Source organism: Deinococcus metallilatus (assembly GCF_004758605.1).
In the GTDB taxonomy this organism is placed as follows: Bacteria; Deinococcota; Deinococci; order Deinococcales; family Deinococcaceae; genus Deinococcus; species Deinococcus metallilatus.
In genome coordinates, this window is record NZ_CP038512.1 from 1,899,151 (window position 1) to 1,951,501 (window position 52,351).

Here is a 52,351-nt window from a genome sequence, read left to right on the forward strand (position 1 = left end):
GTCGGCGTGGGCGTCACCAAGAACGGCGAAGCGGCAGGCTTCAGCAACCGCACCGACTACGTGGTGAGCGTGTCGGACACCGAATTCAAACGCGAACTGCACCGCCATGACCTCCCCGGCATGGTGCCGAGCGGGAGCATCGCCCTCAAGCTGGCGCGGATCGCGGCGGGCGAGGCGGATGTGACCTTCACCATGTCGCCGCGCAGCGAGTGGGACATCGCGGCGGGACACGCGCTGGTGCGGGCCGCCGGGGGTGACCTGCGGCGGCGCGACGGGCAGCCCATCCGCTACAACCTCCAGCGGCCCCATATCGAACAGGGCCTCATCGGCGGACGGCTGGAGGCGATGGCTTGGCTGGAAGGCGAGCTGAACGCGCGAAAGCTCCCCACCGCGCACCTGGGCCTGACCCAAGCCGACCGAGCCTGGACCACGTTGCCGGAAGCCGAGCAGGACGCGCTGCGGGGACACTCCGGCGTCTTTGTCCGTCACGCGGGTGGGCGGGTGCTGGCGCTGCTGGTGGTGGACGCGGGCGGCACGGTGGAGCGGGCTTCAGGGGACGCCTTTCACCTGGAGCGCCTGACACGGGACGTGACGCGGGCGCTGGGGACGCTGAACGCTGCGCCACTGAAGACGGGGAGGCTAGACTGACACGCATGGCGGCAGAAGGCACCCCTCTCCAGTGGGGCCGCGTCACCCTCAAGCCCGTCCCGGAGTTCACGCCTGACGAGTGGCGCACCCTCTACCGCTTCTTCCGCGACCGCGAACTGGCCGACTGGAACGACGCCAAACCCATCCGGCTGCCCGAGTGGCTCTTTCGCCGCGTGATGCTGGAGGAGGAACAGACGGGCGAACGCGCGGGCTTCGGCGTGCTGAACGAGCGGGGCGAGCTGATCGGAAGCGCCGAACTCTACGACCTGCGGCCCCCGCCCCCGCTCACGCCAACGGTGGGCACCCTGGGCGTGATGATCGGCGTGCGTCCCCTCTGGGGCCAGGGCTACGGGCGCGAGGCGGTGACGGCGCTGCTGGCCTGGGCCTTCAGGGAACGGGAAGCGCCCCTCTCCCGCGTGCGCCTCACCACCTTCGGGCACAATCGCCGCGCGCAGCGGGCCTTTCTGGCGTGCGGCTTCCGCGAGGTGGGGCGCACTTCGGGGCCGGGCCGCACCGACGTTCACATGGAGATCACGAGAGGAGAGTGGGAAAGTGCGCGTGCTGGTGCCTGATCTGCCCGAATTCCGCGAGTTGCGAGTGGAGGGCGTGGAGTTCGCCTTTTACAGTGCGGAGCAGTTGCCCGAAGGCGAGGCCGAGGGGCTGGTGCTGTGGCTGACCCCGCCAGGTCTGCAAGGCCAACTGCTGAACTGGCCCGGATTGAAGTGGGTGCTGACCCTGACGGCGGGGATCGAGCATGTCGCGGGCGCCCTGCCGGAAGGCGTCACGCTCTACAACGCCCACCGCCTGCACGACCGGGCGGTCGCCGTTCACGTCCTCGCCGGAATGCTCGCCGCCGCGCGCGGCCTGCACCGCTTCCGCGACGCGCAGCAGGAGGGCCGCTGGAAGCGCACCCTCGACCTCGGCACGCTGGATGAGGCGCGGGTGGTGATCTGGGGCTACGGCCACATCGGCAGGATTCTGGAAGACCTCCTGCGGCCCTTCAACGCGAAGGTGACGGGCATCCGCTCCCGCACCCCGGACGCCGAGCGCGACGCGGCCCTGGCCGAGGCCGACTGGGTCGTTCTGCTCCTCCCCAGCACACCGGAGACGAAGGGCATCGTGAACGCGGAGGTGCTGGCCCGCCTGAAGCCGGGCGCGTGGCTCAGCAACCAGGGGCGCGGCGACCTGATCGACACGGACGCGCTGCTGGCCGCGCTGGAGTCCGGCCACCTCGGCGGCGCGGTGCTGGACGTGACCGACCCGGAGCCGCTGCCGGAGGGGCACCCGCTGTGGCAGCAGCCCAACGTGATCATCACGCCGCATATCGCCAGCACGACGCGCGACCTGATTCGGCGCGGCGCCGACTACACCCGCGCCTTCCTGACGGAGATGCAGGCCGGGCGGGAACCCGAGGGGCGGGTGGAGGCGGGGCAGCGGTACTGAAGGGTTGAGGGTTGAGGGATGAGGAAAGACAGGAGGCTTGAGCTGTGGCCCCGCCTCCTCATCCCTCAACCCTGAATCTCTGGCAAGTCCCGCGCGTGGTCCGCGATCAGCCCGCCGCCCAATAAACGCGGCCCCGCGTACAGCACCGCGCTCTGCCCCGGCGCGACGGCGAACTGCGGTTCCGCGAACTTCAGCTCAAAGCCGTGTTCGTCGGCGTGGAGGACCGTCGCCTGGACCGGCTTCGTGCGGTAGCGCACCTGGACCTCCACCTCACGCGGCAACTCGGCCAGGTCGAGGAGGTAGTTCGCGCCCTCCGCCTTCAACCCGGTCCACAGGCAGTCCTCGTAGTCTCCGACCCAGACGGTGTTGGCAGCGGGGTCGAGGTGGACGACGTGGCGGACGCGGTGGGACTGGTACAGGCCCAGGCCCTTCTTCTGGCCCAGGGTGTAGAACTGCGTGCCCAGATGTTCACCCACCACTTCCCCGGTGCTGATCTCGCGGATGAAGCCCTGCGCCTGCGGGATGTGTTCGGCCACGAAGTCCTGCACCTTGCCGGGTACGAAGCAGATGTTCTGGCTTTCGGGCTTGCGGGCGGTCAGCAGGCCCTTCTCGGCGGCGATCTCGCGCACGCGGGGCTTTTCCATCTCGCCCACCGGGAAGAGGATGTACGGCAGCGCCTCGCGCGGGGTGCCCCACAGGAAGTAGGTCTGGTCCTTGCGGGGGTCGTCGCCCCGCCAGAATTCCACCTCGCCGCGCTCATTCTCCACGCGCTTCACGTAATGCCCGGTCGCCACGTACTTGCAGCCCAGCATCTTCGCCTTTTTCACCAGCTCGTCGAACTTCACCTTCGTGTTGCAGTTCACGCAGGGGTTGGGTGTGCGGCCCTGTGCGTACTCGGACAGGAAGGGGCCGACGATGTGGCGCTGGAACTGTTCGCGGTAGTCGAGCAGGTAGAAGGGCACACCCACCTGCTCAGCCACGCGGCGGGCCTCGTAGGCCGCGTCGGGTGAGCAGCAGGTATCGAAGGTGTCGACGCGCTTGTCATCCGGCCAGAAGCGCATCATCGCGCCGACGACCTGATAGCCCGCGTCTTTCAGCAGCGCCGCCGTGACGCTGGAATCCACCCCGCCCGACATCGCACACAACACCCGCTGATTTGCCTTCTCCTGGCCGCTCATACCGCCGGGGAGCTTAGCAGGCGGGGGGAAGGAAGACAGTGAGGGGGGCCCGGGCACCGGTCGATCAGTTGATCAGTTTCCCCTCGATCAGCCACCAGCCGTCCGTTTCGGCCGGGCCGAGGCTGCGGATGACGCGGTAGTAATTGCCCCCCGCGTCATAGACGGTGTCCCCCTCCTGGGGCGGGATGCCGGATTCGTCCAGAATGATTTCCACGGCGGCCACCGCCTGGAGGTCTTCAGGGTCCGAGGTCATGCTGTTCACGTTACCGCGGACCACCCGGACCAGACCGGGCCGGGGCTTGATGGCCGGTTCACGCACCACCGCCCGTGGCAAGGGCCAGCCCAAACCCTGCCCGGTGACTCAGCCCCAGCGCCGGAAACCCTACCGCCCGCGCCGCGTCGTCCCCGTACAGGGCGGCGAAGCAGGTGGGCCAGTGGGCCGAACCCAGCAAGGGCGTCAGCACCTCGCGCGTGTAGGCGAGTTCGCCTGCGTCGAGGTGCTGCTCCTCCCCCGCAAACCGCGCCGCCCCGCCCTCCTGCGCGAGCATCTGCCGCAGCGTGACCGGGAGGCCGTGCCGGGCCTGCCAGGCCGCCCGCCAGACCGACGCGCGGACCTCACGGCGCACGGTGTCCGGGCTCGGGGCGGCGTCCGTCCAGAGTTGCACCGTCACCCAGCGGTCAAAGCCCACGGCGGGGGAACTCTGGGGCAGGCGGTCGTACTTCTGCTGGAAGCGCCACTCCGCGTCGGTCAGCCAGCGTTGCGTCCAGCCGTCGCGCGGCTCGTCCAGCACGACCAGCAGCAGGCGGAACATACCCGGCATCCCCTCCAGTTCGGCCTCGATGCGGCGGCACTCGCGGGCGGCCTGGCCCTCCGCGTCCAGTTCGGTCAGCGCGTCCAGAAACGCCGCCTGCCGCTGTCCCATCGGGCTAAAGGCGCCGAGCGGGAGGAATTCTGGCCCGCCGGTCATCAGGTCCACGTAGGCCCGGAAGCGGGGCATCACGCCCTCTATGTCGTACAGGGCGCGCAACTCGCGCAGGATGGGGTGAAGGGAGAGGCGCATGGGAAGAGGGTGGCAGAGGACGGCCGAAAAGACATGCGCCGGGTGGCCTGCCCGGAGCCAACCTGCCCTACACTTCCCCCGTGACCCTTCCGCGCGCTGAACTGTCGACCGCCGCCGAACGTTTCGGCACCCCCCTCTACGTGTACGACGCCGCCGAACTGGACGCGGCGCTCGCACGGGTGCGTGCCGCCTTCGGAACGGCGCGGGTGTTCTACGCAATGAAGGCGAATCCGAATCTCACGCTGCTGCGGCGGATGCGGGCGGCAGGCGTGGGTTTCGAGTGCGTGAGCGCGGGCGAGATCGCGCGGGCGGAACATATCGGCGCAAAGGGTGACGCCGTGCTGGTGAACGGCCCTGCCAAATCGGCGGAGGAGTACGCGGCGGGCGCGCGGCTGGGCGCGACCTTCATCGTGGACCGGGCGGAGGAGGTGGGGTTGCTCCCACCCCGCTCAAAGGCGCTGGTCCGCGTGAACCCGGCCCTTGCCGTCAGCACGCATGACCACCTCGCCACGGGAGCGGCGGGCAGCAAGTTCGGCGTGACGCTGGAGCAGGCACCGGGAGTGCTGCGGGCGTTGCGGGAGGCCGGACACGACGCGCGTGGCCTGCACGTCCACATCGGCAGCGCGATTCGGAACGCGGCGGACTTCAGCGCGGCTTTCGCGCGGCTGATGGACCTGCACCCACAGACCGGTGACCTGGAGGTGCTGGACGTGGGCGGCGGCTGGGGTGTGGACGCCGACCTGGCGGGCATCGCGCGGGAAGCGCAGGCGGCCGCTTCCGTCTTCGGCGCGCGGCTCTGGGTGGAGCCGGGGCGGTATCTGGTGGCGCGGGCGGGGACGCTGCTGACGCGGGTGGTGGGCACCAAGCGCACCGGGCGCAACTTCCTGCTGACCGACGCGGGGATGACCGAACTGCTGCGGCCGATGCTGTACGGCGCGCAGCACCCCGTCACCGCACTCTGGGACGGGGAGGCGCGGGAAAAATGGGACGTGGCCGGTCCCGCCTGCGAGAGCGGTGACCTGCTGGCGCGGGATGTGCCGCTGCCCTCCCCCACCCCCGGCGACCTGCTCGCCATCGGGGAAGCCGGGGCTTACGGCGCGAGCATGAGCAGCACGTACCTCACCCGCTCCCGTCCTGCCGAGGCGCTGTGGGATGGGTCGAGCTGGACGCTGATCCGCCGCCGCGAGACGCCGCAGGAGGTGTGGGCGGCGGAGCTTCAGGTGGTCGAAAGCTGAGCCTTCAGAACCAGTTCTCGACCCGCAGGCCCACGACCCGCTCAAATTCGCGGGTGTTGTGGGTGACGAGGGTCAGGTCAAGGGCCAGGGCGTGCGCGGCGATCAGCGTATCCAGGGCACCGATTGGCACTCCCCGCCGCTCCAGCGCGCTCCTGACCTCGCCATAGCGCCAGGCCGCTTCGGGGCCAAAAGGAACGACTTCCAGGGGCGCGATGAAGCCCTGCAAGACCAGTTGATTACGGCTTGAGCAGCTCTTTTCCACGCCGTAACTCAGCTCAGCAAGGGTCACGCTCGACAGGCCGATGGCATCCGGTGGGTACTGGGCAAAGCGCTCCGCGACGTGCGGAGGCCGTTTGTTCATGATGTAGATGCAGATATTGGTATCGAGCAGGAACCGCAGCGCCATTCAGAGGTCCCAGTCTCAGAGGTCCCAGTCGCGTTCCTGCACGGCTGGCTGCTCGCGTTCCAGGGGCACGTCCAGCTCGGGCAGTTCCTCATACCAGCGCTGCCAGAATTCCCGCTGGCCTTCCGGGGTGGGCGGCAGCAGGAGAACACCGTTGCCCACCCGTTTGATCAGGACTTCCTGCCCCTCGAAGCGGAAGGCTTTGGGAAGGCGGACGGCCTGACTGCGGCCATTCTCGAACAGCTTCGCCTTGTTCATCACATCACCCGGATAAAGTATAGACCCAGTGGTCATGATCATGGCCCTCCGGGACTTCCGCCCCTTTCGGGCTATGATGCGGCCGTGACTGTCCCGCCCTCGCTGCCGACCTCGCCCACCCCCGATACCACGCGCGCCCGCATCCTGACCGAGGCGGCGCGGCTTTTCGTGGCGAGCGGCTACCACGGGGTCAGCATGCGCGAGGTGGCGGCGGCGGTGGGCGTGACCAAACCCGCGCTGTACCACCACTATGCCGACAAGGAAGCGCTGTTCCTGGCGATGCTGGAGGGCACCCTGGCCGGGCTCGCGCGGCTGGTGGCGCACGCACAGGCCCAGGCAGGCGTGCGGGCGCAACTGGAGACGCTGGTGGGCGACCTGCTGGCGAGCGCGCCGGAGCAGCGGGTGGGCCTGCAACTGGCGGGCGAACTGCGGCACGTCTCCCCCGAGCGCCGCAAAGCGTTCGAGGACGAGTACCGCCGGGTGTGGATGGGCGGCCTGACCCGGCTGATCGAGGAGGCGTCCCAGCGTGGCGAGCTGAGGGCCGACCTGCCCCCCGCCGTGCTGACGCGCGCGCTGCTGGCCCTGCTGTATCCGCTGGTCACGGGTGCGCCGACGAGTGACCCCCAGGGGACAGCGCGGGCACTGCTGAGCGTGTACCTGGACGGGGCCACGCCGCGTTAGGGCGCGCCGGGTTGGAGCGGGCGGCCGTTGGCGCCTGGCCCGCTCCGCATTTTTTCAGGGCCGCCGGTCACGTGCGGACATTAAGGCCCTTCATCTGACATTTAAGATTCGTGCACAACTTCTCCCGGAGCATGAGGCGTAACGCGCCCGGTGAGGTGCGCTGCGGGGTCACTCCCCGGTCTTTCTGCCGCCGTCGGCGGTCCATCCTGACGTGGGAGGCCTGGTCTGTCTCCCACGCTTGACCCCTTGACCTGGAGTTTTCCGTGATTGAATCCCTGTTTGGCTGGGTCAGTCAGCCTGAAGCGTGGCTGGCCTTCGGGACGCTGCTCCTGCTGGAAGTGGTGCTCGGCATCGACAACGTGATCTTTCTGAGTATCCTGGCGGGCAAGCTGCCGCCCGAGCAGCAGCAGCGGGCGCGGACGGTCGGGTTGCTCGCGGCCATGCTGATGCGGCTGGCGCTGCTGTTCTCGATCACCTGGATCTACCGCCTGCAAGACGACCTGTTTACCGCCTTCGGCATGGGCTTTTCGGGCCGCGACCTGATCCTAATTCTCGGCGGCCTCTTTCTGCTGTACAAGGCCGTCAAGGAGATGCACGAGCAGCTCGAAGGTCCCGGCACCCACGAGGCGAACGTGGTGAACCAGGGGACCGCCAACTTCGCGGCGACCATCGCCCAGATCATGCTGCTGGACATCGTGTTCAGCCTGGACAGCGTGATCACGGCGGTCGGGATGGCCGACGACATCGGCGTGATGGTGTGCGCGGTGGTGGTGACGGTGGGCATCATGCTGGTCGCCGCGCGGCCCATCGGGGACTTCGTGCAGGCGCACCCGACGATCAAGATGCTGGCGCTGGCCTTCCTGCTGCTGATCGGCGTGAACCTGATCGCGGACGGCTTTGGCCTGCATATCCCGAAGGGCTATACCTACTTCGCGATGGGCTTCGCCATCCTGGTCGAACTGCTGAACATGCGCGCCCGCCGAGGCAGGCCGGTGGACCTGCACGAGACGCAGCGGCACCCGGACGCAAGCTGAGCGGCAATGGGGCAAGGGGGCGGGCCTGCGGGCGCTCGCCCCCTTTGCCATGCCAGCGCGCAGGGCGGCAACCGTGAGGGAACCCGCAGAGGCAACCGCTGGATGCGGGGCGTAGGCTCACGCTATGGCTGCCTTCCTGTCCGCCTTCAGCACGCCGGAAGCGTGGGTCGCCGTGCTGAGCCTCACCCTGCTGGAACTGGTGCTGGGCATCGACAACATCGTGTTCATCACGCTGCTGGCCGGACGGCTCCCGCGCGAGCAGCAGGCGTTCGCCCGGACCCTGGGGTTGGCGCTGGCGGTGGTCACCCGGATCGCGCTGCTCGCCAGCGTGACGTGGCTGACGCGCCTGACCACGCCGGTCCTGAGCGTGTTCGGGCAGGCCCTCAGCGTGCGCGACCTCGTCCTTCTGGCGGGCGGCCTGTTCCTGATGGTCAAGAGCGTGCGCGAGCTGTCCAACATGGCGCGCAATCCGCTGGGCCGCGAGGAACCGGACGCCCCGCGCGTGACGCTGGCGGGCGTGATTCTCCAGATTCCGCTGCTGGACATCGTCTTCAGCCTGGACAGCGTGATCACGGCGGTCGGTGTGAGCGGCAACCTCCCGGTGATGATCGCGGCGGTCGTGCTGGCGATGGGGGTGATGATCGCCGCCAGCGGCTCCATCTCGCGCTACATGGACGCACACCCGCCGCTGAAGCTGCTGGCCGCCGCCTTCCTGCTCCTGATCGGCATGACGCTGGTCGGGGAAGCCTTCGGGGTGGAAGTCCCGCGCGGCTTTATCTACTTCACGATGCTGTTCTCGGGCGTGGTGATGCTGTACACGGTGCGGGCCGCACGGACGGTGCTCCGGCAACGGCTGGAGGAAGCGGGGGTGGCGCCCCCCACACCCAGCGAGCGGGAACGGCGCTAGAGGCGTTCAAGCCTCAGCCTCACCGTTCAGGAAGAGCGCCGCCGAGGGGCAGAGGTCCTGCAAGACGCAGACCGCACAGCGGGGGCGCCGGGAAAGGCAGGTCTGCCGTCCGTGCCGGATGGCGGAGACGTGGAAGGTGGCGCGGGTAACCCAGTCGCGCGGCAGCACCTCGTCAAACCAGCGTTCCGCCTTGAGGATGTTCCAGCGGGCGGGGATCAGGTCCAGCCGTCCAGCGACGCGGTGGATGTTGTTCTCCACCGGAATCGCGGGGCGGGCCAGGTCGAACAGCAGGAGGAGCGACGCCGTCTTCATCCCCACCCCCGGCAACGACTCCAGCAGGGCGCGGGCATCCGCGTCATTCATGGTCCGCAGGACGCGCAGGCTGAGGTCCCCTCGCGTCTCCTCCAACCGGTGCAGCACGTTCCAGATGTAGTCGGCCTTCGTTCGCGCCAGGCCGCCGCCCGCCGCGCGCAACACCGTCTCGACCCCGTCCGGGCCGTCAGCAAGGGCGGCTTCCCAGACGGGGTAGGTCGCCTTCAGCGCCTCGAACTGCCGCCGGGTCAGCGCCGAGGTGTTCTGCTGCGCCAGGATGATGCGGATCAGGTCGTCCAGCGGCTCGCGGCTGACATGCGGGGTGAGCGGCGTGGGCAGGTAGGTGGCCGCGAGGCGGCGCGTGATCTCCGGCAGGTGCGGGGGCGGCGGCACCTCCTGGGCGGGGGTCAGCCGGGGTGGGCGAGGGGCGGAGGGGACGCGCGGCACCGCGTCAGGCTAACGGGCGGCCCCGCGGGAGACTGTGGCCGCGAGCCTCACTGCCTCGCACGCAGTTTGGTGACGTTTCCGGCCCCGTCCGTGACCTGGATGTCCGCGTAGCTGCCGCTCGTCTCGGCGTAGAAGTCCACCCGCGTACCGGGCGTGATGTTCAGGCGGTTGCCGTCCACGCTGATCTGCGCCACCCGGCCGTTGTCGGTGGCGACGCCGGTCACGCGGATCACGTTGCCGTCGCGCTCGAAGCGGGTGACCTTGATGGCGGGCGGGACACTGTCCACCGCGACGGGCAGCACCAGCGTACTCTCGTTGCCCGCCTTGTCACGCGCCGTGATGGTGTACTCGCTGCGCGTGTCCTTGAGCTGCGTCTGGAACGCGAAATTGGCGATCTTGCGGCTGCCGGGCTTGATCGGAATGGCCTTGCCGTCCACCGTGATCTGCGTGACGCCCTGATCGTCCAGCGCGTACCCCTGCACCGTGAAGCTGCGCGCCCGACTGACGCCGCCGCCGTCCGGGCTGGTGACCACGATGCGCGGCTTGAAGGTGTCGGTCGTGCGGGTGCAGCCGCCGAGCAGGGGCACGAGCAGGAGGAGGGCAGGGGCGGCGCGGCGCATGGGGAGGAGTATAGCTTTCAGCGGTCAGCCGTCAGCGATCAGCAGAGAGGGGTGAGGCGTTAGGGGAGCTGCTGAAAGCTCCGAAGGAGAGGGGGACTGGGACAGCCTGCACCGCGAGAGTCAGCGAGCCCCAGGATGGACTGGCGCTGCTGTCTGGCTGACCACTGACGGCTGAGAGCTTTCCAGGCCACACGCCCCCCGCCCCGGTGCTTTAATGCCCCCGTGAGCCTCCCCTCCCGCCCCGCCACCCTGTCCCGCGCCGTTCCCCAGGGCACCCGCGACGTGCTGCCGCCCGAGTGGGCCTGGCGCGAGCATTTGCGGACGCGGCTGGCAGGCGTCTTTGCCGCGTGGGGCTACCGGGGCGTGGAGGTCCCGGCGCTGGAGTTCGCCGCCGAGAGTCATCCTCAGAATGCCCGGGCCTTCAAGCTGATCGACACGGGCGGGGAGGTGCTGGCCCTCCGCAGCGAGTTCACCACCGCAGTCGGGCGGCTGGTGCGGGCGCGCTTTCCCGAGGGGCCGTTTCCATTGCGCCTTCAGTACGGGGGCAGGCTGTGGCTGCGGACCCTGACCAGCGAACTGGGAAGGCTGCGCGAGTTCAACCAGGTCGGCGTGGAGCTGATCGGCGTGGCGACGCCGCAAGCCGACGCGGAACTGCTGCGCCTGGGCACGCGGGCGCTGGAAACGGTGGGCGTGCAGGCCGTGATGGAGGTGGGGTATCCCGGCTTCGTGGACGCCGTGCTGGAGGACGCCGGGCTGCCTGCCGCCGCCCGGAACGCCCTTCACGACGCAATTGACCGCAAGAGCGGCGCGGACGTGGACCTGCTCGCGGCCCGACACGGCCTGAACCCCGAGGTGACCGCCACCCTCCACACCCTGACCGACCTGTACGGCGGGCCGGAGGTGCTGGCGCAGGCGGCGGCGCTGGCGCGCGGGGCGAGAGCGCGAGCGGCGGTGGCGTATCTGGAAGCGGTATCCGCGCTCTGCGAGCCGGGGCTGCTGTTCGACCTGGGGGCCAGCCGCCGTTACGGGTACTACACCGGGATCACCTTCCGCGCTTACGCCGAGGGCCTGAACCAGCCGGTGCTGGGGGGCGGACGCTACGACCTGGGGGGACTGCCGGGCGCGGGCTTCGCCATCGGGCTGGAGCGGCTGACGGAGGTCACGGCGGCGAAGTTGCCCCCGAGCCGGAAGTGGTGCTGGCCCTCGATCCCATCGGCGCAGAGGCCGCCCGCGCCGCCGGAATGGTGGCCGAACTCGCCTGGACGGACGACCGCGAGGAACTGCTGGCCTACTGCGCCCGCCGGGGTATCCGCCGCTGGGCCCAGGGGGACACGCTGACGGAGGTGACGGCATGACGCCCGCGCCGCCCCGCAGTCCCGACCACCTCACCCTCGCCCTCCCGAAGGGCCGTATTCTGGAAGATGCCGTCGCCCTGCTGGCGCAAGCCGGGCTGCCCCTTACCCTCCCCGAGAAGTCCCGCGCGCTCCGGCACGAGTTCCCGGGCGTGACCGTGCTCGAACTGCGGAATCAGGACGTGCCGGTCTATGTAGACCTGGGCGTGGCGGACGCGGGCATCGTCGGCAAGGACGTGCTGATCGAGTCGGGCCGCGCCGTCTACGAGCCGGTGGATCTGCGCTTCGCGGCCTGTCACCTGTCAATGATCCGGGAGGTGGGGGCCAACGGTCCCATCGGGCGCGTCGCCACCAAGTACCCGCGTTCGGCCCGCGCGTATCTGGCGGCACGCGGCATTCCCGCCGAGGTGGTGAAGCTGTCGGGCAACATCGAGCTGGCCGCGCTGACCGGCCTGGCTGACGCGGTGGTGGACCTGGTGCAGACGGGCAGCACGCTGCGGGCGAACCATCTGGAAGAGGTGGACGTGCTGTACCACTCCAGCGCCCGCCTCATCGTGAATCGCGCGGCGCTGAAGCTGCGGCGATCAAGGCTGCGGCCCCTGATCGAGCGGCTGCGGGAACTGGTGGGGAGCGGTCAGGCAGGGGAAACCGGGGACGTGTAGTGTCGCGCGGTCGGTCCGGCTGACCGCCCTGTCAGTCAGCGGCTCTCCACCGTTGCGGGCACCTCCGCCCCCAGCGCGTCCGCCATCCTTTCCAGCGCCTCAATCAGGAGAGGGCGGCTGGTGGCAAAGTTCAGGCGGATGAAGCCCTGGTAACGCCCCTTGAGTTCGTCGGGCGCGAAGAGGGGGCCATCGTGCACCCCGAGGCGCGCCTCTTCCAGCAGGAAGTTCTGGATGGAGGAAGCACGGGGATGGGCGCGCAGGTCCAGCCAGGCGAGGTAGGTCGCTTCCGGCTCGGTGGCGCGCACCCAGGGCAGCCGCGCGTCGAGGAAGGCGTGCAGCACGGCCCGGTTCCCGCGCAGGTAGGCGAGCGTGTCCGCCAGCCAGGGGCCGCCTTCTTGCAGCGCCGCCAGCCACATCGTCGCGCTGAGGGCGGAGGGGTGCCCCATCAGGCCTCCCGCCGCGCCCCGGACCCGCTTCACCAGTGCCGCGTCGTGCCCCACCATCACGCCGATGCCCAGGGCCGCCGTGTTGTACGCCTTACACGGTCCGGTCAGGGTGAGGGTCTTCCCCCGCACACGCGGGTCGGCGGCGAAGGACTCGAAGGGCGCGTCCGTGTAGCGCAGGTCGGCGTGCAACTCATCCGACACCACGTACAGGTCGTGCGCCAGCGCGAAGTCCCGCAGGCGGACCAGTTCTTCCGCGTCCCACACGCGCCCAGTGGGGTTGTGCGGGTGGCAGAGCAGCAGCAGGCGGGTGCCCTGGGCGGCGGCTTCCATTGCGTCCCAGTCGATTTCCCAGCGGGCCAGGTGGCCTTCTGTCCCCTCGCGCAGCGGCGCGGCGGCCACCCGGCGGCCCTGCTCGGTGATGCTGAGGTGGAAGGGGTGGTAGATCGGCGTCATGGTGAGCACCGGCTCGCCCGGCTCGGTCAGGGCCGCGACTGCCGCGTACAGGCCCGGCACCACCCCAGGCAGGAAGCTGAGGCCGTCCTCGGGGAGCTCGGTCAGGCCCTGGGTGGCGAGCTTCGCCCGCAGCGCGTTCTGAAGGGCCGGGCCGCCCTGCAAGTGGTACCCCAGCCCGCGTGTCAGCCGCTCCTGCAATGCCGCGAGGATGGGCGGCGCCACCGGAAAGTCCATATCGGCCACCCACAGCGGGATCACGCCTTCCTCGTACTTGTTCCACTTCAGGCTGTCCGCGTGCCGGAGCGCGGCGGGGTCGAGGGTGCCGTAAGCGTCAGCACCGGATACGTCGGGCGTCAGTTCGGGAAGCTGCGGATCGGTCATGAGGGGAGGATACGCCGGGGAGGGGGTGGCCGCCGCCAGGCTGCCCTCAAAACAGGCCAGTCGTTGGGTCGTCCATTGGCCCCGGCCGCCAAGCCCGTTCACCCCCTCTGCTTCGCAGCTCTGCGAGCCCCCCGCAAGGGGCTGAGTGATGCACGTATCTCTCTCATACAAAAAGCAACACCGGCAAACACGGCGCTTTTCGCTCCTCCCCCCTTGCGGGGGACTGGTACAGCTCGCACCGCGAGAGGCTGGGAGGGGGGAACGCAACCGCCCTCCCAGCGCGGCTCAAAGGCAACAGCAGCCACATCCTTTGCACAGATGGGAGACTCATCCGCATCACCCAGCCCGCAAGGGGGAGGGGCAAAAACCGCTCTCCGCACCCTCTCCCTTCCCGAATCGCGTCAGTCCTGAAGTCTCTCCCCTAATCCCTAACCCCTCACTCCCGCTCCCCCTGTGCCAGCCGCGCCAGTTCCACCGGATCGGTAATACACACGGTCCGGCGTTCGAGGTGAATCAGGTTCAGGCGGTAGAACTCGCCCAGCTTGCGGCTGACCAGTTCGGGCACGGTGCCCAGCAGGGCCGCGAGTTCGCTGTTGGTGGGCAGGGCGTGGGGCTGGCGGGCATTTTCCAGCAGGTAGGCGGCCAGCCGTTCCCCGAGTTCGCTGAAGACCAGCCCCTCCACGCGGGTGAGCAGTTCGGCCTGACGCCGCGCGAAGTAGGCGATCACGGCCTGCGCGAGGGCAGGCGTGCCGAAGACCCGTTCGCGCACGGTCCCGGCAGGCAGGCACAGCAGCTCGGTGGGCGTTTGCAGCGCCACGGCACTCGCCGGGGCCACCGCCCGGCTCTGGAAGGCCGCGACGCCCGCCACCAGTTGCCGTGGGCCTTCCACGTGCAGCGTGAGTTCGCGTGTGCCGCCCCGCGCCAGGCGGTACACCCGCACGCTGCCCGAACTCACCAGAAAGACGGTGTCCAGCGCCTCCCCCTCGCGGAACAGGTGTTCGCCGCGCTTCAGGACGCGGAAGGAGGCCAGCGCCGCCAGGGGACGCAGGTCTTCGGCCTGGGCGCCCTGAAAGACTGGGGCGTGGGTCAGCAGCAGTTCGGCACGGTCCATCACGTCCCCTGATGCTGCCACGCTGGGACCCCGGCAGGAGAGGGCTTCTCCGCTAGCCGCCATGCAGCAACGTGACCAGCACCTGCGTCCCCGGCTGGACAGCCTCCAGGGCAATCGGCTGGTCACCGTCATGCGTCATGACCTCGCCGCCGTAGAGAGCACGGAGCCCCTCGCCGGTGGTGACGTGCAGTTCACCGCTCAGGACGGCAATCACGACCTGCGCCTGCGGGTGCTGGTGGGGAGGCACCCCCTCCCCGGCGTCCAGATGAAAGAGGAGGCAACGGCCCCCCGCTGTTGTCGCCAGGACTTGCGGGGGCTGGGCACGCTTCATGAAGGCTCCTGGGTGGCGTGGCGTTCCAGCGTGATCCTCATCCGCCGGGCGAGGGTCAACAGGGCTTCGGCCTCGGTCGGGTCGAGGTGTTCGCGCAAGGTTTCCTCCCAAAGCGCCAGCCAACGGTCAAAGTGCGCGGGGTCGATGCCGAGGTCGGCGTGGGCGGGGCCGGGCTGTCCCCGGTAGGCGCTCGGGCCACCCGTCACGGCCCGCCAGAAGCCCTCCAGCCGGGCGATGTGCATCGGCCAGCCTGCGCGCGGAAACGGCCCGATCTTGCGGGTGAACACCGGGCCGAGCAGCTCGTCCCGCGTCGCCTTCGCGTAAAAGGCCCACAGCACCCGCCGCAGCGTCTCGTCCCCCAGGCGGGCGAACAGCGCGCCCTGGTGGGTGAGGGGGAGGGGCTGCGTCATAGATGCGCCGCCAGGGCCAGGCCGCACAGCAGCGCGCTGGCGCCGAGGGTGACGTGGGTCAGCCAGGCGGGAGGCCGGACCTGCGCGCCCCGCCGCATGTGCCCGGACACCAGCCCGGCGATCAGGAGCAGCATCGCCAGTTCCAGGCCCAGCGCCAGGCTGAAGCCCCCGATGACTCCCAGCGCCAGCACTGTGAGCAGCAGCAAGAGCGACAGCGGACCATTCACCCGCGCGTAATAGCGGCCCACCGTGCGGCGGTGCGCGCGGCGCGTGGCCTCAGCGGGGAACAGTTCCGCAAAGGCCGGGCTGACCACGAAGGTGGTGAAGAGGTACATGCCCACCCACGCGCCGACCAGCAGCACGTTCAGGGCAGAAACCACGGAGAGCAGCGTCATAACCCAAAGAAGGCGCGGTTCTTGACGATGAAGTCTTCCTCGCCCGCAGGCACGTCCTCCTCGGGGAAGATCGCGCTGACCGGGCAGGCGGGCACGCAGGCGCCGCAGTCGATGCACTCGTCGGGGTGGATCACGAACTGGTCGCCGCCGTCGTAGATGCACTCCACGGGGCAGACTTCGGTGCAGGCCTGGTCCTTGACACCGATGCAGGGGCTGGTGATGACATGAGGCATGGCCGCAGTCTGCCCCGCCCCCTGCGAAAGGACCATGACCTGAGTCAAGGGGCCTGTGGCGTGCGGCTTGTCGAGAAGGCCGAAAGCTGACGGCTGCCGCATTTCCCTAATGCCTCACCCCTGACCCCTGATCCCTCACCCCTTACACTGACGCCCATGCTGGCGATCATGGGCGCGATGGACGAAGAGATCGAGTTGCTTCTTGCCGACCTGCAAGACCGCGAGACATTGGAGCGGCCCGGCGTGACGCTCTACCGCGGCGTGCTGGACGGCGTGCCGGTGCTGCTCACCAAGAGCGGGATCGGCAAGGTGAATGCCGCAGTGGCCGCGACCTTCCTGCTGGTGGCGGGCGCGTCCCGCGTGATCTTTACCGGAGTGGCGGGCGGCATCCACCCCGAGCTGCGGGTGGGCGACATCGTGGTGAGCACCGACCTCGTCCAGCACGACGTGGACGTGACCGCCCTGGGGTACGAGCTGGGGACCATCCCCGGTGAGGCCCCCGCCTGGGCCGCCGACGAACGCCTGCGCGCCGTCGCGCTGAACGCGGCCGGGGAGGTGGCAGGCGTGCGCGCGCTGGAAGGCCGGGTGGCGAGCGGCGACCAGTTCATCGCGTCGCGGGAAGGCGTGCAGCGCCTCTGGACGCAGTTCGGCGCGGCCTGCGCGGAGATGGAGGGGGCGGCGGTCGCGCAGGTCTGCGCCAAGGCGGGCGTGCCCTTCGTGGTGATCCGCTCGGTCAGCGACACTGCCGACCATGACGCGAACGTGGACTACCGGACCTTCATGCCGCTGGTCGCCCGTCACGCCAAACAGGTCGTGCGCGGGATGCTGGCCCGCCTGAGCGCACCCGCTGGCGCATGAGCAGTCCTGCCTCCGTCACCGCGACGCTGCCCGCCCCGGTGCGGTTCGTGCTGGGCCTGGGTGTGCTGACCGGCTTCGCCGCGCTCGGCACCGCGCTGGTGACCGCCCTGCACCTCCCCTTGCCGGGGTCGGTGGTCGGGATGGGGCTGCTGTGGGCGGCGCTGTCGCTGCGCCTGGTGCGCCTCCACTGGATCGAGGCCGCCGCCGACGGTCTGCTCGCCACCCTGGGCCTGCTCTTCGTCCCGGCCACCGTCGGCGTGGTCGATTACCTCTCGGCGGGCGCGGCCTGGGCACTCTGGCTGCTGGTGATGCTCGCCGGGCTGCTGCTGGGGGCGGGCGTGGCGGGGGTGCTGGCAGCGCGGCTGGTGCGGGAGTGAGGAGCTATCAGCCGTCAGCTTTCAGCGAAAGCCTTTTCTGACTGACGGCTGACCACTGAGAGCTGATAGCTTTCCCTCATGCTCTGGGTCGCCCTCACCCTCCTCGCCTTCGCGCTGGGGGTGCTGGCGCAGGCGCGGGTGCGGCATCCGCTGATGAATCCGACGCTGGTGGCAACGGTCCTCGTGGCGGGCGTGCTGCTGCTGACACACACGCCGTATGACGGGTACGCGGCGGAGGTGCGGCCCATCTCCTTTCTCCTGGGCCCGGCGGTGGTGGCGCTGGCCGTACCGCTCTACCGGCTGCGGGCGCTGCTGGCGCGGGAGTGGCGGGCGCTGGTGATCGGGGGCGCGGCGGGGACACTGGTCGGCGTGGGTGCGGACATCTTCCTGCCCCGGCTGCTGCGGCTGAGCGTGGAGGCGCAGCGGTCGCTCATGACGGCCTCCGTCACCAGTCCGGTCGCGCTGCAACTCGCGCCCGTCACCGGGGCACCCCCCGCCCTGGCCGCCACGCTCGCCGTGCTGTCGGGCCTGCTGGGGCGATGCTGCTGCCGCCCGTGCTGACCTGGCTGGGCGTGCGGCACCCCCTGGCGCGCGGCATCGCGGTGGGCAGCGTCGCCCACGGCATCGGCACCGCCCGCGCCCGCGAGGAGGGCGAATGGACCGGGGCCGCGAGCAGCATCGGCATGGGCCTGGCTGCGCTGCTGGTGACGCTGGTGGTGGCAGTGCTGGGGTGAAAAGCGGTCAGCTGTCAGCCATCAGCGGTCAGCCAGGAAAGGCTTTCGCTGAAAGATGAGGACTTACGCGATTCAGAAAGAGAGAGCGTAAAGGCGTTTTAGCCCCTCCCCCCTTGCGGGGGAGGCTGGGAGGGGGGTGGACGGCGCCGCCGTCCCAGGGCAGGAAGCCCCGTTTTTCGCCGCTTGCAAAGACCGCTTTTCGCGTAAGTCCTAAATTGACTGCTTACCGCTGCACCAGAATCTGCACGCCCTGGAGCACGTCCGGTTGTGCGCCATTGATGGGTGTCTCGCCGCTCTGGCTGCTGGTCGCCGTGCGCGTCAGCTTTTGCAGCACGTCCTGCCCGGCGATCACTTTGCCAAACACCGTGTACTGGCCGCTCAGGAAGTCGGCGGGCGCCAGGGTGATGAAAAACTGGCTGCCCTGAGAGAGGTAACTCTGCGAGCGGGCCATGCCCAGCACTCCCGCGCTGCCAAAATCGAGGGCGGGGTCCAGTTCCACGAAGAAGTTGTACCCGGGGCCGCCGGTCCCCCACTGCGCCTTCTGCGCGGCGTCGGCACTCAGCGGGTCACCGCCCTGCGCCATGAAGCCGTCGATGACGCGGTGGAAGCGCGTGCCGTCGTAGAAGTGGTTGAGGGCCAGGAAGACGAAACTGTTCACGGCTTTGGGAGCCTGCCGGGGGTACAGTTCCACCGTCACGTCTCCCCTGTTCGTCTTGAGGACCGCCCGGTACGTCCTGGCCGGGTCGATCACCCAGGCCGGGGCCTTGAAGGAGCGGACGGGCGCGGCGCTGAGGAACGGGACGGGGGTGAAGGTGAGCGCGGGAGAGGTCGCCGGAGCGGGAGCGGCAGGCGGCGGAGTCGTCTGGGCGAACGCGGCGGATACGAGCAGGAGGGCGGACACGGCCAGAAAGCGCATGGGCCCCAGCCTACCGCGTGCCGCGCCACAGCCCACAACCTCCCACCCTCTCCCCTCACTCCAGCGCCAGGCTGGTCGTGTACTTCTCCTGCTTGACCACAATCGTGCTGGCCGTGTTCCGCACCCCGGGAATGGACGCCAGCACGTCCACCAGGAAGTTCTGGTAGGCGTCAAGGTCGGGCACGCAGACTTTCAGCAGGTAATCGGTATCGCCCAGGCAGAGGTAACACTCCAGCACCTCCGGGCGGTTCCGCATCTGCTCGGCAAACGTCTCGAAGCCCTGCTTGGTCTGCTTGTCGAGGGTCACGCGCACCAGCACCATCAGGTCACGGCCCACCCGTTTGGGGTCCAGCAGCGCCACGTAGCGGCTGATGATGCCCTCCTCCTCCAGCCGCCGCACCCGACGCAGGGTGGGCGCGGGCGTGAGGCCGATCTCGTCGGCGAGTTCGGTGTTGGGGATGCGGGCGTCGCGCTGGAGGATGGCGAGGATACGGCGGTCGGTGGCGTCCAGTTCGGGTTGCGACATGAATACCCGCAGATTACAGCATTGGAGCAACGATATTGCGTAAGCCTCCCCCACGGTGTCGCTTCCGGCAATCGCAAAGAGTGAAACTCCTGCTAGCATTGCGCCAAATCGACAAGGTCTAGGCGGCAGGCCAGGGCTGGCCGCTCAGCAGGGGTAAAGTATGAAAATTGGGCTCCCGAAGGAAATCAAGGTCAAGGAAAACCGCGTCGCCCTCACGCCCGGTGGGGTGGGAACGCTGATCCGGCGCGGGCACACTGTCACGGTGGAGCGCGGCGCGGGCGTGGGCAGCGGCATTCAGGACAGCGAGTACGAGGCTGCCGGGGCGAGCATGGGGACGGCGGCGGACGCCTGGGCCGCCGAGATGGTCGTGAAGGTCAAGGAACCTATCGCTTCCGAGTATCAGTACCTGCGGCCCGACCTGCTGCTGTTCACGTACCTGCACCTGGCCGCCGACCGCCCGCTCACCGAGGCGCTGCTGAACGCCGGGACGACCGCCGTCGCCTACGAGACGGTGCAGCTCGAAGACGGCAGCCTGCCCCTCCTGACCCCCATGTCGGAGGTCGCGGGGCGCCTCAGCGTACAGGCGGGCGCGTACCACCTCCAGAAGCCGGTCGGCGGGCGCGGCGTGCTGCTGGGCGGCGTGCCCGGCGTGCAGCCGGGGCATGTGCTGATCGTCGGCGGCGGCGTGGTCGGCACCAACGCCGCGAAGATGGCGATGGGCCTGGGGGCCAAGGTGACCGTGCTGGACGTGTCGCACCGCCGCCTGACCTACCTCGACGACGTGTTCTTCGGCAGACTCACCACGATGATGAGCAGCGAGGCGAACATCCGCGCGCTGCTGCCGGACACCGACCTCCTGATTGGCGCGGTGCTGATTCCCGGCGCGAAGGCCCCGCACCTCGTCACGCGCGACATGCTGCCGCTGATGCAGGAAGGCAGCGTCATCGTGGACGTGGCGGTGGACCAGGGCGGCTGCGTGGAGACGATCCACCCGACCACGCACGACGACCCGACCTACGTGGTGGACGGCGTCATTCACTACGGCGTGGCGAACATGCCCGGCGCCGTGCCGCGCACCAGCACCTTCGCCCTCACGAACGCCACCTTCCCCTATGTGCTGCTGCTGGCCGACCAGGGCCTCGCGGCCTTGCAGCGCAACCCGGCGCTGATGCTGGGCCTGAACACCTACGGGGGCCAGTTGACGTACCAGGGCGTCGCGGACGCATTCGGGATGTCGTCGGTGGAGGCCGAAACGGCGCTGGCGTAAGCGGAAGGCCAGGGGGAGCGGCGGGTGCGGAGGGAGGCCCGCCGCCTGCCTTTGTCCCTTTGGCCCGCCTCACGAGGCGTACCCTACCCCCATGCTCTCCCGCCCCTCTCGCCTGACCCCGGCGGCCCGCGACCCGAACACCCCGCGCCCCAGGCGCGACCCCCGGCAACTCGCGCGGCTGCTGGCCTACGCGCGGCCTTACCGGGTGCTGTTCGTGCTGGGCGTCCTCGCCACGCTGGTTTCCAGTGGGCTGAATCTCGTCTTTCCGCTGCTGTTCGGGCGGCTGATCGACGCTTCCTTCCTGAAGGTGGGCAGCACGGACACCGGGCCGCTCGACCGGACGGTGCTGCTGCTGCTGGGCATCTTCGCGCTGAGTGCGCTGTTCGGGGCGGCGCAGTCGTACCTGCTCTCGATGGTGGGGTCGGGCGTAGTGGCGGACCTGCGAAGGAGCCTGTTCTCGCATCTGCTCTCGCTCTCGCCGCAGTTTTTCACGGCGCACAAGACGGGCGACCTGACCAGCCGCCTCACCTCGGACGTGAGTACGGTACAGGCGGTGTCGAGCACGGCGCTGGCGCAACTGTTCAGTCAGACGGTGGCGCTGGTCGGAAGCGTGGTCCTGCTGGTGCTGACCAGCCCGCGCCTCAGCCTGCTGACGCTGGCCGTGATTCCGCTGGTGATCGGCACCGCCGTGGTGCTGGGCCGCCGCCTGCGCCGGGTGGCCCGCCAGCTTCAGGACACCATCGCCGCCGCGAACGCCGACGCCGCCGAGGCCCTGGGCGGCGTGCGGGTCGTGCAGAGCTTCACTGCCGAGAACCTGGAGCGCGGGCGCTACGGCGCAGGCATGACCCGCGCCTTCCGGGTGGCCCTGCGCCGCAACCGCCTCCAGGCCCTGATGGCGGGCACCATGGGTTTCCTGACCTTCGGGGCGCTCGCGGTCGTGCTGTGGTACGGCGGGCGGCAGGTGATGGCGGGCGATCTCACGCCCGGCAAGCTCGTCACGTTCCTGATCTACGCCCTTCAGGTGGGCGGCACGGTCGCGGGTCTGACCGGCATCTTCAACCAGTTTCAGGAGGCGCTGGGCGCGTCGGGCCGGATTTTCGAGTTGCTGGACGAGCGCAGCGACCTGCCCGAATCGGCCTTACCGGTTCCACTGGGGCGGGCCGAGGGTCGCGTCACCTTCGATCACGTGGCCTTTCAGTACGGCGACGTGCCGACGCTGCGGGACGTGAGTTTCGACGTACCCGCCGGACAGGTGGTCGCGCTGGTTGGGCCGAGCGGGGCGGGCAAGACCACGCTGGTGAACCTGATTCCGCGCTTCTGGGACGTAACGGGGGGTGCGCTGCGGGTAGACGGGCAGGACGTGCGCGACTACGCCCTGGCGGACCTGCGCGCCCAGGTGGGTCTGGTGCCTCAGGAAACACTGCTCTTTTCCGGCTCCATCGAGGAGAACATCCGTTACGGGAGGCCGGACGCGACCCCGGAGGAGGTGCAGGCCGCCGCCCGTGCCGCGAACGCCGACGCCTTCATCACGGCCTTTCCCGAAGGGTATGCGACCGTCGTCGGTGAGCGCGGCGTGAAGCTCAGCGGCGGGCAGCGCCAGCGGGTCGCCATCGCCCGCGCGCTGCTCAAGGACCCCCGCATCCTGATTCTGGACGAGGCGACCAGTGCTCTCGACAACGAATCTGAGGCACTGGTCCAGGCGGCCCTCGACACGCTGATGCAGGGCCGCACCACCTTCGTGATCGCGCACCGCCTCAGCACCATCCGGAACGCGGGCCGCATCCTCGTTCTGGACGCCGGGGAAGTCGTGGAGGACGGCACGCACGAGGCGCTGATGGCGGCAGGTGGCCTCTACCGCGACCTGTATGAGCTCCAATTCAGGAAGGAACAGGCGGCGCGGGGGGAGCTGGTTTAGGGGTCGAGAACGCCCGCATACACTTCACCGAGCGTCAGCGTCGTATCCAGGCAGGGAACAGGAATGGTTCCCCCACCCGCCAGTTCCACCTCTTCCCAGCCGCCCGCCGTTCTCTGGATGACCCGGACAAACCGCCTGGTGGCGTCCACGATCAGGTAGGTCTGGAGGCTGGGGAGGCTGGTGTAGGCCCAGAGTTTGTCGTTGCGGTCCATGTGGCCCGTTCTGGGGCTGAGGACTTCGACGAGCAGACAGGGTTCACGGGAGAAGGTGGCGTCGCGGGGCATCGGTTCGCAGGTCACGACCACATCCGGGTAGTAGTACACGCGCTTTCCGGTGGGGTTGGTGGCGTTCACCCGCATATCCGAGGTGTAGACGTGACAACCTGCCTCCCGCGCTGGGCGGAGCAGTGCCGCCCCGATATTCAGGGTGATCTCTCCATGCCCACTGCTGGCCCCCGCCTGCGCCAGCGTCGGCCCATGCAGCGGGTAGGCGTACCCATCCACGAACTCCCGCTTGATAGGACTGTCCGGCTCGGTGCGGAGGTACTCTTCTTCCGTCATTTCCTGGGCATGTTCCCAGAAGTTGGGGGCAGGGCCACTCATGCCTCATGGTAGCCAAACGCCCACCCCTACATTGAGGCGGGCGCGTTCGCGGCCTTATTCTTTATTCTTTCAGTCCATTGCGTTCGCCAGCACCGGCTGGGGCTGCCAGGCGTTGGCGCCGATAGACCGCAGCCGCTCGGCCAATCTCTCGTAGCCCCGGTTGAGGTACTGCACGCCGTCGATCACCGTCTCGCCCTCGGTGGTGAGCGCGGCGATGAAGAGGGCCGCCCCGGCACGCAGGTCGGCGGCCTTGACCGGCGCGGCGTGGAGGGCACCGCCCTGGATGACCTGGGTGTAACCGCTCACCGTGATGTTTGCGCCCATGCGGTGCAGTTCCGCGACATGCGTGAGGCGGTCGGGATAGACCGGGTCCTGCACCACGCTGGTCCCGGGCACGGTGGCGAGCAGCGCGCTCATCTGCGGCTGCACGTCCGTGGGGAAGCCGGGGAAGCTCTGGGTGGTCACATTCACCGGCTTCAGCTCGCGGTCACGGGCGTCCACGATCAGGCGGTCTTCCGCTTCGAGGATGTCCACGCCCATTTCCATCAGCTTGCTGCTGACGGCGCGCAGGTGGTCCGGGCGCACATTGGTCAGCGTGAGGCGGCTGCGGGTGGCGGCGGCGGCAATCATGAAGGTCCCGGCCTCGATGCGGTCGGGAATGATCCGGTACTCCCCACCGCGCAGCGCCTTCACGCCGCGAATGGTGAGGGTGTTGGTCCCGCCCCCCTGGATATCCGCGCCCAGGCTGTTGAGGAAGTGGATCAGGTCCACCACGTCGGTGTCGATGCTGGCGTTTTCCAGCGTCACCACACCGTCTCCCAGCACGGCGGCCAGGATCGCGTTCTGCGTCCCACCCACCGTCAGCAGCTCGAAGACGAAGGCGCCGTTCAGGCTGCCCTCCCGCTGGGCCCCAAAGTTGCCCCCCTCTTCCACCACGCGGATGCCGAGCGCGCGGAAGGCCTTGACGTGCTGATCGACCGGGCGGTACCCGAAGGCGCAACCACCCGGCATGCTCACGGTCGCCTGACCGGCGCGGGCCAGCAGGGCACCCATCATGATGAAGCTGGCGCGCATCTTGCTGACCAGGGCGTAGGGGGCGTCGGTGTTCAGGATCTCGGGCGTGTGCAGGGTGAGGCTGTTGGGGCCGACCCAGACGTGGCGCGTGCCGATATGGTGCGCGAGGTCGAGAATGGTGTACACGTCCGAGAGGCGGGGGACCCCGTGCAGGGTGACGGGTTCGCTGCTCAGGAGGCTGGCCACGATGATCGGCAGCGCCGCGTTCTTGCTGGGCTGGACAGCGATCTCGCCGGAGAGTTCCCGGCCTCCCTGGATGTGCAGCGGCGTCAGTTGCATGGTGATCCTTTCGGCGGCGCGGCGGGCGCGCGGGGTGAGTGTCAGGGTATCCGGGCGTACCCGGTGCAAAGCTGAGTGCATGTTACACATGATGCTCACCTTACGTCTACGCTGACCTTACAACCTGTGAGGCCAGAGCGTGTGTGTCGTCTCTGAGGGACCCTGCTCCCTGATCTCATTCGAGCAGGCTGTGAGAGATGTTGAGGGTCCACACGGTGCGTGCTACGCTGCGCCGCAAGTCAGATAGCCAGACGGTGCAGGAATCAGCTCCACGTGGGGAGAGGCCGCACCGGGAGAGGCTGCGCCAGAGAGGGAGAGGGGATGCCGAAGAAGGAACGCAAACGCCTCCAGGTCGTTATCAGTGAGGAGCAAGACGCGCTGCTGACCCGCACCGCCTATGAACTCTCCAGCCCCGAGCGCCTGATCAGCAAGAGCGAGGTGGTCCGCCTCGCCATCGAGAAGATCGCCCGTGAACTCGGCGAGGGCGAACATCTCGAAGAGTACCGCAATCTGCTGGAAAACGAGGACGTGGCCGACGACCAGAACGGATAGCACCTTGCCCTGAGGCCGGAATAGCCGGGCAGGACAGCGGATGTTCTTCGTTGGCGGGAGGTGCAGGGGCGGCCCCTCTCCTGCGGACTCGTAGCGCTGCCCCGCAGAGCTTTGCAAGTCACCTGTCTTGACGCGAACGCCGGAGGCTGACCCGCTCCTGGTCCAGCGCCGCCAGTCGGTATTTTCTTCTGCTCGCTCTGCTTCGCAACTTTGCGAGTCCGCCCGCCCCTCGCCTGCGACTCCCCTGAAGTTGGTATGAGGCCGCAGCCACAAAGCCGGAGCGCCGCTCTCTGGGGTCGAGCGGCGCTCCGGCTTTGAAGCCTATACAGTGAAGCTGCCGCCCGTGCAGCGTCAGCGGCCTACGCTGTAGACGGGACCGTTGGCTGGCAGCACGCGGCGCGCGCCGAGCAGGCGGGGTGCCCAGTAGGGATCGCCCAGCAGGTGGTCCACCGCCACCTGCCCCTTGTAGGAATTGGCATTCACGAACTGGTCGTCCCCCAGGTAGATGCCGACGTGGGTGACCTGGCCGCGCCCCTCCGTATCGAAGAAGACCAGATCGCCGGGTTGCAGTTCGGGGGGGGAGACGGGCAGGCCCACCTGCGCCTGATCGGCACTGCGGCGCGGGAGTTGCACGCCCAGCGGCGCGAAGACCTGGAGGACGAACCCGCTGCAATCCAGACCGCTCGGGGTGCTGCCGCCGTACACGTAGGGCACGCCCAGCAGCGCCAGGGCCGTGCCGCGCCAGTCGCCGGGCAGCGCCCGGACCGGACTCTGGGCCGGACTGGGCAGGGACGCGGCCAGGGGCACCGGGGCCGGGCTGCTCTGGGCCACCACCGGGCGCACGGGCAGGCCCGGGCCGGGAAGACGCAGCACCTGTCCGACCTCCAGAACCGCGTCCGGCGGCAGGGTATTGGCGGCCAGCAGGCTGTCCACGCTGACGCCGAAGCGGCGGGCCAACGAGTACAGGGTGTCGCCGCGCTGCACGGTGTAAGGGGGCACCTCGCCCACACGCAGCACCTGCCCGACCCGCAGGTCCGGACTGCTCAGGCCGTTCAGGGCCAGGAGCGCCTCGACACTCAGGCCATGCGCGCGGGCGAGGCTGTAGGCCGTGTCACCGGGCTGGACAGTGAGGGTGAGGGGGGCCACCTGCACAGACGAAGACCCGGGAAGCGAGCCGCCTCCCAGGTCAAAGGTGTTACCGGCAGCCTGCGCGCGCGACGCGACTCCAGTGAAGGTCAGGAGGGCCAGCAGCAGGGCAGTGCGGGAGAACACGGGCATGAAGAGGACTCACAGGGCGCGGAAACACACGGGCGGAAGCGGCCAGGGTGCGGCAGACACAGGAGCACCAGATGAGAGCCGCCAGAAGAAAACTGAAACAGGGGCACCGTAACATGCCCAAGTCACAGTTGCCAAGCCCCCGGGTTTCCCCCACCGGGGGAGGGCGGCCCGCTCCAGCGTCCGGCCGTGTTCCGCCAGGAGGGACGGGCGCCCCGCTTCTGGCGGTGCGGGCCTATCCTGGGCGGGTGCTCGCGCGTGCTTCCGCGTGGCGTATGCAGACCTTCCGGGCGCTACGCCACCCCTCCTACCGCCGTTACTGGTTCTCACAACTGCTGTCGCTGGTCGGGTCGTGGATGCAGACGACCGCGCAGCAGTACCTGGTGCTGGAACTCTCGGGGGGCAGCAGCGCCGCCCTGGGGTATGTCACGGTCACGCAGTTTCTGCCCAGCCTGCTGCTGTCGCTCTTCGCCGGGGCGGTTGTGGACCGGGTGCCCCGGCGGCGGGTGCTGCTCGCCACCCAGACCACGCTGATGCTGACCGCCGCGGCCCTGGCCGTGACCACCCACCTGGGCGTGGTGTCGCTGCCGCTGGTGATGGTGCTGGCCTTTATCAGCGGCACGGCCAATGCCTTTGACATGCCCGCGCGTCAGAGCATGGTCGTGGACTTCGTGCCGCGCGGCGACGTGCCCAACGCGGTGGCGCTGAACAGCCTGTCCTTCAACGTCTCGCGCACCATCGGGCAGGCGCTCTTCGGGGTGGTCGCGGCGCTCGGGGTGGCCCTGCTGGCGGGCGGCAACGAGAACAACATCGCCCGCCTGGCCCTGCCCTTTTACCTGAATGTCGTGTCGTTCTTCGTCGTGCTGTTCGTGATCGCCACGTTGCCCTTTCCGCTGCGCGAACACGCGGCGCGCGGCAGCATGCTGGATGACATCCGCGAGGGCCTGCGCTACGTGAGGGGCAATCCCGCCGTGCGGAACGTGATGCTGCTGGTCGGTGCGCTGAGCCTCACAGTGATCAACTTCAACATCATCATTCCGTACTACGCCCGGGTGGTGTTCGGCGCACGGGAGGCGACCTTCGGCGTGCTCTCGGCGGCCTTCGGCGTGGGCGCGATGGCGGGGGCGCTGTGGCAGGCCAGCAAGCCCAACCCGGTGCGGAACCTGCGGATCGGGGCGCTCCTGCTGCTGGCCAGCACCGCGCTGCTCGCCTTCACGCCGGGGCCGGTGCTGGGGACGCCGGTCCTGGCGGCCTGCGGGTTCGGGATGCTGTCCCTACTGGTCAGCGCCAACAGCACCGTGCAGCTCAGCATCCCCGACCAGCTTCGCGGGCGCGTGATGAGCCTGTATTCCTTCGTGCTGGTCGGTATGGGACCGCCCGGCGCCCTGATCGCCAGCAACCTGATCAGCAAGCAGGGCCCGCTGGGACCGCGCTGGGGCCTGGTCGCCCTCACCCTGCTCGGCGCCCTGTCCCTGCTGCTCCTCTGGACGCGCCTCCCCCGGCGACTCACGCCACCCGCCGCGCAGAGCGTTCCGGCGGACTGAAGCCCGGCGCTGCCGCTTCCTGAAAGGGCCGTAAGGGACGCGCGGGGGCGGCGGCTGTTATGCTGCACGCATGAGTTCGGACCGCAGTCATGTTCTGATGACCTGGGCGTTTGCCGTCCTGGCCCTCGGTGCCCTGGTCGGCATTGGAACGGCCGCCGCCCTGCTGGCCCGCAAGGACCGCCCCCTCCCCGACGACCCGGACGCGCCGCTGTTTATCTAGCTTTCAGCGGTCAGCCGTCAGCAGGAGAAATCTTTCTGCTGACGGCTGACCGCTCAGAAGTGCCACACCTGCGGGATGATCAGCAGGGCCACGGCAAAGGTCACCACGGTCAGTCCGGTGCCGACGCGCACGAAATCCATGAAGCGGTAGCGGCCCGGGCCGTACACCAGCATGCAGGACGGCTCCAGCGGCGTGATGAAGGAGTTGCTGGCCGCGATAGTAATGGCGATCACGAAGGGGCGGGGATCATAGCCCAGCGCCTTGGCGGTCCCGATGGCCAGGGGCAGCATCACGAGCGCGGCGGCCTGGTTGCTCATCGGCTGGGTGAGGGCGACGGTCACGGCGAAGAGGGCGGCGAGCAGGCCGTAGGGGCCGAGCGGTTCCAGCACCCCGGAGAGGGCGCCGGTCAACACTTTGGCGGCCCCCGTCTGCTCGAAGGCGGTGCCGAAAGCGAGCATGCAGGCCACCAGCACGATCACCGGCCACTCCACGGCCCGGTAGGCCTCCTCAGGGGACACCAGGCGCAGGGCCAGGGCCAGGGCCACGGCGACTACCACCGCCACGCTGAGGGGCACCAGCCCCAGGCCGCCGGTGACCACCGCGCCGCCGAAGAGCAGCAGGGCCAGCGGGGCCTTGCGGAGGTCACGCTGCGCCTCGGTGAGGTCGCCCAGCACCGTCAGGTAGTCACCCAGGGCGGCCACCCGCTCGGCGCTTCCCTGGATCAGCAGCACGTCACCGACCTGCACCCGCAAGCCTGCCAGACGCTCGACGGTGCGGGCGCGGCGGTGCAGGGCCAGGACGGAGACGCCGTAGCGTTCGCGAAAGCGCGACTCGCGCAGGGTCCGCCCCGTCAGCGGACTGCCCGGCAGCACCACCGCCTCGACCAGCCGCACCGGGGCCGTGCCCTCGACCTGGAGTTTCTGTTCGCTCTTGCTGAACACGCCCAGGGTGCTCTTGCCCGTCAGGATGCGGTCGGAAGGGCCTTCCACCGCCAGCGTGTCGCCCTCCTGCACGCGGAAGTCGGGGCCGGGGGCGTACAGGGTGTCGCTGCCCCGCCGCACCGCGACGACGATCAGGCCGTGATCGCGGCCCAGGCCCGTTTCGCGCAGCGTCTGCCCGGCCAGGGGGCTGCCGGGCGCCACCGTCAGGTCCGCGAGATAGGCACGCAGGGATTCTTCCAGCGCGGCGTCCTGCGCGGGCAGCAGCCGGGGCGCGACGAAAAAGAGGTACAGCAGGCCCACCACCGCGACCGGCAGCCCCACCCAGGCCAGCTCGAAAAAGCCCAGCGGTTTCAGGCCGGTCGCCGGAAGCGCCCCCGACACGACGAGATTGGTGCTGGTGCCGATCACGGTGATCGTGCCACCCAGGATGCTGGAGAACGCGAGCGGCATCAGCACGCGGCTGGGGGCGATCCCCGCGCGGCGGGCCAGGCCGGTCACGACCGGGAGAAACACGGCGGTCGTGGCCGTGTTGCTGGTAAAGGCGCTCACGCCCGCCACGGCGCTGAGCATTCCGCGCATCATGCTGCCCGCGTTCCGGGCGCGGCGGGCCAGTGTCACGCCCACCCACTCGATCACGCCTGCCCGCAGCAGCACCCGCGTCAGGATGAACAGGCTCGCCAGCGTCAGCACGGTGTCGCTCCCGAAGCCCGCGAAGGCTTCCTTGGGGGTCAGCAGGCCCAGGGCGAGCAGCGCGCCCAGCAGCAGCAGCGCCGTCACGTCCACCGGCAGCCATTCGGTAGCGAACAGCACCAGCGCGAGGACGAACAGAATCAGCAGGATGGTGACGGGGTCCATGAATCTCCGCAGGGGGCGCGGCTTTCAGCGGCCCGCGCCCGGTTGCCTCGGCTGAGGGGTGGAACGGAAAGACGTGTGCCCAAGAAAGCACCAGCGCCCGGAGGGTCTGCCCCCGCCCGGCCACTGGAGCGGCCCCCACCTTACCCTTCCCGGCAGGACCGGGCACCCGGCGCACTCTTAAGGTTTCAGGCCGGTGCTGGGGCCGCCGCCAGCCGCGTCAGCGCCGCCGTCAGTACCGCCACCGCCCGGTCGTACTCGGAGAGCCGGAGGTGTTCGCCCGGCGTGTGGTCGAGGGCGCTGTCGCCGGGACCATACGCGACGGTGGGCACCGGCCACGCTGACGCGACCACGTTCATGTCGCTGGTGCCAGTCTTGACCTTGAAGACGGGCGTGCCCCCCTGCTCACGGATGGCGAGCCGCAGCGCCCGGGTCAGCGCATTGTCCTTGGGGTGACGCACCGCCGTTTCCTGTCCGCTGAAGGTGAGGGTGGCGGGCAGGTCCTGAAGCAGTTCGCCCAGCCCGGCCTCGGCCGCAGCGGGAGAAAGGCGGGGCGGCAGGCGCAGGCCGAAGGTACCCTCCGCGATCTGGGCCAGGCCGTCCGTCCGGGTCGAGATGCTCTGGATGGTGGCCTGCACCGTGTCGAAGGCCCCGTTGCCCGAGTGGCGCGCGGCCCAGGCCCGCACCCGGAACCACGCCTCCGCCAGATCGTCGGCGGCGCTGGTGCCCTCGCCCGCCGTGTGAAAGTTGGGCTTCTCGACCCGCAGGTGGGCGACCAGGCGGCCCTTATATCCCAGCGTCAGGCCTTCCCAGCCGCTCGGCTCCCCGATCAGGACGAGGTCGGGCCGGTACTGGTGCAGGGCGTGCCGCGCGCCCCGGCTGCTGGGCGCCTCCTCCTCCGTCGCGCCGACGCAGACGAAGCGCGCGCCGGTCAGGGCCGCCCCCGGCAGGGCCGCCACCGCCGCCACGAAGGCACAGAAGCTGCCCTTGGCATCCACGCTGCCGCGCCCGTACAGCACGTCGCCCTCGACGCGCACCGGAATATCCCCCGGAACGGTGTCGATATGCCCCAGCAGCACGACCGTCAGGGGACCGTGGCCCCGCTCCCCCACCGCGTTCCCGGCCGGGTCGATATGCGCGGCGAACCCATGCGCGCTCATCCAGTCCGTCAGGTAGGCCGCCACCTGCGCCTCCTCACCCGAGACGGACGGGATCGCCACCGCCCGGGTGACGAGTTCACGGGCGGGATCAGGCATGGTCGTCCCTGGACCGGTCAGCGGCCTGCCCGGCTTCCGCCACCGCCCGGGCCAGGGCCACGAGCAGGCGGGTCACGTCCGCGAAGGCGAGCAGCGCGATGCAGCCCACGCCCCCGGCGATCAGTGTCCACAGCCCCAGCAGGGGCGTGCCCCCGAGGAACTGGAACACGGCCAGCCCGACCGCCGCCAGCCCCAGCACCACCCCCAGCAGTTGCAGGCGGCTGACCAGACCGCTCACTGTACTGGCCCGCGCCTCCAACCCGGCCACGACGCTCTGCGCGGCGGCCGAGGCCACCCGCGCCGGGGTGGAATCTGCCGGAGACGGGGTGGCTGGGGGCTTCGGCTCGGCTTTGGTCAACACGTTCGTCCCGCTGGCCTTCGTCCCACCGGGGGCAGCAGGCACCGGGTCCTGGGCCGGGCTGGTCTGCCCGCCGCGCACCTCGCGCACCGTTCCCGGCTTGATCGCCTGGGGGGCGGCGGGCCGCTCTTCCTTCTGCTCCTGCCCTGGCGGCTCCTGGACCGTTGGCTCCTGGGTGGGGCCCGCCTCGGGGGACGCGCCGAGGATCACCGTGGTGGTCGTGCCGGGGGAAGGGGCCGGAGGCATGACGGGCTTGGGCACGCTGCCGAAGGTCTTGTGGCCTCCCGGGGTGGGGAGCGGCCCAGTCGGCAGATTCTTGGCCCGGGCGGTCGCGTCCCGCACCTGAGAGAAAAATGCCTGCACCTGCCCGGCGTCAAAGCCCAGCAGACTGGCCGTGAGGGCCGTCCCGGCGGGCGTTTCCACCCGCAGCAGCCCATCCGGGTCACTGTGGATGCGGGTCAGGTCCCGCAGGGTCACCCGCCGGGTGCCGTTCTGGTCCTGATAGACCAGCATGCCCTCCAGCAGGGCGAAGAAGGCGCCCTCGCGCTCCAGCAGGGCGAGAGGTGCCGCCCCAATTCCCAGACCCCGGAGGGCCGACAGCACGCGGTCATTCATGGCTCGATTCTCCTCACCTTGTGGGGCAGGATAGCGGGTGCGGCGCCGGGCCCGCCCCACACCGCCTGACGCCAGCCCCAAATGAAGGCCCGCCCAAGTCACGGCTCACGCTGCCCGAGTCCGGCACGCCGCACACTGGAGCATGACCGACTCAGACCACCGCTACGGCGACGCGCCTCTGGGCAAGAGCGTCGAGGAAATCGAGCAGGACAGTGGCAACCTCGTGAACTCGCCGGTCGAGGGCGAGGAGGTCCGGGACGGGGGCGGGCCGGACGGCCTGCTCGTGCCGCCCATCCTGAGCGGCCCCAGCGGCACCGGCATGATCCCCGCCATCATCGACGGGGGCCGCGTCATCCGGGAGGCCGAGGACGGCAGCGGCGCCGACGACGGCACCGACCACCCCGGCCGCGACAGCAGCGAGGGCACGGTTTAGTCTCCCCCCTACCGGTGTGAGGGCCTCCCGGCGCAACGGCAGGCTGTCTCCCCTTGTCTGTCCCGCTGCCTCCGGGGAAGTATCCGCCCTATCTCCCCGGCTGTTCCCTTGCCGAGCGACCGTGTCGGTCAGCTCCAGACGTGGGAAAGCTTCTGCTATCTCGCGGACTTTCTCAACAATCGCTTTTTGAAAATTCACGATCCCTTCATCTATAAGCCGCAGCGTACGGCACAGGAGTGTGAAATAGAGTACACTTGAGCGAAAAGGAACCATCATCCGAACGGGAGGTTGCTATGAAGCGTACCGCTCGACGTTTTCTGTGGCTCGCCGCTCCGCTTGCGCTCGCTGCGCCTGTTCTGGCTGCCGTGGCACAGAACGGCTCACCGCCCGGTGCGCCCCCGGGGGCAACCCGCTGGAGCTGAAGTACAGCACGCCCAACGCGGCGCACGGCGCGCAGCTCTCGGCCTCCGTCTGCCAGAGCTGTCACGGCCCGGGTGGCGTCAGCACGAACCCGGAGGTGCCGCGGCTGGCCGGACAGGTCCCCGGCTACGTCCGCTTCCAGCTCGCCGCCTTCCGCGCCAAGTTGCGGCCCAGCCCGGTCATGCAGCGGGTGGCGGCGAGCCTCACAGACCAGGACATGGCTGACCTGGCCGCCTATTTCTCGGCCCAGGCCATCGGGCCTGCCTGGAACACGACCGACGCGGCCCTGCGCGCCCGGGGTGAGGCGCTGTTTATGGGCGGCGACCCGGCCCGGGGTGCGATTGCCTGCGCCATCTGTCACGGCGCGAGCGGGCGCGGCGAGGATCATCTGGGCGTGGCGAGCATCACCAACCAGTCGCCCACCTACGCCCTGGCCGTGCTGCACGAGTACAAGAACACGCCCTCGTTCGGTGGCATTCCCCAGCCGGAAGCCATGCGGATTGTCGTCAAGCCGCTCGGCGAGGACGATCTGAGGGCGCTGGTCGCCTACCTCAGCAGCATGACCAGGTAATCCGGCAGGAACTCCGCCTCTTCCCTGTCAGCGCACCCGGACGCCCTTGGTGGCGGGCTGGGTGCGGAGCCACGCCACGAACCTCCGCACGGCGTCGTGGGCCAGCAGGGCGTCCAGGCTGTGGTACTCGCCCGCCAGTTCCGCGTTGCTGAAGGTCCGGTGCAGGAACTTGTGACAGGCCGGACACAGGGCCACGGTGGGAAGGGCCTGCACCTTCACACCCTGCCGCCGCCCCTGCGACCGGGGCACCAGATGATGCTCGGTCAGCACCGGCGTCCCGCGTTCGCACAGGGCACACACCTGCAGTTCACGCGGCGGTGGGGGCCAGTCGGAGGAGGGGCGGCGGCGGGCCATTGGGGGGATGATGGCGTGCGGCAGGCGGGAAAACCGGGTGGGAGGTTACGGGGGAGGGGTTAGGAAAAAGAGAGCGGGGGCTACAGCTTTCGCCTTTGCCCCCACTCACTCCTAATCCCCTAACGCCTAACCCCTCTTCACAGCTTCGTCAGTTTCGGATACTTCCGGATCGCCTCGTCCTCGCTGAGGAATTCGCCCTCGGCGTCGGGGCTCCAGACCACCTCGGCGCGGATCAGGTCGCCGGGGTTCACGCTGCTGATCACCATCAGGGCCTCGCGGGCCTCGGCCGCCGTAGTCACGCCCGCCGGGGGGAGGTTGCCCAGGGCGTGCGCGGCGACGGCAATCGTCACGGCCAGGTACAGGTCGCCCGCGTCCTTCTGGAAGGTGTAGTCGCCGCGGTGCGCGAAGCCGCTGTGGGGGTCGCGGTTCTGGTAGTTGCTGGTGGTCTGCTCGGTAAAGGCGGCGCGGGCCTCGGTGGCCCAGGCGCCCACCTGGCTGTCGGCGCTGCTGGCCGGGCCCTGCGCGCGCTCGACATTGCCGTACACCCAGCGTTCGGGGTGGCGCAGCAAGGCCAGCGCCGCTTCCTGAAGCATCCGCGCGAGGCCCTCGTTGGTGTCGGGGTCCCCCTGCTGCGCGATGCGCTGGAGGTCGCGTTTGACCTCGTCCCCCTCGGCCAGCAGCAGTTGGACGCTGGCGGCCTGCGCGGTGCCGCTGACGCCGCCCAGCGCCCCCAGACCCCGCGCGCCCCCCCGCCCAGGCTGCGGCGCATGAAGCCGACCACCGCGAAGATCACCAGCCCGAAGATGATCAGCCCGAAGAGGCCGAAGCCCCCACCCCCGCCGCCGTAGTAACCGGGACCGAACCCGCCCCCGCCGACGATGATCGGGCCGGAGTACCCACCTCCCGAGTACCCGCCACCGCTGTAGCCGCCCCCGCCGCTGTAGCCGCCGCCCGAGTACCCTCCGCCCCCCGAACTGCCGCCGGTGCTGCCCCCGAAACCGCCCCCCGATTGTGCGGCGGCGTGCCCCAGCAGGGCCAGCACGGCGAGGACAAGTGCGAGCATGGCGAGAAACGCCAGCACGCCCCGGATGGTTCGCTGCGTGAAGATCGGCATACTGATCCAGTGTATGAGGTGGGGCGGCCTTCGGTTCCCCCCGCGCCGGGGGCGTAAAGGGTTGGCGAAGGCGGGCGGTGCCGGGAGGCCCTGCGCCGGGCCGCGCCGTACACTCCCGGCATGAGTGACAGCATCATCGACATGACCGGCGACCAGTGGGAGGCGTTCCTGGCGAACCTCTACGAGCGGGACGACCGGCTGGCCGTGCGTGAACCGGGCGGCATCTATCCGCCGGAGGAAGCCGTGGACCCCTACGTCCTGAGCGGCCACGCCGAGGCGCTGCGGAGCGCGGAGGTGGAGGGGGACGTGTGGGGCACCCTGGCCGATCTGGAGGAGGAAGCCGGGGACGAGGAGGAGGCGTGGGCCAAGGTCGTCGCCTTCTACCTGGACCGGGGCTGCGTGCTGCTGCGAGTGACGGACGCGGGGGAACCCGAGGAATGGCTGCTGGAAGAAGGGCTGGCGCGGCGGCTGGGCCTGCCGGGCCGGACGGCGTGAACCTGCCCTGAACGGGCGCTCATCCTCCGGTGAGAGGGCGGGCCTACGCTGATTGGTATGTTTGAACGCGAAGAACGTCACTTTCCGCTGAAGCGACTCCTGCTGCTGGGCGCCCTGATCGGGGGCGTGGCCTACTACCTCAGCCGCGAGCAAAACCGCCGCGCCCTGGACCAGAAACTCTCCGAACTGGGCCTCAAGGACGCCGCCGAGAACGTGGGCGACAGCGTCGCCAAGGGCTGGGAGAAGACCAAGGACGCCGCCGCCAGCGCCGGACACGTCATCGCCGACAAGGCGGGCGAGGTCAAGGACGCCGTGCAGCAGGGCGGCGTGCAGGCGGGGCTGGACAAGGCGAAGGACGTGGCAGGCGAGGCGAAGGTGGCCGTCGCCGGAGCCGCCACCGAGGCCAAGGACGCCGCGCGCGACGTGGCGAACACCGCCAAGGACGAGGCGAAGGACGTGGAACCCCGCCTGAAGGACGCCGCCCAGGACGCCAAGCAGAATGTCCAGCAGGCCGCGAACCAGGCGAAGGACCAGGCCCAGCAGGCCGCCGCCAACATCAAGGCCGATGCCCAGCAGAACCTGAACCAGGCCCAGAACGCGGCTCAGAATGCCGCCGCCGACCTGCGCGCCGGGGCCCAGAACGTCAAGAACGACGTTCAGAACGCGGCTCAGAATACCAAGAACGACGCCCAGAACACGGCGAACGACGTGAAGAACACCGTCAAGGACGCCGAACGCCGGATGTAAACCGCCCCTTCTGGCGAGCCTCCCCGACGTGGGAGGCTTTCCTTTTGCCCCGGACCGTGACCCCTGCCCCGCCTTTCCCTGCCCCGCGCGGGTAGACTCCCAGGTATGACGCGGCGAGACGGCGAGGGCCGCACCGGAACCCTGGAACGCACCGGGACGCTGGAGCGCACGACCACCCAACGCCCCCGGCTCTACCGGGTGCTGCTCCTGAACGACGATTACACCCCGATGGAGTTCGTGGTCGAGGTGCTCCGGAGCTACTTCCGCAAGGCGGAGAGCGAGGCGCAACTGATCATGCTGGCGGTTCATCACAAGGGACAGGGCGTGGCGGGCGTGTACACGCGCGACGTGGCCGAAACCAAGGTCGCGCAGGTGATGGCGCACGCCCGGCAGCAAGGCCACCCGCTGCGGCTGGTCGCGGAACCGGAGGCGGGCGAGTGAGGGAGGCACAGTGATCGGCGACCATCTGCAAGTCACGCTCGGCCGCGCCGCCGACTACGCCCGCGAGGCCGGGCACGAACTGGTGACCCTCGAACACCTCCTGCTGGCCCTGACCCACGACCCCGAGGGGCGCGAGGCGCTGCTGGCGGTCGGCACGGATGTGGAACGACTGCGGGACGACCTCCTGGCGCTGCTGGACGGCTTCGAGGTGGTGGAAGGCGCCCAGCCCGACTTCACGCTGGGTGTTCACCGGGTCGTGCGGGGCGCGGTCCTGCAACTGCACGCGAGCGGCAAGGGCCACGAACAGGCCGACGGCGCGCGCGTCCTGGCCGAACTGCTGGAAGAGGAGGACTCCCCCGCCCGCGCGGCGCTGGAAGCCCAGGGCGTGACCCGGCTGGACGTGCTGGGGTACATCTCGCACGGCGCCGCCAAGGTGGCAGGCCGTGAGCGCGAGCGGCAGGTCGCGGGCGTGGACGGCGAACCGGAAACCGGTGGACCGGCCGAACAGAACCCGCTGAAGGCCTACGCGACCGACCTGACCGCCCAGGCCAGGGCAGGCGAGTTCGACCCGGTGATCGGGCGGGAGGCCGAACTGGAGCGCATGGTGCATATCCTCGCGCGGCGGGCCAAGAACAATCCCGTCCTGGTGGGCGAGCCGGGCGTGGGCAAGACGGCGCTGGCGGAGGGCCTGGCGCAGCGGGTGGCGGACGGCCAGGCCCCGGGCTTCCTGCGCGGCGCTTCCGTCTATGCCCTCGACCTGGGCGCGTTGCTGGCCGGAACCCGCTACCGGGGCGACTTCGAGCAGCGGCTCAAGGCGGTCTTGAGCGCGCTGGACGGTCAGAACGCGGTGCTGTTCATCGACGAACTGCACACGCTGGTCGGCGCCGGAGCCACCGAGGGCGGCAGCGTGGACGCCGCCAACCTCCTCAAACCGGCGCTGGCTCGCGGGCGGCTGCGGGTGCTGGGCGCGACCACGCCTCCCGAACTGCGCCACCTCGAACGGGACCGGGCGCTGTGGCGCCGCTTTCAGACGGTGGACGTGCCCGAACCGTCCGAGGAGGACGCGCTCGCCATCCTGCGCGGCCTGGCGCCGGGGTACGCCCGGCACCACGGCGTCACGTACACCGAGGGGGCGCTGGATGCCGCCGTGCGCCTCTCCGCGCGCCACCTGCGCGACCGCTTCCTGCCCGACAAGGCGATTGACGTGCTGGACGAAGCCGGAGCCGCCCGCTCCTCCGCCGGGAAGGGCGGCGAGATCAGCGAGACGGACATCGAGGCCACCGTCGCCCGCATGGCCCGCGTGCCGGTCGGCGCGGTGAAGGCCGAGGAAGTCAAATCCCTCGCCACGCTGGAAACCGACCTGAAGGCGCGGGTGTTCGGGCAGGATGCGGCCGTGGGAGCCGTCGCCAGCGCCGTGAAGCTCGCCCGGGCGGGCCTGCGCGATCCGCAGAAGCCACAGGGGGCCTTCCTGTTCGCCGGACCGACCGGCGTGGGCAAGACCGAGCTGGCCCGCGCCCTCGCGGACCGCCTGGGCGTGCATCTGGCCCGCTTCGACATGAGCGAGTATCAGGAAGCGCACACCGTCGCCCGCTTGATCGGTGCCCCTCCCGGCTACGTGGGCTTCGACCAGGGCGGCCTGCTGACGGACGCGGTAGCGAAGAATCCCCACGCGGTCCTGCTGCTGGACGAGATCGAGAAGGCGCACCCGGACGTCTACAACCTCTTCCTTCAGTTGATGGACCACGGCACGCTGACCGACCACACCGGCAAGAAGGTGGACGGACGCGGCCTGATCCTGATCTTCACCACCAACGCCGGGGCCGCCGACGCCAGCCGTCCCGCCCTGGGTTTCTCCCGTGAGGGCCGCGCGGGCGAGGAGGCGGAAGCCGTCAAGCGCACCTTCACGCCCGAGTTCCGTAACCGGCTGGACGCCGTGATCCACTTCAAGCCGCTCTCGCGCGAGGTGATGGCAAGCGTGGTGGACAAGTTCCTGGCGCAACTGGCGGCACAACTGGCCGAGCGCGGCGTCACACTGACCGTCACGCCCGCCGCCCGGGCCCTCCTCGCCCAACTGGGCTACGACCCGCAGATGGGCGCGCGCCCCCTCGCCCGCGTGATCGAGGAGAGGGTGAAACGCCCGCTGGCCGATGAACTGCTGTTCGGGCAGTTGAAGGATGGGGGCGGAGTGACGGTGGATGCGGAGGGAGAAGGGTTTACTTTTAACGGCTGAATCCCGGTACATTCTTCTTGTGAACACCATCACAACTCGGCGGACGGGGAAGGAGGACATCCCCGCGCTGATTCCCCTCATTCTGGTGGCGGCCAGGACTCGCGCTGAACTGGAACCGGCGCTGTGGCCCCTTCACCCGGAGGCGGAAAACCGGGTGCGATCCAGGCTGGAAGGCGAGTTCTCCAGCCCGGAACGGTTCGCGTGGTTCCTGGCGGAACAGAATGGAGAGGCTGTGGGTGTTATCTCAGCGGGACTTTATCCGGCTCCACCCGTGTACCGGAGTCTCCTTGCCGGGCTGATCGGGGAGGACTTCTACGCGGACACACCCGGAGCCCTCCCCCTGCTTCTGTCGGCTGCCGAGAGCTTTCTGAGAGCGGCAGAGGCTGCCCTGATCAATGCCGCCTGTCCGGCCCGTGACAAGGAGCGACTGCGGCTGTTGCAAGCGCACGGTTACGCGCCCCTGACGCTGTGGATGGCCCGCCCTGTTGACCCTTCTGTACCGGCTCCCGCTTCCATCCGGCCCGCCCGGGAAGATGACCTACCCGCCCTCGTCCGCCTGAACCGGGACGCGCAGGAGGGCAAACGCCGCGCCAACCCGCGCTTCTGGACCCCGCACCCGGAGGCGTCCGCCCGCTTTGAAGACTGGATGCGCCACAGCCTCACGCTCCCAGACCGTGATCTGCTGGTCCACGAGGGCCCAAGCGGCGTGGATGGTTTTGTCGTCGCGCAGCCCGCTGGGTCGCCGCCCGCGCATAACGCAGAGGGCGTGGGACTGATCGACGACCTGTATGCGGACGCCTGGAACATCTTCCCGGCCCTGCTGAATGCAGCGCACCACGCCTTCCACAAGCGCGGCAAGCACACCGTTGAGGTCATCTGCCCGGCAGCGTGGACTGAGCGGGCCGCTGCGCTGGAGGACGCCGGATTCCGTCCAGCGAATCTGTGGCTGATTCAGGACTGAACTGAAGGCTCATCCCCCTCCGGCAGTGCCCCCCCCAGCAACTGCTCCCCCAGCGTCCGGGCCAGCCAGGCTTCGTACTCGTCCGGCGTCCAGCCCGACTCGGTGACGAGTTCGTGGTACACCTCGAACAGTGTCAGCGCCTGGAGTAGCGCCGAGGCCCGCTCCACACTCAGGCCCGGTCGCAGCATGGCCGCACTTTCCGCGACGAAGTGACGCTGGGCGGCGCGGCGGCCCCCCAGGGCCTGCTGGAGTTCGGCGGCGGCCTCGGGGTCGGCGGCCCCGGCGCTCTGGTAGATGCGGACCATCTCGGCGCCCGTTTCCCATTGCCGCCGGGTGAGATGGGCCATCAATTCAAAACGCTGGGCGGGGTTCTCGTGGGCGAGGGCGTCCTGGCGAAAGTCGCGCTGCCGGGATGTCTGGTGCCACGCTTCGCGGATGGCGCGGAGCACCCCGCGTTTGTTGCCGAAGATGCTGTAGACCGTGCTGACCGCCACGCCAGCTTCACGGGCGATGTCGTCGATGGTGGTCGCGCCGTACCCCTGCTCCAGAAACAGGCGGCGGGCGGCGCCCACCACGAGCTGCTGCGTGGCGAGCGCCTGGCGCTGACGGTGGGTGAGTCTGGGTTCGGCCTTGACACTGCCCATACAGGAAGAGTACAACGATGTTGGGTGTAGTTTCACTACATCGAATGGAGGGAAGGTATGTCGGCAGAGCTGAATCGGCAGTTGGCGATGCAGACCCTGGAGCGGGCCTTCAATCAAGGTGACGTCTCCGTCTTCGACGAGGTGATCCCCGCACGGGGGGTAGACCACCAGGAGACGCCCGGCACCGACATGCTCCGCCACCTCAGGGACACCGTCTCCATGATGCGGCGGGCCTTCCCCGACCTGCACTTCGAGGTGCATCACGTCCTGGCCGAGGGCGATATCGTCGCCTTCCACTCCACGATGACCGGCACCCACCTCGGCCGCTTTGACATCGGGCCTTTCCGCGAGCTTCCCCCACCGGCAGGAAGATCAGGATGCGCCACATGCACTTTCTGCGCTGGGAGGACGGCAAGAACACCGACCTCTGGCACCTGATGGACACGGCCAGTCTGATGAGGCAACTGACGGCCCCGCCGCCGGAGGCCCAGGCCGCAAACGGTTGACCCAGCCCGTCAGCTCCCGCCCACCCACGCCCACGTCGGCAAATCCTCGCACAGCACCTCCAGAATGTGCGTGCCCGAGGCGAGCAACAGGTGGCGGTAGCGCGGGCGGCGGCGCTGCGCCTGCCACTGGGCCTCACGGAGCCGCCTCATCTGCGCCTGTGCCTCGGCCCACTGTTCCGGTGTGGTCGGCGCCGGACGGCCCAAGCTGTAGACGAAGCCGCTTCCCGTGTCACTGGGCCGGGCGTTCTCTGGAAAGAAGCGCCCGGTCGTCTCGATCTGTGGCTCGCGTGCCCGCAACTTCTCGCTCACCGCCACCGGCACGCCGTAGGGCGGGAAAGTGTCGGTGTTGTCGTTCTCCTCCAGAATCTCGGTGATCCAGGGGTCGGGGTCGCTCACCACCTCGTACAGGAAGGACGGGGGCAACCCCTGCCGGGTCGGGTGGAAGGTGCCGTACGGTCCCCCGTAGAACTCGTCGTAGCTCTCCAGCGCGAAAATCCGGTTGCCGTGATAGATGCTCCCCTCCCAGCGGCTTTCCCAGGTCAGGCGCAGCAGGCGGCCATGGTGGCGGGGGTCGGGGCGGCCGTCCGGTCCCACCTGCCAGCCGTCCTCCCCGGAGGCGCGGTAGAACTCGTCCGCGAGGTCCACGGTCAGGGTGTCGCGGCCATCATCCAACTCGGTGCGGAGGATGTTGATCCGCTCGCCGGGAAACGACCGGACGGCCTCCAGCAGTCCCTCGTCGGGCCAGAGGGCGAACTGGGCCTGGGCAAAGCGGGCGCGGCGGGCCATGCGGGAAAGTCTACGCCTGCTCATTGAGGCGCCTTCAGCCAAATAGGAACCGGGGGGAGCGCCTCTCCCCTACCCTCGCCCCATGTCCCCCCTCGACACCCTCACCCTCTCCGGCATCCGCTTCTACCAGCGGCACCTCTCGCGGCGCAAGGGCTTTTGCTGCGCGCACGCGGCGCTCTACGGCGGCGAGTCATGCTCGGCGGCAGTGGCGCGAATCATTCGGGAGGAGGGCCTGCTGAAAGGCCGGGCGCGGATCGCCGCACGCTTCCGCGAGTGCCGGGCAGCCCATAACCTCCTGCGTGCCGGGTCACCGCTGGCGTTCGGCACGGACGGGCCGCGCGTGCGGGGCGTGTGCTGCTGCGGGCCGATTCCCATTCCCTTCCGCTGCGGGTAAGGTCAGACCAGACGCCCGAAGGCTCCCGGATAGAGCGTGACCAGCCCTTCCCCATCCACGGTGATCTCGTTGACGTACCCGCTCTCCAGATTCTCGTAGCGGTAGGTCAGGTCGCCCGTCCGCGTGTAGCGTTGGCGGGCGACGCGCGTTTCCAGCGTGGGGACGTTCACCCACACCGCGCGCACCTCGCCCGCCTCGCCCACAGGCAAGCCCAGGCGGCGGATGGGCAGCGTGTTCGTGAAGGGGGTCGCGCGGAGGTCCACGTCGGTGCAGCCGGACAGGCCAGGGAGCAGGCGGCCTTCGGCGTCCGTCCATTCGCCTGCCCGCGAGCGCGTGAGGTCCAGCGAGGGTCGGTTCCCCAGGTCGCAGCGCAGGCGGAAGGGATGACCGTCTTCTGTCAGGTCTAGCCAGTAATGCAGCGTGTAAGGTTGCCCCTCCCGGAGGCCGACGACCGTTCCCTCCACCGCCGTCCAGGGGGTAAGGCGCAGGTGTTCGAGGCTGGGCTCGCCGGGGTTCAGGCCACGCCAGGCGGCGTTCATCCCCACGCTGACTGCCGCCCCGCCGCCCGCGGCTTCTCGCCCCGGAAGGCGTCCCGGCCCCCGACCTTCTCCAGCTTCACCACCTGGCCGCTCCGGGCACTCCGGTACAGCGCGTCCATGATGCGGTGGTCCTGCACGCCTTCCTCGCCGGGGGTCCAGGGCGTCTTCTTCTCGCGGATGCACTGGGCGAAGTGGTCCAGCTCCAGGCTGAACTGGTCCTCACTGGGGAACTTCGGCTGGAAGTCGCCCTGCTGGTCGGAGAGGGTCAGTTCGAGGCCCTGGTAGGTGAAGGCGGGGTCCATCAGGACGGTGCCCTGTTCACCCAGCACGCGCAGGGTCGCGGTTTTCTGGGTGCCGTAGCTGGTCAGGCAGTTGGCGACGATGCCGCCGGGGAAGCCCAGCAGGAAGCTCATGGACTCCTCGACTTCCTTGAAGCGCGGGTCGTCCTGCGGCTGGTGCAGGGTGGCGAAGACCCACTCGGGTTCCTGCCCCAGCAGGAAGCGGATGGTGTTCAGGCAGTAGATGCCCACATCCACCAGGGGACCGCCGCCCGCCAGGTCACGCTTGAGTCGCCACGCTTCCGGGTCGTCCTGCACCTGACCGTGAATGGAGTCGATCAGCTTGACCGGGCCGAGCTTGCCGTCCTGAACAGCGTCCCGCGCGGCCCAGTGTTCGGGGGTGTACTGGCAGCGGTAGGCGGTCATCAGCAGCACGCCCGCTTCCTTGCAGGCGTCCACCATCGCCTGCGCGTCTTCGGCACTGACGCTGAGGGGCTTCTCGCACAGGACGTGCTTGCCCATCTTTGCGGCCCGCTCCACGTACTCGCGGTGCAGGCTGTTGGGGAGGACGATGTAGACGGCCTCCACGTCCTCGCGCTGCCCCAGTTCCTCGAAGCGGTCATAGGGGTACACGTCCTGCTCGGTCAGATCGTAGGCACGCGCGAACGCCTTACCCTTCTCGGGGTCGCCCGTGACCAGGGCCGCGACGTAGGCATGCTCACTGGTCCGCGCGCCGGGAATCAGTTCCTCGCTGCTGAGTTCACCGATGCCGACGATGGCGTACCCGACGCGGCGCTGCTCGGACTGGGGAAGGGGGAGGTCCGGTTTCTGAGGCATGGATCACCGTAACAACCGGGGGCCGCGCCTGCTTCCGGCAACGCTTCAGGCGTTCTTCAGAAGGCGGCCGGTCAACTGGCGGATGTGCGGAAGGTGTCCCTCCCGTACGCTGGGGCGAATGCCCGAACTCACCCTCCGCGAACGGCGGCCCGAGGATTTCCCGATTCAGTGGCGCTGGGAACAGGCCGAAGCCAGCCCGGAATGGAAACGCTGGGACGCGCCGTATTTCCACGAGCGGGACGAACCTTCAACACTCACGCTGGGGGCCTACACCGAGAAGCGGCTGAGCCAGCCCCCCGCGCAAAGCAGCCGCGTCCTTGCGCTGGATGACGAGTGCATCGGCCAGGTGAGCCGCTGGGAGGAAGCCCCGGCGGGCGGCGGCTGGTGGGAACTCGGCCTGGTGATCTACGACCCGCGGCACTGGGGCGGGGGACTGGGCACCCGGGCGCTGGCGCTCTGGACGGAAACGACGTTCCGCGAAACGGAAGCGCACGTCGTCATGCTGACCACCTGGGGCGGCAACGAGCGCATGATCCGCGCCGCGCAGCGCGTCGGCTACCGCGAATGCGGGCGCGTGCCGGAAGCGCGGCTGTGGGAAGGGAAACGCTGGGACAGCGTGCGCCTGGCCGTGCTGCGGCAGGACTGGGAAGCCCTTCAGGCCAGCCGCCCGAATGCCTGACAGTTCGGAGTCACCTGACGGTGGTTCCGGCGGGCAACACGTACACGTCCACCAGGCCCCAGGGCTGGGGCTTTTCGGGGTACCGGTGGTTCTCCCAGACGAGGTAGTACCCGATCTGCCCGGCGGGCAGAGGCTTGTCCTTGTAGGTCACGGCGGGCCAGCGCGTGTCGGCGTCCACCTCGGGACTGCTGGCGGCGATCCATCCGCCCGCGCCGACCAGGTCACGCAGCCGGGCGATGGGCGCGTAGCCGTCGGCGCAGTACAGCATCACGGCGGCATCCCGGGCGAGCAGCGCGCCAAGGTCCGGCAGGCGGGCGCGCAGGAAGTCGTCCAGGCGGTACGCGGTGACGCGCAGGTCACGGTGATACAGGTAATCGTTGGGCACCGTGAACGTCATGGGCCTGCCGCTGACGGCGAGCGTGGCGGGCGTGATGGCCGCGTGCGCGAGGGCCTGCACGCGGAGCAGGGCAATCTGCTGCGCCTTCGTGCGGGGGGACGCGGGCGCGGCCAGGGCGGTGGGCAGCGTGAGGGCGAGCAGGGCCGTGAGGAACAGAGAACGCTTCACGCCGCCCACCTTAACGGGAAAAGCACACTGTGCCCGCCAGAATGGCCCGCCCCGGCACATCTGGCATCATGCGCGGCGTGAACGTCTCCCCCGCCCGTCCGGTGGTGCTGCGCGACCGGCAGCCGCGCGACCTGCCGACCCTGACCCGCTGGCTGAACGACCCGCAGGCCGAGTGGCGACGCTGGGACGCGCCCTACTTCGCAGCGGCCGCGACCAACAAAACCATGCGCGCCTACGCGCAGTACCTCGCCCAGAATGGCCCGGACGCCGACGAGCGCGTGATCGACGTGGACGGCGTGTGCGTGGGCATGGTGAACCGCTCGGAGGAGGAACCGGTGGGCGGCGGGTGGTGGGACCTGGGTATCCTGATCTATGACCCGGCGTCCTGGGGCGCAGGCATCGGCACCCGCGCCCTCCGCCTGTGGGTGGCCGACACCTTCGAATGGACAAACGCACACGTGGTCACCGTGTCCACCTGGAGCGGCAACGAGCGCATGATCCGCGCCGCGCGGCGGGTGGGGTTCCGCGAGTGCGCGCGGGTGCGGGAGGCGTACCCGGTACGGGGGCAACGTTTCGACAGCGTGAAGCTGGACCTGCTGCGCGCCGAATGGGAGGCGCGTTAGGCTGCGTGCATGACCGCTCCTGGCGTGCCCCCTCACCCCGGGAGGTCAGGCGCGTGAAGAAGCGCCGGGATACGCCCCGCCCCAAAGGCCCCAAGCCGGTCACGCCGCCGGGCTTCCTGGCGACGCAGGACCTCAAGGAGCGCGGCTGGACAGCCGGGTTGATCGCCCGCTTCCTGGGCCAGCACGACCTCACACGCGAGAACGGCCTGAAGATGGGCCGCCGCCGCCTCCCCCCCGTCAAGCTCTACCGCGAGGAACGGGTGCTGGACGCCGAGCGCGACGAGGCCTTCCTGATCGGCCAGGCCCGCGCCGCCGACGCCCGCGAACGTGCCGAACGGGCACGGGAGACGCGCCAGGCGAAGCGCGCCGCGCTGCTGCAAGCTGCCGCCGAGAGCTACACGCCCACCATTCACCCCGAGCCGCTCCGCAAGGGGGCCGTCCGCAAGGCCCGCGAGCCGCACCTCCCGGCGCTGGAAGACACCCTCACGCGGCTCGCCCGGGACCTCGGCAAGGTCACCCCGCGCGAGGAGGCCGCGCTACGCACCCTGCTGCTGGGGCGGCTGCACGCGGCCCTCGCCGCCGCCTATCCCTGGTATCCGCTGCCCGACGCCCCCTCGGAGAAAAAACAGGCCAGCCGCGAGGCCAGACCCAGCGACTGGCGCGAGTGGGACTGGGATTGATACCAAATTGCGTTGATTCCAAGGAATCAACCGAGCGGAGCGAGTGGCAAAAAGTACGGCGCCCCGGTTTCACCCGCCGCCCTCACCGGCCGCACCCCCTGGCGGCACCTCCAGCAGGGCACGCAACCGCTCGCCCGTGGCCGCATCCGCCGGGAAGAAGGCTTCGATGGCCAGTTCCGAGAGGGTCACGTCCAGAGGGGTCCCAAAAACGGTGGTCGTCCCCAGCAGCGCGAGGGGACCCTGCGAGGTCATCAGCCGCAGCGGGACGAAGACATGGGCCTGAGCGTGACCGTGGGTGCCCGCTGGCAGTGGGTCGGGGGCCGGGTAGGCGGCCAGTTCGCGGCGGAGGTGTGCGAGTTCGGCGTCCCCACTCCGCTCGATCTGCCCGGCGAGGCGGTTCAGGAGGTGGAGACGCCACTCGCTCAGGTTCTCAATGCGCGGCGCGAGTCCCCGCGGGTGGAGGCTCAGGCGCAGGACGTTGACGGGCGGCGTCAGCAGTTCGGCGTCCACGCCTGCGAGCAGAGGCCCCACGGCACGGTTGGCCGCGACGAGGTTCCAGTGATGGTCCACCGCCAGGGCCGGATAGGGCTCGTGCCCGGCCAGAACCGCCTCGACCGCCTCCAGGGCCGCCCCCAGCGCGGGGTCGTGCAGGGGCCGCTCCGAGAACATCGGGGCGTAGCCCGCCGCCAGCAGCAGGGTGTTGCGCTCCCGCAGGGGCACGTCCAGCTGCTCCGCCAGGCGCAGCACCATGTCGCGGCTCGGCACCGAACGCCCGGTTTCCACGTAACTCAGGTGCCGGGCAGAGATGTCGGCATCACCCGCGAGGTCCAGTTGGCTGAGGCGGCGGCGCTGTCGCCAGCCGCGCAGCAGGTCGCCGAAGGGGGGCAGGGTCGCGGTCATTTCCAGAGGGTAAGCTCCGCTCCCCGCCGTTGCCAATGACCTCCGGGGTCATCGACAGGCCACCCGTCCCCTCCACATCATGCTCCTGGGAACGGCACTGGAGCAGGTCAAGGGTGTCTGCCCGGAGGAGGCTTCGCATGAGTAACGCTGGTGAACTGGTTGATCTTTATCTCGCCGCCTGGAACGAGCCGGACGAGGACCGCCGCCGCGAGATCGTGGCCCGGACGTACACCGAGGAGGCCACCTATGTGGACCCGCTCATGCAGGGCGCGGGCCACAGCGGCATCACCGCCATGATCGGCGCGGCGCAGGCGCAATTTCCCGGCCTCCGCTTCCGCCTCGCTTCGGAGGTGGAGGCCCACCACGACCACACCCGCTTCTCCTGGGAACTCGCGCCCGCTGATGGCGCCGCAGTCGCCCGGGGCACCGACGTGGGCCAGATCATAGGAGGCCGCTTCGGCACCGTCGTCGGGTTCCTGGACCAGATCCCCACCTCGTGACCGAAAGCGGCTGAGGACAAGCTGGCCGCCGACAAGTCAAGCAGGGCGTCCCACTCCACGGGGACGCCCTGCTGACGGCTGAAAGCTGACCGCTTACTTCAGCAGGTCCAGCGCCTTTTTCAGGATCGCGTCGTCCTGCGGGTCCACCACCGCCTCGCCCTGGGTGGTGCTGTGGGTGGGGCGCTTGACCTCGCCGGTGTAGGTGAACTTGCCGTCCTTGTCGGCGGTGACGGTCACGGGCTTGCCGTCCACGGTCAGGGTGATCTTGGCGTTCGGCTCCAGGCCACCCCCGGTGAAATTCAGGGGCACGGTGTAGCGCGTGTCCTTTACGACCACGTCGGGCGTGATGCCCTTCTTGTGAATCTGGCGGCCATTGGGGGTCAGCCACTCGTTCGCCACGATGGCGACCTTGCCGCCGTCCACCGTGTCGATTGGAATCTGCGCGACCCCCTTGCCGAAGGTCTGCTCCCCGACGATGGTGGCCCGCTTGGTGTCCTGAAGCGCGCCCGCCACCACCTCGCTGGCGCTGGCGCTGTTCTTGTTCACCAGCACGATCAGCTTGCCGGTGTAGTCGCCGGGGCTGCGGGTGGCCTTGCCGTACACCTCGGTCTTGCCGCTGCGGTCACGCAGGCTGACGATGTCGCCCTGCCAGAGGAACTGGTCGGCCACGTCCACGCCCGCGTTCAGCAGGCCGCCGCCGTTGTCGCGCAGGTCGAGGATCAGCTTCTGCACGCCCTTCTTCTTCATGTCGGCCACGGCGGCGCGGAACTGCTCGCTGGCCTTCGAGTTGTAGAAGGTGTTCAGCGCGATGTAGCCGACATTGCCCGGCAGCACCGTCTCCTCGACGCTGACGATGGTGACCTTGCGGCGCTCCATCTTCACGGTGTAGGGCTTGCCCGCGCGCGCGAAGGTCACGCTCACGGTCGTGCCCTCCTTGCCGCGCACCAGGCGCACGATCTCGTCGAGCTTGCTGTTCAGCACGTCCTTGTCGTCGATCTTCACGAACACGTCACCGATCTGCACCCCGGCGTTCGCGGCGGCCCCACCCTTGTAGACGTTGTCGATCTTGCCTCCGGTGCCGTCGGCGTTCGCGGCGACCAGCGTGACGCCGATCCCGCCGAATTCGCCGTTGAGGTTCTGGTTGTCGATGGCGTTGTTCGCGGGCTCGCTGTAGTACGTGAACTCGTCGTTCAGGCTGCCGATGGCGCCGTTGATCGCGCCGCGCAGCAGCTTCTCCTGATCGATGGGATAGAGGTAGTACTGGTTCAGGGCGCCGATCACCTGGAGAAAGGCGCGGCCGGTATCGGTCTTGGTCAGGTCCGACTGGGTGTACCCGCCCATTTGCGCGTACCCCACGGCGGCGGTAGCGGCGAGGGCACCCGCCACGAGCATCATGCGTTTCCGGTTCACGCGGCCAGAATAGGGCGGGCGGGTGAAGGACATTTGAGGCGGAAGTGACGGAGCGGCTTTCCCCCCGGCGGGCTGATTTATGAAGATTCCTTCACGCTATAGCGGAGGCCTGGGCTATGCTGGGCCGCGAGCATGACGCACCCGCACAGTTTGCCGCGCGCCCACGTTGCTTCCGGCGGAGGCCAGCCATGATCCAGTTCAAGAACGTGACGCTGGAATATCCCGTGACCCGTACCCTCGCGCTCGACGACCTGAGCCTCCAGGTCGGGAAGGGGGAGTTCGTGTACCTGGTGGGGCACTCGGGCGCGGGCAAGAGCAGCTTCATGAATCTGGTGCTCAAGCGGGCGCTGCCCACCCGCGGCGAGATCCGGGTGGCCGGGGAAACGCTCGCCCGCTACCGGGGCCGCCGCACCGCGCTGCTGCGCCGCCGCATCGGCACCGTCTTTCAGGACAACCTGCTGCTCGACCACCTGAATGCTTACGACAACGTGGCCTTTACCCTGCGCGTGACCGGGGTCCCGCAGCGCGAGTGGGCGGGCCGCGTCACCACGGCCATGCGGACGGTCGGCCTGGAGCACAAGAAGCACGCCCTGCCGGTGCAGCTCTCCCAGGGCGAGCAACAGCGGGTGGCGATTGCCCGCGCCATCGTGGCCGACCCGCCCCTCCTCCTGGCCGACGAACCCACCGGCAACCTCGACCCCGACCACAGCCGCGAGGTCCTCAGAGTCCTCCAGAACGTCAACCTGCGCGGCACCACCGTGATCGTCGCCACCCACGCCCGCGACCTGGTGGAAACCTTCCGCCACCGCACCCTGACGCTGCGGAAGGGGCGGCTGGTGCGGGACGACCCGTATGGGGGGTATACGCTGTGAGGGGGAGGGCCGCCCCGTCAAACCGTCGAACGGTCAAACCGTCGAACGGCCGGGTCCCCCTAGACGGTTTGACGGTTAGACCTTTAGACCGCGCCGGGGGCGCGTCATGACCTACCACTTCCGCCAGGCCCTGCTCGCCATGCGGGGCAACCTCACGGCGACCTTTGCCACGCTGACCACCATGACGCTGACGCTGCTGATGCTGGGGTTCGTGCTGCTGCTGACGCTGAACGTGGACCGGACGCTGGAACAGCTCGAATCGCAGGTGGAGGTGGCGGCGTTCCTGCGGGACGGGGCGAACGGGCAGGCGCTCTTGACGCAGGTGCGCGCGCTCCCCCAGGTGCGGGAGGCCTCGCTGGCGACGAGCGAGCAGGTGCTGGCCGAGATGACGCGCGATTACCCGTATGCGCGGGACGCGGCTCAGCTCGCCGGAAACCCCTTTCCCGACACGCTGCGGATGCGGGTGAGCCGGGTGGAGGACTCGCGGACGGTCGCGGCGGCGGTGTCCACCCTGCCGGGCGTGGAGGACGTGGAGTACGGCGCAGGCTACGTGGATCAGACCGTGCGGACGCTGACGGCGGTGCGCGGCGCGGGCTACGTGCTGGTGGGCCTGCTGCTGCTGGGCACCCTCTTTAACATCCTGAACGCGGTCCGGGTCGCGATGTATGCCCGGCGCAACGAGATCAGCGTGATGCGGCTGCTGGGCGCGACGCGCGGGTTTATCCGGATGCCGCACGTGATCGAGGGTGTGCTGCTGGGCGTGACGGCGGCGGCGCTGGCCCTCGCGCTGCTGACGCCCGCTTACCTCGCCCTCGCGGCGCGGGTGCAACTGTTCGCTCCGGTCTTCCCGGTGGTGCGCGACCTGCCCAGCCTGCTCCCGATCCTGGGCGGTGTGGGGGTGCTGGGCGTGCTGATCGGCCTGACGGGCAGCCTGTTTGCCTCACGGCGCTACCTGCGGGAGCTGGAGTGAGGGCGCGCGGCTGGCCCGCGCTGGTGCTGCTGTCGGCGGCGCTGCTGGCGGGGGCACAGACGCCCGTCCCCTCACAGGTCGCCCCTGCTCAGGCTGGCCCCGCCCAGGCGGACCCGCCCCTGCCCGATCTGCCGGGCGCTCCCCCGCTCGTCCTGCCGACGACCAGCCAGCGGCTCCAGCAACTCGAACGCGACTTGCAGCAGCAGCGGCAGCTCGGCGCGCAGCAGCGGCAGGAACTGGAACGGCTGCGGGCCAACATCCAGAGCCTGACGGCGCAGCAGCGGCAGACGCTGGACCGGCTGGACGTGCTGGCCGGGCAGGTCGCCAGTCTGGAAAACGAGACGGCGGTCCTGGCGGCGCGGGTGGCCCTCGCGCAGCGGCAACTGGCCGACACCACCGCGCAGGGTCAGGTGACGCAGGCCCGGGTGACGCAGCTTCAGCAGGACGTGCGCGAACTGCTCGGCGCCCTGTACCGCGAACGGAGCGGCCGCTATCTCCAGCTCCTGTCGCAGGCCCGCAGCCTGTCGGACCTGCTGATCCGGCTGAAATACGCCAATATGGCCGGGCAGCACAACGTCGCGGTGATCGAGACGCTGCGGCAGGAGGTGCGGACGCTGGAGACACAGCGCACCCAGCAGGCGCGGCAGGCAGCAGACCTCCAGGCCCTCCAGACGCAGCGCGTCGCCAAGCTCACGCAGCTCCGCGACCGCCGCGCCGAGCAGCAGGGGCTCCTGGCCAGCCTGAAACGCAGCGAGCAGGGCCAGCGGACCCTGGCCACCCACACCCAGGCGCAGCAGGCCCTGACCGCCCAGACCATCGACGAACTGGTGGGCAAGGTCGTGCAGGAACGTACCCGGATCGAGGCCGAACGGAGGCGCCGCCTGGAGGAAGAACGCAAACGCCGCGAGGCCGAGCTGCGCCGCATCCGCGAGGCGCAGGAGCGCGCGCGGCAGGAGGCGCTGCGGCTGGCCCGCCTCCGCGCCGAACAGGAACGGCAGGCCCGCCTGGCACGGGAACGTGCCGCCGCCGAGGCCCGGGCGCGGGCCGAGGCCGAAGCGCGGGCCAGAGCGCAGGCCCAGGCACAGGCACAGGCGGCCGCCCAGGCCAGAGCCGAGGCCGAAGCCCGCGCCCGTGAACAGGCCGCCGCTCAGGCTGCTGCGGCCCGCGACGCCACCCAGCGCCAGCGGCAGGCGCAGCTCCAGCAGGAACAGGCCGCCCTGCAACAGCGCGAAACCCAGGT

At 69.5% G+C, this 52,351-nt stretch carries 63 protein-coding genes and 1 pseudogene (2 of these 64 running past the window's edge); 34 read left to right on the top strand and 30 right to left on the bottom strand.

The window, feature by feature from the left end; translation table 11 throughout:
• The 3 genes in view from E5F05_RS15150 to E5F05_RS15160 are tightly spaced (at most 5 nt apart) and all read left to right on the top strand, a layout consistent with a single transcriptional unit that may run on beyond the window.
• On the top strand, positions 1–648 hold the 3' portion of the coding sequence (locus E5F05_RS15150; RefSeq protein ID WP_129119483.1) for a 3'(2'),5'-bisphosphate nucleotidase CysQ. 402 nt of this gene lie to the left of the window's left edge; only the last 648 of its 1,050 coding nucleotides appear in the window; its start codon lies beyond the left edge, outside the window; its stop codon occupies positions 646–648.
• 5 nt (positions 649–653) lie between these two features.
• Positions 654–1,220: a GNAT family N-acetyltransferase gene (locus E5F05_RS15155; RefSeq protein ID WP_129119484.1), complete on the top strand. Its 567-nt coding sequence runs from the start codon at positions 654–656 to the stop codon at positions 1,218–1,220.
• The gene (locus tag E5F05_RS15160) at positions 1,201–2,091 is read left to right on the top strand and encodes an NAD(P)-dependent oxidoreductase (protein WP_129119485.1); all 891 of its coding nucleotides are present in this window, start codon (positions 1,201–1,203) and stop codon (positions 2,089–2,091) included. Before E5F05_RS15155 ends, E5F05_RS15160 begins: the two co-directional genes overlap by 20 nt.
• A gap of 65 nt (positions 2,092–2,156) precedes the next feature.
• Here E5F05_RS15160 and mnmA read toward each other — a convergent pair whose 3' ends face one another.
• The 3 genes from mnmA to E5F05_RS15175 form a co-directional block, all read right to left on the bottom strand.
• Positions 2,157–3,269: a tRNA 2-thiouridine(34) synthase MnmA gene (gene mnmA, locus E5F05_RS15165; RefSeq protein WP_129119486.1), complete on the bottom strand. Its 1,113-nt coding sequence runs from the start codon at positions 3,267–3,269 to the stop codon at positions 2,157–2,159.
• Positions 3,270–3,333: 64 nt separating this feature from the next.
• On the bottom strand, positions 3,334–3,522 hold the full coding sequence (locus tag E5F05_RS15170) for a hypothetical protein (protein WP_129119487.1): 189 nt from the start codon (positions 3,520–3,522) through the stop codon (positions 3,334–3,336).
• A gap of 58 nt (positions 3,523–3,580) precedes the next feature.
• Positions 3,581–4,330, bottom strand: a complete 750-nt coding sequence (locus tag E5F05_RS15175; protein WP_129119488.1) for a hypothetical protein — start codon at positions 4,328–4,330, stop codon at positions 3,581–3,583.
• Positions 4,331–4,410: 80 nt separating this feature from the next.
• Here E5F05_RS15175 and lysA point away from each other — a divergent pair, with 80 nt between their 5' ends.
• Complete coding sequence (gene lysA / locus E5F05_RS15180; protein WP_129119489.1) at positions 4,411–5,565, top strand: diaminopimelate decarboxylase; 1,155 nt, start codon at positions 4,411–4,413, stop codon at positions 5,563–5,565.
• Positions 5,566–5,569: 4 nt separating this feature from the next.
• On the opposite strand, the gene vapC is transcribed toward lysA, so the two are convergent.
• Together vapC and E5F05_RS15190 are read right to left on the bottom strand one after the other, a co-directional pair.
• Entirely contained in the window at positions 5,570–5,971 is a 402-nt protein-coding gene (gene vapC / locus E5F05_RS15185) for a type II toxin-antitoxin system tRNA(fMet)-specific endonuclease VapC (RefSeq protein ID WP_206733021.1), read from the bottom strand.
• Positions 5,972–5,986: 15 nt separating this feature from the next.
• Entirely contained in the window at positions 5,987–6,268 is a 282-nt protein-coding gene (locus tag E5F05_RS15190) for an antitoxin (protein ID WP_241687181.1), read from the bottom strand.
• A gap of 42 nt (positions 6,269–6,310) precedes the next feature.
• Between E5F05_RS15190 and E5F05_RS15195 the strand changes: the two genes are divergently transcribed.
• From E5F05_RS15195 to E5F05_RS15205, 3 genes are all read left to right on the top strand, one after another.
• Positions 6,311–6,907: a TetR/AcrR family transcriptional regulator gene (locus E5F05_RS15195; RefSeq protein WP_129119490.1), complete on the top strand. Its 597-nt coding sequence runs from the start codon at positions 6,311–6,313 to the stop codon at positions 6,905–6,907.
• A 263-nt stretch (positions 6,908–7,170) separates the two neighbouring features.
• Positions 7,171–7,941 carry a TerC family protein gene (locus tag E5F05_RS15200; RefSeq protein WP_129119491.1) on the top strand — a complete coding sequence of 257 codons (771 nt, stop codon included), beginning with the start codon at positions 7,171–7,173 and terminating at the stop codon, positions 7,939–7,941.
• Positions 7,942–8,065: 124 nt separating this feature from the next.
• Positions 8,066–8,848, top strand: a complete 783-nt coding sequence (locus E5F05_RS15205) for a TerC family protein (RefSeq protein WP_129119492.1) — start codon at positions 8,066–8,068, stop codon at positions 8,846–8,848.
• A 6-nt stretch (positions 8,849–8,854) separates the two neighbouring features.
• Here E5F05_RS15205 and E5F05_RS15210 read toward each other — a convergent pair whose 3' ends face one another.
• Together E5F05_RS15210 and E5F05_RS15215 are read right to left on the bottom strand one after the other, a co-directional pair.
• Positions 8,855–9,607, bottom strand: a complete 753-nt coding sequence (locus E5F05_RS15210) for an endonuclease III domain-containing protein (RefSeq protein ID WP_129119493.1) — start codon at positions 9,605–9,607, stop codon at positions 8,855–8,857.
• A gap of 47 nt (positions 9,608–9,654) precedes the next feature.
• A complete protein-coding gene (locus E5F05_RS15215) occupies positions 9,655–10,227 on the bottom strand; it encodes a PilN domain-containing protein (RefSeq protein ID WP_129119494.1) in 573 nt (190 codons plus the stop codon).
• Between the two features lie 222 nt (positions 10,228–10,449).
• Here E5F05_RS15215 and hisZ point away from each other — a divergent pair, with 222 nt between their 5' ends.
• The gene (gene hisZ, locus E5F05_RS15220; RefSeq protein ID WP_342354408.1) at positions 10,450–11,565 is read left to right on the top strand and encodes an ATP phosphoribosyltransferase regulatory subunit; all 1,116 of its coding nucleotides are present in this window, start codon (positions 10,450–10,452) and stop codon (positions 11,563–11,565) included.
• A 13-nt stretch (positions 11,566–11,578) separates the two neighbouring features.
• A complete protein-coding gene (gene hisG / locus E5F05_RS15225) occupies positions 11,579–12,241 on the top strand; it encodes an ATP phosphoribosyltransferase (protein ID WP_129119496.1) in 663 nt (220 codons plus the stop codon).
• 35 nt (positions 12,242–12,276) lie between these two features.
• On the opposite strand, the gene E5F05_RS15230 is transcribed toward hisG, so the two are convergent.
• The 6 genes from E5F05_RS15230 to E5F05_RS15255 all read right to left on the bottom strand — a co-directional run bounded on the left by E5F05_RS15230 (position 12,277) and on the right by E5F05_RS15255 (position 16,001).
• Positions 12,277–13,521 (bottom strand): MalY/PatB family protein, encoded by a 1,245-nt coding sequence (locus E5F05_RS15230; protein ID WP_129119497.1) that lies wholly within the window; start codon positions 13,519–13,521, stop codon positions 12,277–12,279.
• Between the two features lie 436 nt (positions 13,522–13,957).
• Complete coding sequence (locus E5F05_RS15235) at positions 13,958–14,632, bottom strand: Crp/Fnr family transcriptional regulator (RefSeq protein WP_241687182.1); 675 nt, start codon at positions 14,630–14,632, stop codon at positions 13,958–13,960.
• A 52-nt stretch (positions 14,633–14,684) separates the two neighbouring features.
• Entirely contained in the window at positions 14,685–14,963 is a 279-nt protein-coding gene (locus E5F05_RS15240) for a cupin domain-containing protein (RefSeq protein ID WP_129119499.1), read from the bottom strand.
• Complete coding sequence (locus tag E5F05_RS15245) at positions 14,960–15,373, bottom strand: group III truncated hemoglobin (protein WP_129119500.1); 414 nt, start codon at positions 15,371–15,373, stop codon at positions 14,960–14,962. The genes E5F05_RS15240 and E5F05_RS15245 overlap by 4 nt, the downstream gene beginning before the upstream one ends.
• The gene (locus E5F05_RS15250; protein ID WP_129119501.1) at positions 15,370–15,768 is read right to left on the bottom strand and encodes a hypothetical protein; all 399 of its coding nucleotides are present in this window, start codon (positions 15,766–15,768) and stop codon (positions 15,370–15,372) included. The genes E5F05_RS15245 and E5F05_RS15250 overlap by 4 nt, the downstream gene beginning before the upstream one ends.
• Complete coding sequence (locus E5F05_RS15255) at positions 15,765–16,001, bottom strand: ferredoxin (RefSeq protein WP_129117913.1); 237 nt, start codon at positions 15,999–16,001, stop codon at positions 15,765–15,767. Before E5F05_RS15255 ends, E5F05_RS15250 begins: the two co-directional genes overlap by 4 nt.
• 156 nt (positions 16,002–16,157) lie before the next feature.
• Between E5F05_RS15255 and E5F05_RS15260 the strand changes: the two genes are divergently transcribed.
• The 3 genes and pseudogenes from E5F05_RS15260 (at position 16,158) to E5F05_RS15270 (ending at position 17,970) form a co-directional block, all read left to right on the top strand.
• Positions 16,158–16,859 carry a 5'-methylthioadenosine/adenosylhomocysteine nucleosidase gene (locus tag E5F05_RS15260; protein WP_129119502.1) on the top strand — a complete coding sequence of 234 codons (702 nt, stop codon included), beginning with the start codon at positions 16,158–16,160 and terminating at the stop codon, positions 16,857–16,859.
• The gene (locus E5F05_RS15265) at positions 16,856–17,236 is read left to right on the top strand and encodes a CidA/LrgA family protein (protein WP_129119503.1); all 381 of its coding nucleotides are present in this window, start codon (positions 16,856–16,858) and stop codon (positions 17,234–17,236) included. Before E5F05_RS15260 ends, E5F05_RS15265 begins: the two co-directional genes overlap by 4 nt.
• Positions 17,237–17,314: 78 nt before the next feature.
• Positions 17,315–17,970: pseudogene (locus E5F05_RS15270) on the top strand (LrgB family protein).
• 223 nt (positions 17,971–18,193) lie between these two features.
• On the opposite strand, the gene E5F05_RS15275 reads toward E5F05_RS15270, so the two are convergent.
• Together E5F05_RS15275 and E5F05_RS15280 are read right to left on the bottom strand one after the other, a co-directional pair.
• Complete coding sequence (locus tag E5F05_RS15275) at positions 18,194–18,886, bottom strand: peptidylprolyl isomerase (protein WP_129119505.1); 693 nt, start codon at positions 18,884–18,886, stop codon at positions 18,194–18,196.
• A gap of 55 nt (positions 18,887–18,941) precedes the next feature.
• The gene (locus E5F05_RS15280; protein WP_164973502.1) at positions 18,942–19,412 is read right to left on the bottom strand and encodes an Lrp/AsnC family transcriptional regulator; all 471 of its coding nucleotides are present in this window, start codon (positions 19,410–19,412) and stop codon (positions 18,942–18,944) included.
• Between the two features lie 160 nt (positions 19,413–19,572).
• On the opposite strand from E5F05_RS15280, the gene ald reads away from it, so the two are divergent.
• Positions 19,573–20,679, top strand: coding sequence for an alanine dehydrogenase (gene ald / locus E5F05_RS15285; RefSeq protein ID WP_129119507.1), 1,107 nt, complete (start codon positions 19,573–19,575; stop codon positions 20,677–20,679).
• 91 nt (positions 20,680–20,770) lie between these two features.
• A complete protein-coding gene (locus tag E5F05_RS15290; RefSeq protein ID WP_129119508.1) occupies positions 20,771–22,594 on the top strand; it encodes an ABC transporter ATP-binding protein in 1,824 nt (607 codons plus the stop codon).
• On the opposite strand, the gene E5F05_RS15295 is transcribed toward E5F05_RS15290, so the two are convergent.
• Both E5F05_RS15295 and murA read right to left on the bottom strand, forming a co-directional pair.
• The gene (locus tag E5F05_RS15295; protein ID WP_129119509.1) at positions 22,591–23,196 is read right to left on the bottom strand and encodes a Uma2 family endonuclease; all 606 of its coding nucleotides are present in this window, start codon (positions 23,194–23,196) and stop codon (positions 22,591–22,593) included. The two genes, E5F05_RS15290 and E5F05_RS15295, sit on opposite strands and share 4 nt — an antisense overlap.
• 69 nt (positions 23,197–23,265) lie before the next feature.
• Positions 23,266–24,549: a UDP-N-acetylglucosamine 1-carboxyvinyltransferase gene (gene murA, locus E5F05_RS15300; RefSeq protein ID WP_129119592.1), complete on the bottom strand. Its 1,284-nt coding sequence runs from the start codon at positions 24,547–24,549 to the stop codon at positions 23,266–23,268.
• A gap of 321 nt (positions 24,550–24,870) precedes the next feature.
• On the opposite strand from murA, the gene E5F05_RS15305 reads away from it, so the two are divergent.
• Positions 24,871–25,101 (top strand): transcriptional regulator, encoded by a 231-nt coding sequence (locus E5F05_RS15305; RefSeq protein ID WP_129119510.1) that lies wholly within the window; start codon positions 24,871–24,873, stop codon positions 25,099–25,101.
• A gap of 351 nt (positions 25,102–25,452) precedes the next feature.
• On the opposite strand, the gene E5F05_RS15310 is transcribed toward E5F05_RS15305, so the two are convergent.
• Complete coding sequence (locus E5F05_RS15310) at positions 25,453–26,379, bottom strand: C40 family peptidase (protein ID WP_129119511.1); 927 nt, start codon at positions 26,377–26,379, stop codon at positions 25,453–25,455.
• Positions 26,380–26,624: 245 nt separating this feature from the next.
• Here E5F05_RS15310 and E5F05_RS15315 point away from each other — a divergent pair, with 245 nt between their 5' ends.
• Positions 26,625–27,920 (top strand): MFS transporter, encoded by a 1,296-nt coding sequence (locus E5F05_RS15315; protein WP_129119512.1) that lies wholly within the window; start codon positions 26,625–26,627, stop codon positions 27,918–27,920.
• A 70-nt stretch (positions 27,921–27,990) separates the two neighbouring features.
• Positions 27,991–28,140: a hypothetical protein gene (locus E5F05_RS21380; protein ID WP_164973503.1), complete on the top strand. Its 150-nt coding sequence runs from the start codon at positions 27,991–27,993 to the stop codon at positions 28,138–28,140.
• Between the two features lie 53 nt (positions 28,141–28,193).
• Here E5F05_RS21380 and E5F05_RS15320 read toward each other — a convergent pair whose 3' ends face one another.
• From E5F05_RS15320 to E5F05_RS15330, 3 genes are all read right to left on the bottom strand, one after another.
• Entirely contained in the window at positions 28,194–29,936 is a 1,743-nt protein-coding gene (locus E5F05_RS15320; protein WP_129119513.1) for an SLC13 family permease, read from the bottom strand.
• Between the two features lie 185 nt (positions 29,937–30,121).
• Positions 30,122–31,189 carry a [LysW]-lysine hydrolase gene (locus E5F05_RS15325; protein ID WP_129119514.1) on the bottom strand — a complete coding sequence of 356 codons (1,068 nt, stop codon included), beginning with the start codon at positions 31,187–31,189 and terminating at the stop codon, positions 30,122–30,124.
• The gene (locus tag E5F05_RS15330; protein ID WP_129119515.1) at positions 31,182–32,162 is read right to left on the bottom strand and encodes a hypothetical protein; all 981 of its coding nucleotides are present in this window, start codon (positions 32,160–32,162) and stop codon (positions 31,182–31,184) included. Before E5F05_RS15330 ends, E5F05_RS15325 begins: the two co-directional genes overlap by 8 nt.
• Before the next feature lie 142 nt (positions 32,163–32,304).
• Between E5F05_RS15330 and E5F05_RS15335 the strand changes: the two genes are divergently transcribed.
• Both E5F05_RS15335 and E5F05_RS15340 read left to right on the top strand, forming a co-directional pair.
• Positions 32,305–32,595 (top strand): hypothetical protein, encoded by a 291-nt coding sequence (locus E5F05_RS15335; protein WP_129119516.1) that lies wholly within the window; start codon positions 32,305–32,307, stop codon positions 32,593–32,595.
• 319 nt (positions 32,596–32,914) lie between these two features.
• Complete coding sequence (locus tag E5F05_RS15340; protein ID WP_244944493.1) at positions 32,915–33,586, top strand: c-type cytochrome; 672 nt, start codon at positions 32,915–32,917, stop codon at positions 33,584–33,586.
• 27 nt (positions 33,587–33,613) lie between these two features.
• Here the strand turns inward: E5F05_RS15340 and E5F05_RS15345 are convergent, their stop codons facing one another.
• Complete coding sequence (locus E5F05_RS15345) at positions 33,614–33,940, bottom strand: HNH endonuclease (protein ID WP_129119517.1); 327 nt, start codon at positions 33,938–33,940, stop codon at positions 33,614–33,616.
• Between the two features lie 137 nt (positions 33,941–34,077).
• Positions 34,078–35,064 carry a DUF1517 domain-containing protein gene (locus E5F05_RS22005; protein WP_342354422.1) on the bottom strand — a complete coding sequence of 329 codons (987 nt, stop codon included), beginning with the start codon at positions 35,062–35,064 and terminating at the stop codon, positions 34,078–34,080.
• Between the two features lie 110 nt (positions 35,065–35,174).
• Here E5F05_RS22005 and E5F05_RS15355 point away from each other — a divergent pair, with 110 nt between their 5' ends.
• The 5 genes from E5F05_RS15355 to E5F05_RS15375 all read left to right on the top strand — a co-directional run bounded on the left by E5F05_RS15355 (position 35,175) and on the right by E5F05_RS15375 (position 39,928).
• Complete coding sequence (locus E5F05_RS15355) at positions 35,175–35,549, top strand: hypothetical protein (RefSeq protein ID WP_129119519.1); 375 nt, start codon at positions 35,175–35,177, stop codon at positions 35,547–35,549.
• A gap of 57 nt (positions 35,550–35,606) precedes the next feature.
• Positions 35,607–36,296 carry a YtxH domain-containing protein gene (locus tag E5F05_RS15360; protein ID WP_129119520.1) on the top strand — a complete coding sequence of 230 codons (690 nt, stop codon included), beginning with the start codon at positions 35,607–35,609 and terminating at the stop codon, positions 36,294–36,296.
• A gap of 105 nt (positions 36,297–36,401) precedes the next feature.
• The gene (clpS, locus tag E5F05_RS15365; RefSeq protein ID WP_129119521.1) at positions 36,402–36,737 is read left to right on the top strand and encodes an ATP-dependent Clp protease adapter ClpS; all 336 of its coding nucleotides are present in this window, start codon (positions 36,402–36,404) and stop codon (positions 36,735–36,737) included.
• A 10-nt stretch (positions 36,738–36,747) separates the two neighbouring features.
• A complete protein-coding gene (locus tag E5F05_RS15370) occupies positions 36,748–38,967 on the top strand; it encodes an AAA family ATPase (RefSeq protein WP_129119522.1) in 2,220 nt (739 codons plus the stop codon).
• Between the two features lie 19 nt (positions 38,968–38,986).
• Positions 38,987–39,928, top strand: coding sequence for a GNAT family N-acetyltransferase (locus E5F05_RS15375; RefSeq protein ID WP_129119523.1), 942 nt, complete (start codon positions 38,987–38,989; stop codon positions 39,926–39,928).
• Here the strand turns inward: E5F05_RS15375 and E5F05_RS15380 are convergent.
• Positions 39,919–40,572, bottom strand: coding sequence for a TetR/AcrR family transcriptional regulator (locus E5F05_RS15380; RefSeq protein ID WP_129119524.1), 654 nt, complete (start codon positions 40,570–40,572; stop codon positions 39,919–39,921). The genes E5F05_RS15375 and E5F05_RS15380 overlap by 10 nt on opposite strands.
• 57 nt (positions 40,573–40,629) lie before the next feature.
• Here E5F05_RS15380 and E5F05_RS15385 point away from each other — a divergent pair, with 57 nt between their 5' ends.
• Complete coding sequence (locus E5F05_RS15385) at positions 40,630–41,010, top strand: ester cyclase (protein ID WP_146719928.1); 381 nt, start codon at positions 40,630–40,632, stop codon at positions 41,008–41,010.
• The gene (locus tag E5F05_RS22110) at positions 40,959–41,078 is read left to right on the top strand and encodes a hypothetical protein (protein WP_425322070.1); all 120 of its coding nucleotides are present in this window, start codon (positions 40,959–40,961) and stop codon (positions 41,076–41,078) included. Before E5F05_RS15385 ends, E5F05_RS22110 begins: the two co-directional genes overlap by 52 nt.
• 9 nt (positions 41,079–41,087) lie before the next feature.
• Here E5F05_RS22110 and E5F05_RS15390 read toward each other — a convergent pair whose 3' ends face one another.
• Entirely contained in the window at positions 41,088–41,864 is a 777-nt protein-coding gene (locus E5F05_RS15390) for a hypothetical protein (protein WP_129119526.1), read from the bottom strand.
• Positions 41,865–41,946: 82 nt separating this feature from the next.
• On the opposite strand from E5F05_RS15390, the gene yidD reads away from it, so the two are divergent.
• Complete coding sequence (gene yidD, locus E5F05_RS15395; protein ID WP_129119527.1) at positions 41,947–42,258, top strand: membrane protein insertion efficiency factor YidD; 312 nt, start codon at positions 41,947–41,949, stop codon at positions 42,256–42,258.
• 2 nt (positions 42,259–42,260) lie between these two features.
• Here yidD and E5F05_RS15400 read toward each other — a convergent pair whose 3' ends face one another.
• Both E5F05_RS15400 and E5F05_RS15405 read right to left on the bottom strand, forming a co-directional pair.
• Complete coding sequence (locus tag E5F05_RS15400) at positions 42,261–42,797, bottom strand: putative glycolipid-binding domain-containing protein (RefSeq protein ID WP_129119528.1); 537 nt, start codon at positions 42,795–42,797, stop codon at positions 42,261–42,263.
• Positions 42,794–43,912 (bottom strand): Gfo/Idh/MocA family protein, encoded by a 1,119-nt coding sequence (locus tag E5F05_RS15405; protein ID WP_129119529.1) that lies wholly within the window; start codon positions 43,910–43,912, stop codon positions 42,794–42,796. Before E5F05_RS15405 ends, E5F05_RS15400 begins: the two co-directional genes overlap by 4 nt.
• A 118-nt stretch (positions 43,913–44,030) precedes the next feature.
• Here E5F05_RS15405 and E5F05_RS15410 point away from each other — a divergent pair, with 118 nt between their 5' ends.
• On the top strand, positions 44,031–44,591 hold the full coding sequence (locus E5F05_RS15410) for a GNAT family N-acetyltransferase (RefSeq protein ID WP_129119530.1): 561 nt from the start codon (positions 44,031–44,033) through the stop codon (positions 44,589–44,591).
• Between the two features lie 10 nt (positions 44,592–44,601).
• Here E5F05_RS15410 and E5F05_RS15415 read toward each other — a convergent pair whose 3' ends face one another.
• Entirely contained in the window at positions 44,602–45,156 is a 555-nt protein-coding gene (locus E5F05_RS15415) for a hypothetical protein (protein ID WP_129119531.1), read from the bottom strand.
• A 41-nt stretch (positions 45,157–45,197) separates the two neighbouring features.
• Here E5F05_RS15415 and E5F05_RS15420 point away from each other — a divergent pair, with 41 nt between their 5' ends.
• Together E5F05_RS15420 and E5F05_RS15425 are read left to right on the top strand one after the other, a co-directional pair.
• Positions 45,198–45,779 (top strand): GNAT family N-acetyltransferase, encoded by a 582-nt coding sequence (locus tag E5F05_RS15420; RefSeq protein WP_244944494.1) that lies wholly within the window; start codon positions 45,198–45,200, stop codon positions 45,777–45,779.
• Between the two features lie 53 nt (positions 45,780–45,832).
• Positions 45,833–46,459 (top strand): hypothetical protein, encoded by a 627-nt coding sequence (locus tag E5F05_RS15425; protein ID WP_129119532.1) that lies wholly within the window; start codon positions 45,833–45,835, stop codon positions 46,457–46,459.
• A gap of 69 nt (positions 46,460–46,528) precedes the next feature.
• Here E5F05_RS15425 and E5F05_RS15430 read toward each other — a convergent pair whose 3' ends face one another.
• Complete coding sequence (locus E5F05_RS15430) at positions 46,529–47,359, bottom strand: helix-turn-helix domain-containing protein (RefSeq protein WP_129119533.1); 831 nt, start codon at positions 47,357–47,359, stop codon at positions 46,529–46,531.
• Positions 47,360–47,496: 137 nt separating this feature from the next.
• On the opposite strand from E5F05_RS15430, the gene E5F05_RS15435 reads away from it, so the two are divergent.
• On the top strand, positions 47,497–47,859 hold the full coding sequence (locus E5F05_RS15435) for a nuclear transport factor 2 family protein (RefSeq protein ID WP_129119534.1): 363 nt from the start codon (positions 47,497–47,499) through the stop codon (positions 47,857–47,859).
• A 93-nt stretch (positions 47,860–47,952) separates the two neighbouring features.
• Here the strand turns inward: E5F05_RS15435 and E5F05_RS15440 are convergent, their stop codons facing one another.
• Complete coding sequence (locus E5F05_RS15440) at positions 47,953–49,269, bottom strand: S41 family peptidase (RefSeq protein WP_241687183.1); 1,317 nt, start codon at positions 49,267–49,269, stop codon at positions 47,953–47,955.
• A 188-nt stretch (positions 49,270–49,457) separates the two neighbouring features.
• Here E5F05_RS15440 and ftsE point away from each other — a divergent pair, with 188 nt between their 5' ends.
• The 3 genes from ftsE to E5F05_RS15455 all read left to right on the top strand — a co-directional run.
• Complete coding sequence (gene ftsE / locus E5F05_RS15445; protein ID WP_129119535.1) at positions 49,458–50,141, top strand: cell division ATP-binding protein FtsE; 684 nt, start codon at positions 49,458–49,460, stop codon at positions 50,139–50,141.
• A 106-nt stretch (positions 50,142–50,247) separates the two neighbouring features.
• The gene (locus tag E5F05_RS15450; RefSeq protein WP_129119536.1) at positions 50,248–51,111 is read left to right on the top strand and encodes a cell division protein FtsX; all 864 of its coding nucleotides are present in this window, start codon (positions 50,248–50,250) and stop codon (positions 51,109–51,111) included.
• On the top strand, positions 51,108–52,351 hold the 5' portion of the coding sequence (locus E5F05_RS15455; protein ID WP_244944495.1) for a peptidase M23. Its footprint extends 181 nt past the window's final position; 1,244 of the gene's 1,425 nt are visible here — the first part of the coding sequence; it begins with the start codon at positions 51,108–51,110; its stop codon lies beyond the right edge, outside the window. The genes E5F05_RS15450 and E5F05_RS15455 overlap by 4 nt, the downstream gene beginning before the upstream one ends.

Bases quoted from the DNA above. Each gene is read 5' to 3' on its own strand.
- E5F05_RS15155 (WP_129119484.1), top strand. From the start codon at position 654: ATGGCGGCAGAAGGCACCCCTCTCCAGTGGGGCCGCGTCACCCTCAAG.
- mnmA (WP_129119486.1), bottom strand. From the start codon at position 3,269: ATGAGCGGCCAGGAGAAGGCAAATCAGCGGGTGTTGTGTGCGATGTCG.
- E5F05_RS15170 (WP_129119487.1), bottom strand. From the start codon at position 3,522: ATGACCTCGGACCCTGAAGACCTCCAGGCGGTGGCCGCCGTGGAAATC.
- E5F05_RS15175 (WP_129119488.1), bottom strand. From the start codon at position 4,330: ATGCGCCTCTCCCTTCACCCCATCCTGCGCGAGTTGCGCGCCCTGTAC.
- vapC (WP_206733021.1), bottom strand. From the start codon at position 5,971: ATGGCGCTGCGGTTCCTGCTCGATACCAATATCTGCATCTACATCATG.
- E5F05_RS15190 (WP_241687181.1), bottom strand. From the start codon at position 6,268: ATGATCATGACCACTGGGTCTATACTTTATCCGGGTGATGTGATGAAC.
- E5F05_RS15205 (WP_129119492.1), top strand. From the start codon at position 8,066: ATGGCTGCCTTCCTGTCCGCCTTCAGCACGCCGGAAGCGTGGGTCGCC.
- E5F05_RS15215 (WP_129119494.1), bottom strand. From the start codon at position 10,227: ATGCGCCGCGCCGCCCCTGCCCTCCTCCTGCTCGTGCCCCTGCTCGGC.
- hisG (WP_129119496.1), top strand. From the start codon at position 11,579: ATGACGCCCGCGCCGCCCCGCAGTCCCGACCACCTCACCCTCGCCCTC.
- E5F05_RS15230 (WP_129119497.1), bottom strand. From the start codon at position 13,521: ATGACCGATCCGCAGCTTCCCGAACTGACGCCCGACGTATCCGGTGCT.
- E5F05_RS15235 (WP_241687182.1), bottom strand. From the start codon at position 14,632: ATGGACCGTGCCGAACTGCTGCTGACCCACGCCCCAGTCTTTCAGGGC.
- E5F05_RS15240 (WP_129119499.1), bottom strand. From the start codon at position 14,963: ATGAAGCGTGCCCAGCCCCCGCAAGTCCTGGCGACAACAGCGGGGGGC.
- E5F05_RS15245 (WP_129119500.1), bottom strand. From the start codon at position 15,373: ATGACGCAGCCCCTCCCCCTCACCCACCAGGGCGCGCTGTTCGCCCGC.
- E5F05_RS15250 (WP_129119501.1), bottom strand. From the start codon at position 15,768: ATGACGCTGCTCTCCGTGGTTTCTGCCCTGAACGTGCTGCTGGTCGGC.
- E5F05_RS15255 (WP_129117913.1), bottom strand. From the start codon at position 16,001: ATGCCTCATGTCATCACCAGCCCCTGCATCGGTGTCAAGGACCAGGCC.
- E5F05_RS15260 (WP_129119502.1), top strand. From the start codon at position 16,158: ATGCTGGCGATCATGGGCGCGATGGACGAAGAGATCGAGTTGCTTCTT.
- E5F05_RS15265 (WP_129119503.1), top strand. From the start codon at position 16,856: ATGAGCAGTCCTGCCTCCGTCACCGCGACGCTGCCCGCCCCGGTGCGG.
- E5F05_RS15275 (WP_129119505.1), bottom strand. From the start codon at position 18,886: ATGCGCTTTCTGGCCGTGTCCGCCCTCCTGCTCGTATCCGCCGCGTTC.
- E5F05_RS15280 (WP_164973502.1), bottom strand. From the start codon at position 19,412: ATGTCGCAACCCGAACTGGACGCCACCGACCGCCGTATCCTCGCCATC.
- ald (WP_129119507.1), top strand. From the start codon at position 19,573: ATGAAAATTGGGCTCCCGAAGGAAATCAAGGTCAAGGAAAACCGCGTC.
- E5F05_RS15290 (WP_129119508.1), top strand. From the start codon at position 20,771: ATGCTCTCCCGCCCCTCTCGCCTGACCCCGGCGGCCCGCGACCCGAAC.
- E5F05_RS15295 (WP_129119509.1), bottom strand. From the start codon at position 23,196: ATGAGTGGCCCTGCCCCCAACTTCTGGGAACATGCCCAGGAAATGACG.
- murA (WP_129119592.1), bottom strand. From the start codon at position 24,549: ATGCAACTGACGCCGCTGCACATCCAGGGAGGCCGGGAACTCTCCGGC.
- E5F05_RS15305 (WP_129119510.1), top strand. From the start codon at position 24,871: ATGCCGAAGAAGGAACGCAAACGCCTCCAGGTCGTTATCAGTGAGGAG.
- E5F05_RS15310 (WP_129119511.1), bottom strand. From the start codon at position 26,379: ATGCCCGTGTTCTCCCGCACTGCCCTGCTGCTGGCCCTCCTGACCTTC.
- E5F05_RS21380 (WP_164973503.1), top strand. From the start codon at position 27,991: ATGAGTTCGGACCGCAGTCATGTTCTGATGACCTGGGCGTTTGCCGTC.
- E5F05_RS15320 (WP_129119513.1), bottom strand. From the start codon at position 29,936: ATGGACCCCGTCACCATCCTGCTGATTCTGTTCGTCCTCGCGCTGGTG.
- E5F05_RS15325 (WP_129119514.1), bottom strand. From the start codon at position 31,189: ATGCCTGATCCCGCCCGTGAACTCGTCACCCGGGCGGTGGCGATCCCG.
- E5F05_RS15330 (WP_129119515.1), bottom strand. From the start codon at position 32,162: ATGAATGACCGCGTGCTGTCGGCCCTCCGGGGTCTGGGAATTGGGGCG.
- E5F05_RS15335 (WP_129119516.1), top strand. From the start codon at position 32,305: ATGACCGACTCAGACCACCGCTACGGCGACGCGCCTCTGGGCAAGAGC.
- E5F05_RS15345 (WP_129119517.1), bottom strand. From the start codon at position 33,940: ATGGCCCGCCGCCGCCCCTCCTCCGACTGGCCCCCACCGCCGCGTGAA.
- E5F05_RS15355 (WP_129119519.1), top strand. From the start codon at position 35,175: ATGAGTGACAGCATCATCGACATGACCGGCGACCAGTGGGAGGCGTTC.
- E5F05_RS15360 (WP_129119520.1), top strand. From the start codon at position 35,607: ATGTTTGAACGCGAAGAACGTCACTTTCCGCTGAAGCGACTCCTGCTG.
- clpS (WP_129119521.1), top strand. From the start codon at position 36,402: ATGACGCGGCGAGACGGCGAGGGCCGCACCGGAACCCTGGAACGCACC.
- E5F05_RS15380 (WP_129119524.1), bottom strand. From the start codon at position 40,572: ATGGGCAGTGTCAAGGCCGAACCCAGACTCACCCACCGTCAGCGCCAG.
- E5F05_RS15385 (WP_146719928.1), top strand. From the start codon at position 40,630: ATGTCGGCAGAGCTGAATCGGCAGTTGGCGATGCAGACCCTGGAGCGG.
- E5F05_RS22110 (WP_425322070.1), top strand. From the start codon at position 40,959: ATGCACTTTCTGCGCTGGGAGGACGGCAAGAACACCGACCTCTGGCAC.
- E5F05_RS15390 (WP_129119526.1), bottom strand. From the start codon at position 41,864: ATGGCCCGCCGCGCCCGCTTTGCCCAGGCCCAGTTCGCCCTCTGGCCC.
- yidD (WP_129119527.1), top strand. From the start codon at position 41,947: ATGTCCCCCCTCGACACCCTCACCCTCTCCGGCATCCGCTTCTACCAG.
- E5F05_RS15400 (WP_129119528.1), bottom strand. From the start codon at position 42,797: ATGAACGCCGCCTGGCGTGGCCTGAACCCCGGCGAGCCCAGCCTCGAA.
- E5F05_RS15405 (WP_129119529.1), bottom strand. From the start codon at position 43,912: ATGCCTCAGAAACCGGACCTCCCCCTTCCCCAGTCCGAGCAGCGCCGC.
- E5F05_RS15410 (WP_129119530.1), top strand. From the start codon at position 44,031: ATGCCCGAACTCACCCTCCGCGAACGGCGGCCCGAGGATTTCCCGATT.
- E5F05_RS15420 (WP_244944494.1), top strand. From the start codon at position 45,198: ATGGCCCGCCCCGGCACATCTGGCATCATGCGCGGCGTGAACGTCTCC.
- E5F05_RS15430 (WP_129119533.1), bottom strand. From the start codon at position 47,359: ATGACCGCGACCCTGCCCCCCTTCGGCGACCTGCTGCGCGGCTGGCGA.
- E5F05_RS15435 (WP_129119534.1), top strand. From the start codon at position 47,497: ATGAGTAACGCTGGTGAACTGGTTGATCTTTATCTCGCCGCCTGGAAC.
- ftsE (WP_129119535.1), top strand. From the start codon at position 49,458: ATGATCCAGTTCAAGAACGTGACGCTGGAATATCCCGTGACCCGTACC.
- E5F05_RS15450 (WP_129119536.1), top strand. From the start codon at position 50,248: ATGACCTACCACTTCCGCCAGGCCCTGCTCGCCATGCGGGGCAACCTC.